Raw genomic sequence first — 57,671 nt, 5'->3', positions numbered from 1 at the left:
GGCCGCGGTCATGCAAGCATAGGCCGTGTCCTCGTCGAACTGATCGCCGAAGGTGACCCAGCTGCCGTAGCTCAGCGCCGAGACACGCAGGCCGCTGCGGCCCAGATGACGGTACTCCATCGTGATTCCTCCTGCCTCGAATGATGACGGCCCCGCAGCGACGGGGCCGTCTGGATTGCTTGGTCGCGGCCCCTACTGCTGCAGGATGCCCTCGATCTCCAGCTCGATCTCGATCTTGTCGCCCACCACCAGGCCACCGTTGTCCATGGCCTTGGACCATTCCATGCCGAAATCCTTGCGGTTGATCTCGCCGCGCGCCTCCCAGCCAACCCGGGTGTTGCCCCAGGGGTCGGTCACCTGGCCGTTGAACTCGAGTTCGAGCTCCACGGTTTTGGTCACTCCGAGCATGGTCAGGTCGCCGACCAGGATGTAATCGTCGCCATCGGCGCGGACCGCCGTGGAGGTGAAGGTCATGGTGGGATGCTGGGCGACCGCGAAGAAGTCGTCGCTGCGCAGATGCTCGTCGCGCTTCTCGTCCGCGGTGAACACCGAGGCTGTCTGGATCTCGGCCTGCACCGACCACGCCGCGGGCTTGCCCTCTGCGTACTCGAAGGTCCCGCCGAACTCGCCGAAGCTCCCGCGAACGTTGCTGACCATCATGTGCTTGACCTTGAAACCGACGGAACTGTGACTCTGATCGATACTGAAGGTGGCTGCCTGGGCGCTGGCCACGAGGGCCAGGCTCAGGACCAGCGACAACGTCTTGCGCATGGTTTCAACACTCCTGGATTCTAGAGATCGCGATGGGATCCATCGCAACTCGGTTGGGAGCCGCTCCGCTTGCACTGGCAGAACGCCAGCTTGCAATCCTCGGCCACCTCTACCTTTTCCGGTCGGAACTCTGTGCCCTTGTGCGAACCGTCGCAGAAGGGCTGGCCGGCCGAGGCCCCACAGGTGCAATACCAGTAGGTACCGGCCGCGACTTCGAGCACGATCGGCTTCTTGGCGGCGATCCTCGGTTCGGACATCACGACTCTCCCATCGTCCAAAGGGCTGCTCGCCGGCCGTTCTCGGAACACCCGGCATTACTTGACTCAATTTGTCAATATAGCGGGAAAGGCGTGATCCGCATCAGTCGTGGGCTGCTGGTGGTCAGAAGCCGCTAGGCGAGAGCCACCGGCCGCGCCGCCGAGGCCACCACCCTGGCCAGCTCGGCCTTGCGGATGGGCTTGGTCAGGAACCCGTCCATGCCGGCCGCCAGGCACTCCTGCTGGTGCCGATCCATGGCGTTGGCGGTGAGCGCCACCACCGGCAGGTCGGCCAGCCAGCCGCCCATCCGGCGCAAGCGTCGCGTGGTCTCGGGGCCATCCATGCCCGGCATCATGTAGTCCATGAGCACCAGATCGACCTCGATCTCCCCGAGCATGTCCAGCGCCTGCTGGCCGTGGTCGGCCATGAAGATCTCGCAGTCCAGCGACGCGAGCAGCCGTCGGGCCACGGCCTGGTTCATGAGGTTGTCCTCCACCACCAGCACGCGGCAGCCCGCCGGCACCTCGGGCAGCGGCGTCTCGGCCAGCTGCGGCCTGGCCACCACCTCGCGGGCGACCTGGCAATCGGTGACGGTCATGGGGACCTCGAGGGTGAACACCGATCCGGCGCCCGGTTCGCTGGCCGCCGTGAGCGTTCCGCCCATGAGGTCTGCCAGACTCCGACAGATGGCCAGTCCCAGGCCCGTGCCGCCGTAGTTGCGCGTGGTCGAGGCATCGGCCTGGGTGAAGCTCTCGAAGACGGTCTCGAGCTTGTCCCGGGCGATGCCGATCCCCGTGTCCTGGACCGCGAAACGGATCCAGAGCCTGGGATCGCCACCCGAGGGCCCCACGGGCTGGACGCGGAGGGTCACCGTCCCTTCCGCCGTGAACTTGAGGGCGTTGCCCAGCAGGTTGGTGAGGATCTGGCTCAACCGGATCTCGTCGCCCAGGACCTCCTGCGGCAGGTCGGGATCCAGATCCAGGACCAGGTCCAGCCCCTTCTCCTGCGCCCTGGTGCGGAACATCCCGAGGGTGTTGGTGAGCAGGGACGGCAGGTCCAGGTCCAGCTCCTGGATCTGGACCTTGCCCGACTCGATGCGCGCGAGGTCGAGGACATCGTTGATCACGTTGAGCAGGACGTCGCCCGAGTGGCGGATCATGTTGAGGCACTCGCGCTGCTCGGCGGAGGGGTCGAGATCGAAGAGGTGCTCCGAGAGGCCCATGACGCAGTTGAGCGGGGTGCGGATCTCGTGGCTCATGTTGGCCAGGAACTGGCTCTTGGCCTCGCTGCTCGCCCGGGCTTCGGCCATGGCCTCCTGGAGCGACGTCTCGGCCCGATAGCGTCCATAGGCGGCGGACATGACCTCGGCCACCACCCGCAGGAGGTGGATCTCCAGGTTGTCCCAGACCTTGTGCGGCCGACGGCTGTGGACGCCGATACAGCCCCAGAGCTCACCCTGGTCGAACACGGGCACCAGGATCAGCGAACTGAGCTCCACCGAGTTCCAGACGAAGGTCTGTCCCTGGGTGCCCTGCAGGTCCTGGCGCAGGTTGTTGATGAACACCGGCTGATCCTGCTCGAGGCGGGGGATGGCATCGCCGAACACCGATTCGGTCACCATCTCCGGCACCCGCGGCCCGCCCGGTCGGGCCGCGAAAGCGATGATCCGGACCACGCCCTGGCCCTCGCGACGACAGAGCAGGCCGGCGTCGGCCCGGCAGAAGTCCGCCACCTGTCCCAGGGCCTTCTCGAGATCGGAACCGAACTTTTCGTGCCGGCCGCGGGCGAGCATGCGCAGGATGCTGGTCTGGGTGCGCTCTGCCACCAGGCCCCGGGCCAGGTTGAGCTCCGCCTGGTGCTGCTCGGTCATGTCCTGGCCCATGGTCAAGCGCTGGACCGGACCACCGGACATGGAGCGGAACAGTCGATGATTCACCAGGAGCGCGCGCTTCTCACCGTGACGGTCGGTGACCTCGACGCAATGTTCACCCGCCGGGACCGCCTGGCCAACCTCGGGTCGTGTGTCCAGGTCCTGCTGGTAGCCCTCGTTGAGCCAGGCCGGTAGCGCGGATCCGCAGGTCGCGGTGCCCTGCTCCAGTTCGCCGACGGTCGTGTTGCAGAAGCGCGCCAGCGTGGCATTGACCAGGTCCACCCGATCGTTCTCGTCGCGGACGGCCACCAGGAAGGGGATGTTGTCGATGATGGCGTGCAGGAACCGCTTCTCGCGTTCCTGCCCCACGGCGAAGGCGCCCAGGACCAGATCGAGACACAGGCCGAGCAAGGGCATGGTCGATGCCAGCCAGCGGAGCAGGTCGCCGATCTCCTCGCCGCCGGCGAGAGATCCCTGACGGCCGGATTCCACGTAGAGCACGCTGGCGAGATACAGTCCCAGCGCCGTGACCACGGAGAGGCCCAGGAATCGGGGCTGCCCGTCCTCGTTCCGGCCCGACCAGCCCACCACCGCGAGCAGGCAAACCCACGCCCCGACCAGCGGCGCCAGCGAATGGATCCCCTGGGGAGGGGTCAGATCGCTGCGCGAAGTCAGGTACTGCGACATCATCAGCAGTAGTCCGATAACGTTGAGCGCACAGAGCGCACGGCGTGCACCAAGGCGACGACGCCCATGCGCGACCATGACCCCCACGACCACCATCAGCGCCAGATGGACCCGCGACCAGGAATCGGTCTGAGCCCGGAACGTCATCGGGTTGCCGGGCAGATCCAGGCCGGTCGCCGGGACCCAGGAGATGGCGACCAGCATGGTGGCCCAGGCGATGGTCAAGCTGAGCAGGAGCGTGAAGCGCGAGCCGATGGCGCGGTAACCGGCTGTCGCCAGCAACGCCAGCGAGAGCCCGACACCGACCAGGGGCAGGTCGAGGCGCAGCAACCCCGGCCCGGTGTGCAAGGCGGCCAGATGAGCACCTGCGCCCCCTTCGGCCACGGACGCGAAGACGAACCCGAGGCGCGTCAATCCCAGGGGGACGAGCGCCGCCACCAGGGGCATCAGGAGGAGGAACCATTCCGGGCGCCAACGACGTTCGTTCATGGAGTACGCGATCCCGATCAGTGCTTCGCGGACCGATCCCGATCCGCTCCGATCCTCTCGCTGATTCTATCGTCACCTCGGGAGCGTACCTGAGCCTCTAAAACCAATTAAGTAAAACCCTTGCAGCTTTCTGCGGTCACGTCCGGTCATCCCGGATGCCACCCCCAGCCGGGATACCACCGGTTGGCGATCCAGTAGAACAGGATGGTGTCGATCAGGAGGTGCAGGATCACCACGTAGAGCAGCGAGCGCGTGCTGTGGTAGGTGAAACCCTGGATGATGGCGAAGACGAAGATGACCACGGGACCCCAGCCCACGAAGGCCATCTCGTGCAGGAAGCTCGTGAAGAAGACCGCCTGCGCCACCACCGCCTCGCGAAAACCGACGCGCCGGGCCAGCAGCACGAAGACGAAGTTCACGAAGCAGAGCTCGTCCCAGAACCCGACGAAGTTGCAACCCCAGAACAATCGCCACATCTCGGCAGGGCGCGCGGGGTCGTCCACGGGCGGCAGCGGCCAGCTCTGGTGCAGCGTGGGCGTCCAGGAGTTGAAGTACCAGCCCAGGATCACGTAGGCCAGCGTGAACCCCCCCAGCAGCCACGCCCACATCCGCAGCGACCAGCGTCCGCTCACCCACTGGTAATCGAGCGGTTCGCCCAGCCAGTGCCGGGCGGCCAGCGCCGGCACGACCAGCGCTCCGATCCCGAGCTTGACCACCAGTTCGACGACATGCGCGTCGCCCGTGTCGCCGTCGATGCGCGTGAAGAACAGCAGGATGATCAGGTAGGCCAGCAGCACGCTGGTCTTCCACCAGCGCCGATCCGGATCGCCGTGGGCCAGGATCAGACCTGGCAGCATGGTGGCCAGGGCGAGCCAGGGCCAGGGGATACCCAGGTAATAGGGATGCGATTTCAGGCCGATGGCCAGGACCATGCTGGCCGCCAGCAACCAGAGCGACCACCGGCGCGGCGCGGGCACCGGTGCCTCGGGACTCGTGGGCGCCCGCCAGCGGGACGCTCGCTCAGTCATGCGCCGCCGCCTCCAGCACGTAGCGTTCGAACCAGATCAGCAACTGCTCGAGGTAGAACACCTGGTTCGCCCGGCCGCGCAGGCCGTGGCCCTCGTCGTGGAACCGCAGCAAGCGTGCTGGGACCCCCTGGGCCCGCAGGGCCGAGTACCAGGCTACCGAGCCGTCCTGAGGGCAGCGGAAATCCTGCAGCCCATGACTGATCAAGGTCGGCGTCCGCACCTTGGCCACGTCGCGGAAGGGATTGTTGCGGCGGTAGACCGCGGCGGCGTCGGGATCGAAGGGGCGGCCACCGAACTCCCATTCGGGAAACCATTTCTCGTCGGTGGCGCCCCAGAACATCTCGGTCTGCGGGTACATGCGATCCACCGCTGCGGCACGGAAACGGTCGCCCTGCGTGGTGAGCGCCGCAGCCAGGTGTCCACCATAGCTGCCCCCCATCACCGCGAGCATCCGGTCGTCGCTCCAGCCCTCGGCCACGGCGTGGTCGATCACGGCGAGCAGTTCCCGACCAGGCCGCCCCGTCCAGTCGCCCCGGACGGCGTCCATGAATGCCTGGCCATAGCCCGTGGACCCCGTGGGGTTGGCGGCCAGCACGGCATAGCCGAAGGCGGGCAGGACATGGAATTCCGGTAGGAAGTAGCCGCCGTACATCCACTTGGGCCCGCCGTGGATCGAGAGCACCGTGGGCAGGCGCTGGCCCGGCACATGGTCCTCGGGCAGGAAGGCCCAGCCCTCGATCAGGAGCCCCTCTACCTCGACCTCGAAGTGCTCGGGCTCCACCAGCCCCACTCGCGCCGACCAGCGCGCATTGGGATCGAACAGCGTGGTGATCTCGCCGGACGCCAGATCGAGCTCGAAGAGCGCCCCGGGCGAGGTCTGGCTGTTGGCCCAGAACACAGCTCGCTCGCCGCCGAAGCGGATATCCCAGCAATTCCAGCCCGGCGGGGTCAGCTGACGGCCCCCGTTCTGCTCGGTCAGGAAGATGGCCGCCGTTCCACGCCGGGCGCCGCGGAAGTACTGGTGACCGGCATGGAACCAGGCGCCCCAGACGCAGTTGTCGAAATCCTGCAGCAGCCGCCCACGTTCCTCGCCGGACTCGGCGTCACGGACCACGAGGTGGGCCGGCTCGCTCTCGTGCAGGCTGTCGGCATGGCTCTGGCAGACGATGGTATCCGGGTCGAACCAGAGCGGGTTGGTGTCCGGGCCGGGATTCCGCGTCAGGCGCCGCGCCCTGCCTCCCGTGCGATCCAGCACGTACAGCTCGGTGTTCAGCGTACGACCCAGATGGCGCTGTGGCTTGGCGCTGACCACGAGCCGGGTCCCGGCCGGCGACCAGGCCACCTCGCGGACATCGAGCTCGGGCGTGGGCAGCGCTCGATCCTCGCCGGTCCGCAGATCGACGATGTGGAGCTGTCGTAGCATCCCCTCGCGCTCGCCCAGCCCGAGGTGCCGCCACCCGAGATCGTCGGCCACGGTCACCACTCCAGGGATGCCGGCGTACTCGGGGGCCCGGTCGCTGATGATGTGGGCCAGTTCGCCGCCGGCGGGCGACCAGACCAGCTCACCGAACCGTCCGGGCCCGGCCACGCGCCGCCGCCGGGTACCGTCGGCGGCCATGAGCCAGACCTCGGTCCCCGCGTCGGTGCGCCGTGTGAAGGCCAGTTCGCGACCATCGGGGGCGAACACGAACCCGGCGGCCTGATCGTCCGGCGTGAAGAGCACCTGTTGCGTTCCCGTCTCCAGGTCGCGCAGATGGACGGTTGTCCGCTCCCCACCGCTTTCACGATCGTGGATGCTCACGGTGTAGACGAGGAGGCGACCGTCCGGCGAGAGGGCACCGAGGCCGCAGGTGCGCATGTCGAGCAGGTCGGCGGGGACCAGCGCCGGCGCCGGAGCCACCATCGTCAGGATGAGCAGGGCCAGACTGGAGGTGACGAACAGACGCATGGTGTGGTTGTCCTCCGACGGCATGGCGGCGGTTCCGCCCACGGGATGAAGCAGGTCGTCGGTCATGTTAGAGCCGACCGCCGTCCGCTGGCAAGTCAGGCTTCGGTTGCCGCGACCGTGGCCGCCACGGCAGACTGGATCGCTGCCACTCCATCGGTCAGAGCTGCAGGTCCTGGTTGCAGGATGATCTCCGAGGGGATCTCCACGAGCCGATCCTCGCGGACGCAGGTCACCGAGTCCCAGCCGGAACGCCGGCGCACCGTGCCGGCGTTGAACCTGGCTCCGCACCAGGAAGCCAGCATGAGTTCGGGGTCGCGGCTGCGGACCGTGTCCCAGTCGGTGGTGCGGTCCTGGGCACGCACTCCGCCGCGGTGCTCGGGGAACAGCTCCTGGCCGCCCGCCAGCTCCACCAGCTCGGCCACCCAGCCGATGGCCGTGATGCACGGCTTGGGCCACTCCTCGAAGTAGACCCGCGGCCGGCGCACCAGGGTGCGGGCACGCTGACGCACGGCTTCGAGATTGGCCGCCAGTTCATCGGCATAGGCCCTGCCGTCGACATCGCGGCCCACCAGACGGGCGGTGCTCTCGACCACCGCGAGGATGTCGGCCACCGAACGCTGGTTGAAGACCGCCACGTTCAGGCCGCGACGCAGAAGATCCGCGGCCAGGTCTGCCTGCAGGTCGCTGAACCCGAGGACCAGGTCGGGCCGGAGCTCCTCGATCCGGGAGGTGTCGGCGCGCAGGAACTGGGAGACCTGTTCCTTCTCGTCGCGGGCCCGGGGCGGTCGGCAGGTGTACTCGGTGATGCCGACGATGCGGTCCTCCTCGCCGAGGTGGTAGAGGATCTCGGTGTATTCCTCGCTGAGGCAGACGATGCGTTCAGGAAGCCGGCCCATTCCATTCTCCTGGTTGTGCCATCGAGATTGTGTCCGGTCCGCGGTTTGCAGATCACCATCAACAGCGGTCGCGAAACACGATAACAGGGGACGCACGGAGCCCCGCAAGGTCAGGATGTCAACCCTGGTTCACATGACAACAAACCCTCATGATGAGATACGGCCACCAGCAGGATCGAGGAATGCGACGCGTTCCTCTCGCGTCAGGGAAAGGAGCCCGAAAACCACGTAAACCGTCCCGGATCGACCGCATTCGCCGGCCAGGCCGGAGACACAATCTCCCGGGCACAAGCTTCGGCTTTACGATGGGGGGGCTGGGCGGTAGCCTCCTGCCATGAGACAGACACGCGCATTCCCCCGCCTCGCCACCCTCCTGCTAGCAGGATTGCTGGCAGGGTGCAGCGGAGAGAAGCCCCCGGCCAGCAGCGACCCCGACCTCGCCAGCGGCCCCTCCCGGCCTGGCGTCACGCCGCAAGCCGGCTGGCCCACGCTGGCCGCCTGCAGCCCCCTGGCCGGATCGGCGCTGCCCGGGGGCGACCTGGTGCTCGTCCTGGGCGGGGCCGTGTCGCCGGAGCACGCCCCGTTGCCGGTGAACGAGAGCGAACGGACCGTCTTCGCCAACCTCTACGAGACCCTCACCACCGTGGCCTGCACCGGTGAGTTGCTGCCCGCCCTGGCGCTGGACTGGGAGCGCCTCGACCACGGTCGCCGCTGGCGTCTGCGTCTGCGTGACGATGCCGTGTTCTGGGATGGCTCGCCGGTGACCGCGTTCGCCGTGGTCCAAGCCTGGCGACGCAACGAACGTCTGGCCAGCGCCCTGGGCCAGCCTTGCCCCGGGCTCTGGCTCGCCACGGGCAGTCGCGGTCTGCTGGCGGTGGACGCCAGAACCCTGGAGATCCGCCTCGCCGAGCCCCAGGATGATCTCCCGCGGCTGCTGGCGCATCCAGCCCTGGCGGTGGCGGCGCTGCGGGAAGGCTGGCTCTGGCCCGTGGGCAGCGGCCCCTGCCGGCTGGCGGCCGACACCGATCGACCGCTGCCGGACCTGGTGTGTCAGCCCAACCTGCACCATCCCGACCGACCGGCCTGGCGCTCGTTCACCTTCCGCGTCAAGGCGAACCACGATCCGCGCGATCTGCTCGATCCCCACAGCGATGTGGCACTGATCAGGGACCAGCGCGCCGGGCTCTACTATGCCCGGTTGCCCGGCGTCTTCACGGCTCCCCTGCCCTGGAACCGGCTCTATGCCCTGCTCCTGCCGCCAGAGACCGACATCGCCATCGATCCTGGCGGCTTGCTGACTCCCGAAGGGGTCACCCCCGCCGAGAGCAGGGCCACCGACAGCCTCCTGATGCACGGGTGCTCGTCCGCACCCTGTCCCCAGCTCCAGGGCCCCACCGTGGGTCTGATGGCGCCCCCCCAGGACGTCGACCCCGCCCTCGAGGCCATGCGACGACGCCGTCTCTTCTTCCCGGTCGGCGACCCCGATGCCGCCGCCCTCGCGCAGCGGATCGCGGTCTTCCTGCAGCCCGACATCGAGGCGTACGGCGCCGGCCAGCTCGAACTCGCCCAGGCCCTGCAACAAGGCTCGGCCAGCGGCTTCGTGGTCGGTCTGGATGCCGGGCATCCCACGGCGTGCCACGCCCTGGCCACCCTGCTGGCGCGGGCGGACTGGCTCCAGCACGAGGTCGCCGAAGAGCGCGATCCCTGTCGAGCCGCGACCTGGCTGGTGCAGGAGGAGCTGGCGATGCCGCTGGTGGAAACGCGTGCGCGGCTGGTCTGGCGCGGCGAACTGGCGGGCCTGCGTCTGGCTCATGACGGAGCCCTGCTGGTGTCGCAGCTGGGTGTCGCTGCGCCGGCGGTCGCGCCGTGAGCACGCGCTGGCGCATCTTCCTGGCCGCGGTGGTCTTGATCGTCTTGCCGCTGGGCGGGACCAGCTGGGTGTTGCGGCAGCGCGTGACCCGGCAGTACGAGCACGAGTACACGCGTCGGGCCAGTGGCCAGCTCACCGCCGCGATCAGCAGCCTGCAGTCGCGCGGGCAAAGGATCGCGGGCACCCTGCAGGGCGTCGTCGAAGCCATGGTCGACGACAACCGGCTGCGCTGGGCCATCGTCGACGAACGCGAGGACCAGAAGCCCTATCTCAGAGACGTCGCCGGTCATGCCAGGCGCCTCGGCGGCCTCGACATCCTCCAGCTCCAGGACGGTGACGGGGTCATCCTCAGCTCGGGACATTACCGCAACGAGTTCGGCCGGCGGGAACCCGAACTGCCCGGGCTGCTCGCCCAGGCCACCTGGTCCCGGGCCTTCACCATGAGCGGCGACCTGGCTCTGGTGCGCGACCAGTTGCCCGCAGCCGGAGTGCTGGCCCTCGAAGTGGTGGTCCCCTTCTCCCTGGGCAACCGGCCGTTCACGCTCGTCGGCGGCGAGCTGCTGGCGTTCCCGGATCTGGCGGACCTGGGCACCGGACAGGCCGACCTGGACATCATCACCGCCACCGGACCACTGGGCAACACCGCCTGGTATCGGCAGCACCTGCCCGCCTTCGACGCCTGGAGCGACACGCCTGGTCTGACCGCGGCGCTCACCGCTGGCGGCTTCCTGGTGCGCACCGAGACCGTGCCCCTGATCGACGGCGGCGAGCTGCTGGCGGCCACCCTGGTCGCCAGGGTGAGCACCGCCCCGCTGGAACGCACGCTCCAGGAACTGGAGCTCACCCTGACCGTCGCCTTCGTGGTGGCGCTGGCCGGCGCCTTCCTGCTGGCGGCCTGGCTGAGCGCCCGCCTCTCCCGACCCCTGAGCGACCTCGCCGCCGGGGCCGCCCGCGTCGACCTCGACGACCCCGCCGCCGACTTCCCCACCGACCGTCGCGACGAGGTCGGCCAGCTTTCGCGCATCCTCGCCGCCATGGTGGCCCGCTTGCGCCAGGATGCCCGCCGCCTCGCCGACGCCGAACACCGGGCCACCCTGGGCGAGGTGGCCCGGCAGGTGAACCACGACCTGCGCAACGGCATCACCCCGGTCCGCAACGTCCTGCGCCACCTGGGCGAGACCGCGCGACGGGAGCCTGATCGCCTGGTCGAGATCTTCCAGGGGCGCGAGGCCACCCTCACCGATAGCCTCGCTTTCCTCGAGGAACTGGCCGGCCGCTACGCTCGCCTGGCGCCGCCACCGAGACACAGCCGCTGCGATGTGGCCGCCATCGCACGCGAACTCGCTCAGACCCTGGCCGAAGCCACCGTCACCGCCGACCCCGACGCCCCCGCGGTGCTCATCGACCCCCTCAGCCTGCGCCGCATCCTCGGCAACCTCCTGCGCAATGCCCGGGAAGCCTTGCCTCCCACCGGCAGTCGCATCATCGTGAGGGTCAGCGGTGAAGACGATCCCGACCTCGGCCGCCAGTGCGTCCTGGCCATCGAAGACGACGGCTGCGGCATGCCTGCCGAGGTCCAGGCCAGGATCTTCGAGGACTTCTTCACCACCAAGGAAGGCGGGACCGGGCTGGGCCTCAGCAATGTGCGCCGCCTGGCCGGCGACGCCGGCGGCCGGCTGCACGTGGATAGCGCCCCGGGCCGCGGCACCACCATCACTCTGACCTTCCCCGCAGCGGAGGCCGACGCATGAGCCTGGTCCTGATCGTCGACGACATCGCCGCCATGCGCGAGCAGTACGCCTACGACCTGCAACGGCTGGGGGGCCACGAGACCCTCACCGCCGAGGGCGGCACCACCGCCCTCGACCTGCTCGCCGCCGAGCCGGTGGACTGCGTGATCCTGGACCTGGAGATGCCCGACCTCGACGGCTTCCAGGTCCTGGCCGAGATGAAGCGCCGTGCCGACCGGACGCCGGTGATCGTCTACACCGGCACCGGCTCCTACGACCGCTGCGTGCGCGCGGTGAAGCTGGGCGCCTACACCTTCCTCGCCAAGGACGAACCGCTCGAGCGTGTGGTCCAGGAGGTGGACAACGCCATCCAGTGGGCGCGGCTGCGCGACGAGGTCCGCAAGCTCCGCCGCGACGCGGGCCAGGACTCGCCGCTGATCGGCGACAGCCGCGCCATGTGCGACCTGCGCGAGGGGATCGATCAGCTCGCCGCCATCCCCAGCGCCGTCCTCGTCCTGGGCGAGAGCGGCACGGGCAAGGAACTGGTGGCGCGCCAGCTCCACGACCGCGGCCCCCGCGCCCGCCAGCCGTTCGTGACGGTCAACGGCGCCGCGCTGCCCGAGAACCTGGCAGAGAGCGAGCTCTTCGGCCACGAGAAGGGCGCCTTCACCGGTGCCGACCGCACGCGCCGCGGCGCCTTCGAGGCCGCGCACCGGGGCACGCTCTTCCTGGACGAGGTGGGCGAGCTGCCCCTGCCGGCGCAGGCCAAGCTGCTGCGCGTGCTGGAGACGGGCACGGTCACCCGCGTGGGCAGTACCCGTGAGCTGCCCGTGGACGTGCGCATGGTTGCCGCCACCAATCGCGACCTCGACGCCGAGGTCGCCGCTGGACGCTTCCGCGAGGATCTGCTCTATCGCCTCAACGTCCACGTCCTGCGCGTGCCGCCGTTGCGTGAGCGGCTGAGCGACATCCCGCTCCTGGTCCAGCATTTCCTGGTGCTCGTGGCCGAGCGCTTCGGCCAGCGGCCGCGCTCGGCGTCGCCGGACGTCCTCGAGTGCCTCGGCGGCTACGATTGGCGACGCAACAACGTGCGCGAGCTGCGCAACGTGGTCGAGCGCATGGTCATCGCGTCCCGCTGCGAGGTCATCGGCCCGGACGCCGTGCCCGCGGACATCGGTCCGGTCGCGGCGCTCCCCGCCGCCGACCGCTGGCAACCCAGCGCCGGCACCCTCAAGGACCAGAAGGCAGCGGCCGAACGCGCCATCGTGCTGGCCGCGCTGGAGCGCCAGGACTGGCACATCACCCGCACCGCTCAGGATCTGGGCCTCGCCGACCACAGCTCGCTGCTCAAGGTCATGCGGCGCCACGGACTGAAGAGGTGAGCGCATGAACGGCCGCGGACCGGGAATCCTGGCGGTGGTGGTGATCGTGGCCACGGGGCTGGTCTGCGCCTGGCCGCTCGTCGGCTCGGGTGGCTGGCAGACCTACCAGGACAACCCCTGCCATCTCGCCGAGCTGCACGACCTCGTCCGCGGCGAGGGCGGCTGGAGCGATGCCGCCTTCCTGGGCTTCCCGGTCACCCGGACGCACTCGCCGCTGTGGTACGGCCTGCTGGGCCGGCTCGCGGGGATGGGCCTGCCGGCGGGCCTATTGCTGACCATCTTCGGTCTGGCCGGTTTCCTGGCGCCGGCGCTGGCGGTGCTGGCTGTCACCCGGCGGCACGCCCCGCTCTGGGCTGCCGCCCTGACCGGCTGGCTGGTCCTGGTGCAGCGCCCCTGGCTCGAGGGCTTCGAATCACCGATGGGCGGCATGGCGCCGTTCGGTGTGGCCGCCGCCTGCCTGGTCCTGATCGTGGGGGAACTCGCCCGACCGCGGCTGGACCAGCGCGGCCTGGCGCGCCTCGGCGCCCTGTACGGTCTGCTCGGCCTGACGCACCTGTTCCTGATCTGGCCGGCCGTCATCGCCTTCCTGCTGGCGGCCATCCTCCATCGACAACGGACCGAACTCGCGGCCCGCCTGGGCGCCGCCGCCCTGGGTGCCCTCGCCGCGGCGCCCTACTGGCTGCCCGCGTTCCTGGATCGCGCGCACCTGGTGATCCACGACCAGCCGCTGGCGCCGCACCTTGGTCTGCTCTACCTGCTGCTGCCGCTACATCCGCTCGACCTGGCGCAGGGAGCCCTCTCCTGGCAGACCGAACTGGTCTTCACCGACACCATCCCCATGATCGGCCTGGTGGCCCTCGGACTGCTCGGCCTGCGCCGGGCCTGGCACGATCCTGCGGCCCGGCTGGGTCTGCTGCTGGCCGGCGTGCTCCTCGTGCTGGTACTGCTGGTGGTTCCCTGGACCGGCACGCCCCTGCTGGGCCCGCACTCGTGGCGCCGGCTCTTCCTCGTCCGCCTCGGCCTGGCGCTGGCGGCCGCGCCGGTCCTGGCCTCGCTCGCCCCGCTGGCGGCGGCCGGCCGTGGGCGCCGTCCGGTGGCCACCGCGGCCGTGTTGCTGGTCCTCTCGGGTCTCTGGTGGCAGCGTCCGCTGGCGCTCGCCGTGCCGCCCGGCGACTCGCCGGAAATCGTCCAGCTCGGTGACGTCTGGCGCTGGCTCCGCGATCACCGGCCCCCGCAGCGAGGTCGGCTCTTCGTGCAGGACACGTTCTACCTTCGCGGCGATTCCACCGACCTCTACCACTCCCACTTGCCGGCGCTCACGGCACGGGAGACGGGCTGGGAACAGGTCGGCGCGTTCTACGGCGGCATGCCCTACCCCACCGAGGGATGGACCAGCGGCCAGTTCGGACTGGTCCTCGGCAGCCCGCTGCTGGACACCGCGGACCTGCTCCGCGTCGGCGAACATCTGCCCCGCGCCGGCGTCACCCGCCTCCTGCTGGCCAACCCCGTCCTGGCGCGCAAGCTCGCCGATACCGGGTTCTACCGTCAGGTGTTCCGGCGCGGACGGTTCACGGTCCTCGATCCCCGCGACACCACCCCCAATTGGGCCGAGTCCCCCGACTCCCGCTCGCTGGTGGTCCGCCGCCCGCATCCCGGTCGCATCGAACTCGAGGCCGACCTGGCGCGGGGGGGACCCGCCACCATCACGGTGAGCGAAGCCCACGCCACGTCCTGGACCGTGAGCGGGCCCGATGGGGTCGCGGTACGCCCCCATCAGGATGGGCGGCTGGAGCTGACGGGAGTCCCTCGCGGGACGTCCGCCCTGACGCTCCGGCATCGCCCCGAGCGCTGGCCCTGGCTCCTGTCGAGCCTGGGCTGGCTCGGCTTGCTGTCGCTCGCCGTGCTGCCCGGACGCTCCCCTCGCAACGTGTGACGACGGACACGCCCGCCCGTGTCGGATTGGACACAGCGCGTGACAGCGCTCCCTCCAGGTGAACTACAATACTTTGAATCACAACGACTTGAGCCCATTCACGGGCCTGGCCTCCCCCTTGCGGTATCCGGGTGACCGAGCCACACCCCCGCGCCCTCGGGCGCTCTGCCAAGGAGGATCACCATGTCCCGCCAGGAATACACCGACAACGCCGCCAGCGAGATCCGCGACCGCAAGGTCAAGCTCATGGAAGGCGCCATCGTCTTCGTGCTGGTCCTGAGCCTCTGCGTCTACCTGGGCATCCGCTTCGCCCAGGATCCCGTCGCGCCCGAGGAGCCCGTGGCCACGACCATGATCGAGGCCGACCAGACCACCACCCCGATCACCACCGAGCCCGCCGGCGCCGAGCCGGCCGCGGCGGTCACCGACGGGGGGACGGAGCCCGCCGTGGTGGCCGAGACCGAACCGTCCATCGCCACTCCCGACGAGAGGGGCCTGCAGCCCGAGGTCCCCTTGCTCGCCACCTACTCCAACGCGGAAGAGACCTACCTGGCCGGCCGCTACGACGAGGCCGCCGAGCTCTTCACCAGCTACTGCGACCAGCATCCCGAGAACGCCTGGGGCCACTACATGCACGGGCTCTCGCTGTGGAAGGCCGACCGTGACGAGGAGGCCGGCGCGGCCTTCGCCGCGGCGCTGCAACGCAAGCCCGACCACCTCAAGAGCCTGGTCAACCTGGCCCGCGTCCAGCTCGAACTGGACCAGGCCGAGGCCGCCCTCGCCTCCATCGAACAGGCCGTGGCCATCGCCCCCGACGATGTGGCGGTGCGCCGCGTCCAGGGACGGGTCTACCACAATCTGTCGCGGAATGAAGAGGCCATTGCGGCCTATCAGCAAGCTCTCGAGCGGAAGGCCGACGATGCCTGGACCCTCAACAACCTGGCGCTGATCTTCATCGAGAACGAACAGTTCGACCGGGCGCTGGCGCCGCTGGCCCGCGCCGCGGAACTCGCTCCCGAGGTGGCGGTGATCCGCAACAACCTGGGCACTGCCCTCGAGCGTTCTGGCCATCTGACCCAGGCGCGCGAGCAGTACCTGCTGGCCAGCGATCTCGGGCACGGTCGGGGCGAGGAGAACCACGCCCGCCTCGCGCTGGTGACCATCGCCGACGACGATCCCCAGGCCGACCTCACCGCGCTCGCCGCAGCGTGGTCCCGGTCCGATGACGCGGAGGGCCGTGACCCTGCCGGTCCCGGCCTGGACGCCGTGGCCGCGATCTCGTTGGAGGAGGCCGAGGCGAAGCCCGAGCAGGAGTGACCGATCCACCCTTCATGAGAAGCCGCCGGGTCCAGTCGGACCCGGCGGCATTCCTCTGCGGTCGAGAATCTAGCTCAGGGAGTTCCAGTCCAGCTGGGGCAGCGCGGCCTGCAGTTCGGCGAACTCGGCGACGAGGCTGGTGCACAGCGCCTCGGCACCCTCGAGGCCACCGCCCTTGGCCAGCATCTCGAGCTCCTTCGCCACCGCCGCCATGCGCACCGCGCCCACGTTGGCGGCGCCGCCCTTCATGGCGTGAGCCTGGAGATCGACCGCCGCCACGTCGCCGGCCGCGACCACCGCCTGGAGGTCGGCCAGTTGCTGGGGAACCATCTCCATGAAGAATTCCAGAAGCTCCTGGAGCAGCTCGGGGTCACCGCCGAGGTTGTCCAGGGTTCCGTCCAGGTCGAGGACTCGAGCGATCTCGGGTGCGACATCCACGGGGGCCATGGTCCCATCCTCCGATTTCTTGCATGAGGGCACTCGCCAGCCGCCCGGCGGCACCACACGTCGTCTCCCCATCTGGTTCGGCCGGGATGTCGCCGAACTTTAGGCCCCTTACCCTCCCGCAGCATTCCCGCCGCCCGACCCCGTCTTCTTGGCGGTCTTCTTGGTCGTCTTCTTGGCGGTCTTCTTGGTCGTCTTCTTGGCGGCCTTCTTGGCGGTCTTCTTGGCGGTCTTCTTGGCCGCCTTCTCGGCTGGCTTCTCCGCCTGAGCCTCGGCGCTGCCTGCCTCCGCCGCCTTCTTCTCGTCCTGGACCGCCTTCTTCTTCTTGGCCGAACGTCGCGAGGACTTCTTGGTGGTCCGGCGGGACGTCGTTGCACCCGTCTGCTCGGTGGAGGCGGCGTCACCGGGCGCGTCGCCGGCCGGAACGGAATCGGGACTGGTCGACTTCGCCGTCTCCTGGCCCGCGGTGGACTCGGCGGCGGTCTGCTCCTCGTGGTCCTCCCGCGGACGGCTCCGATCGCGTCGGCGGCGGCGTGATTTACCGGTGCGCCCCTCGGCGGCGGGTTCGCCCTTGCCCAGGCCCAGGACCACCAGGGTTCCGCCGGCCCGGCTGTCGCGCTCCACCTCGAGCAGGCCGCGGTCGCGGGCGTCTTCCAGGAGGTCGCCGAAGGTGGAGTAGCCGTAGTTGGCCTCGTTGAACTCGGGCTGCTTGCGCTTCATGGTGTCCTTGACCAGCGACGAGTAGAGCACGCCCCGGCTCTCCTGCAGCAGGCTCTGCGAGGTCTGGAGCAGGAAGTCGAAGAGTTCGCGCTTGTCGTGCGGCACCGACGACACCTTCTCGGAGACCTTGTTCACTGCCGAGTGGTAAATGTCGTCGTAGAACATGAACTCGTCGCAGTTGCCGATGAGCAGGTGGCTCGAGCTGCTGCGCACCCCGATGCCGATGACGCCCTTGTCGTTCTCCCGCAGCTTGGAGACCAGGGGCGAGAAATCAGAATCACCGGACACGATGACGAAGGTGTCGATGTGGCTCTTGGAGTAGCAGAGGTCGATGGCGTCGACCACCAGGCGGATGTCCGCGCTGTTCTTGCCGCCGATCTTGGGCGAGGGCACCTCGATGAGCTCGATGGCCGCCTCGTGCAGCGGCTTCATGTGCTCCTTGTAGTAGTGCCAGTCGGCATAGGCCCGCTTGACCACCACCTTGCCCTTCTCCAGCACCCGCTGCATCAGCAGCCGCACGTCGAAGCGCATGCGCGAGTCCCGCGCCCCCAGAGCCACGTTGTCGAAATCGATGAAGAGCGCGAGATTCCGTTCGCTCGATTGACTCATGAGACACTCCTTGTCAGAGTCGCTGGCAGGACCGACCTTGCCGTCTCCTGCCGTCTGGTGCCACAATACGGGAACACGCCCCGTGCGCCTACAACCATTGTGGCGGCTCCGCCGCCCCGCCCCGGAGTTCAACATGAGCGAGATCCTCACCGGCGAGGACCTACGACTACTGATCCAGCGCGTCTTCCAACCCACGGCCGAGGACCGCGGCCTGCTGATCATGTCGGACCTGCCCGACGACAAGCGGCCCGATCATCCCGACTGGCAGCGCCGCCGCGCCCTGGCCGCTGACTGGGCCGGCAAGCTCCACCAGGAGAAGACGGCTCTGAACCTGGACCGGGTCACCCTTGCCTGGTATCCCAACGCCGGCAGCAACAACGCCGACCTGCCCGCAAGCGCGGTCTGCAGCGATCCCGCCTGGGTTCCGGCCGACGCCGGGGAACTGGCCGGCCACGCCACCACCAGCTTCGCCGACCTCTTCGCCGACCACTCCCTGGTCCTGGCTCCCACCGAGCTCTCGGCCACGGCGCCGCTGAAGGTCGCCACCCGCGGCGGCGGTTTCCGTGCCGCCACCATGCCCGGCTTCCTGTCCACCATGATCCCGGCGCTGAAGCTGGATTACGGCGAGATCAACCGCCGGGTGAACCTGCTGAAGGATCTCTGCGACGCCTCCGAGCGCTGTGTCGTGGTCACCGCCACCTCGGCCGGCCGCCACGAGCTGGTCCTGGACCTCCGCTACCGCCAGGGACACGCCTCGGGCGGACTGTTCCCCGTCAACGGCATTGCGGGCAACCTCCCCAGCGGCGAGGCCTACATCGTGCCTTACGAGGGGGAGAATCCCGGCGAGCCCAGCCTGACCGCCGGCATCCTGCCGGTGCAGCTGGGCGACGAGGTGGCGCTGCTCGAGATCGCCGGCAACCGGGTCCAGGCGGTCCATGGCGACGGTCCGCTCACCACGGACGAGCGCGATCATTTCCAGCGTGAACCGGCGTACGCCAACCTGGCCGAACTGGGTCTGGGCGTGCTGGGCGATTTCGGCCTGCACCCCACGGGCAGCATCCTGCTCGACGAGAAGCTGGGCCTGCACATCGCGTTCGGCCGGAGCGACCACTTCGGCGGCATGGTGGGTCCGAACGACTTCTCCAGCCCCGAGGCCGTGATCCATCTCGACCGGGTCTACATTCCCGAGACCCAGCCGCTCGTGAAGGTCCGGGAAGTCCGCCTGGAAGGCTCGGAGGACTCGCGGACCATCATCGTCGACGGCCATTTCGCCGGAGTCTTCTGAGAGGGTCAGCAAAAAGCGAGGCGGTCCTGTTCAGGACCGCCTCACGCCCCCTGCCGATATCTCCGGATCGCATTCGACCCCGAAAAGGGGCCGGGGTCCCACCCCGACAGCTCTCGCCCAAAGCTATCGAGAACCCGCGGACCCCGGCCTTGAGAGGGTGGCCGGGCCCCATCCGTGTCGGCTCTCGCCCAAAGCCTTCACGAATGATAATTGGTCCCGGCCCGGTGTTCTTTCCATATACAGATAACCCAATTCTCGGTTCCGGTAAAGATATATTTAGCTAGTTTTTTTATTTTGTCCAGGGTGAGCCGTGGGCCTCGTTTTTCGCCACCAAGATCCTAGGCCCGACATTGTCGATTCTCTTCATCTCTCAACTGTTAACTTCGAAATTGGAGCTTGGCTCACCTCATTCCACACCCCCCCTTCTCGCCCTGCACGAGCCGCATTGCCACTAGCTCACTCCTTTAACAACCTTCCCGCAGAGCCCCGTACTGTCGGCACCATTTCCCATCGTGGTCGCGCATCAAAGACTCAAAAACACAGATCCAATCCAGGAGCCGCTCTCGACATCCGAGATCGAGGACCTATTCGTCTCCGTCCAGCACCAGATGAATCGTCTCATCGAGATCGTTATCGATACCAACCCGCAGCAAGACGCACTCCCCTTCCCGGCTCCATAGGGCCACCACGGGCCCCTGCCGGGCGGGACCGTCCAGGAACTCCGCCAGGGCCGGGTTGCCCTCCGCCAGGAACACCAACGGAATCCCCGCTGCCGACATGGCCTCCTGCAGCGGCGCCAACGCCGTCGCCCCGACCGGGCACACGGCCACCGTACGTCCCTCGGCCTGCAGCCGCGGCCAGACCCGCCCGAGGGCCGTGACCATGCGCTGCAGGTCCTCACCGGCATGGCCGAGCAGCAGGACGTCCGGCTGCGCCGGCCGCACCGCGTCGCGGTCGCCGCCACCCAGCGCCTGTGCCAGTGCCGCGACCAGTGACTCGTCCACGAGCACGGAGGCATCCCATCGTCCAGCATCGATGTCCAGAGCCAGCGCCACACGGGTCGTCTCGGCTGCCGCCACGTCGAACGAGCGCAGACGCCCGCAGGCGCTGCCGCCAGGGACCCTGGTCACGGCCCCCAGCACGTACTCGCCGGCATCCCACGGCTGCAATCCGGTCTGGACGTCCCACCAGCGGTGTTCCAGAACGCCCACACCCCGTCCGGCCACCATGAACCGGCGGTAAGGTTCGGCATCGAACGAGGGCAGTCCCCCCCGCGTCAGTTGCACCGCGAGCCAGCCCTGTCCCGTTGGCTCCTGAGACGAGGGGGATGAGTCCTCCGCCTCGGGGACGGGCCGGACCTCTCGCCAGTCCCCAGTCCAGACCTCGACCCTGCCGTGTCGCCAGCGCGCCGGTAGTCCGGCCCGCCGGCAGAGGCCGACGAAACATACCTGCCAGTCGCTGCGACGCGCCCGGCCGAGTCGCCAGGTCTGGTGGGGCGCCAGGGGTTGCCCGAGCATCCCGTCGGGGACCAGTTCGACACCGGCAGCGAAGCGCTGGCACCAGTCGGCGATGGTGGTCTGGGCGGCCTGGCCCAGGGGCCACTCCGGCAGCGGCGTGCGCCAATCGCAACCGGGTTCGCGGGCGATCCGTCCCTGCAGGACTCCCTCCCGCCAGACGGAGTCGGGCACGCTCAGCCCCCACACCTCCGCCAGCCGGTGACGCACCGCCAGCGCACCGGCGACATGGACGCGAACGTCCTGTTCGGTCCACTCCAGCAGATCCTTGTCGTCGGCGGCGGACAGGAAATCGGTCAGGGCAGTGCGCCGTAGGGGATCCTCGGCCCAGGACAGCAGCCCGATCCAGACCGACGAGGAACTCATGGGCTTGGCCAGGATCTCGTCCCAGCGCTGGCGGAGGTCGTCCGGCAGCGAATCCAGCACGGCCTGCTCGGAGGAGTCGAGGGCCCGGAGCTTGCGGCGCTCCTGGTCGCGGCTGAGGACAAGCTGGCGATGGCGTGCCTGCACCCCGGCCGGCACCAGCTCGAGCTGGCGCAAGGGAGGAGCGTCGTGTTCGGGATAGTGCAGCCAGAACGGCGGTGAAGCGACGAGATCGTACCGGTCGGCCGATCCCAGTTCGACGGCCACCCTTCCCCCCGGCTGGCCCTGCACCACGCGGAGCAGCAGCGCACCCGACCGGGGATCGTCCGCCGTGAGCGCGTACCCGCCGGGCCCGAGCGCGAGCGATCGCCCGGGCTCCAGTCTGGCGATGGCGCGCAGCGTGCCGTAGTTGAGCACGTTGACGTGGACGGCGGCGTCGGGAGCGTCGGCCACCGTGGCCGTCAGGGTGAAGGGACGGGTATAGACGCCCGTGCTGTTGATCACCGTGACGCCCTCGACGGCGCGATAGAGCGGCTCGGGCGAGGGGTCGAACTCTCCGTAGGCCAGGCTGCGCACGAAGCCCGCGCGGCTGGCGGGGCCGCTGAACCAGGCGTTGTCGAGGCAGCGACGGTCGTCGCAGCTCTCGGCGTAGTGCCAGCGTCCGTCGGCCCAGACCTCGACCCAGGCGTGGTTGTCGTCGGTGAAGGTCCAGTAGGGCGTGGAACACGACCTTGCCGGCAGGCCGGCGGCGCGCAGCGCGCAGATGGTGAGGATCATCTCCTCCTCACAACGTCCGAGGCCCCGGGCCATGGTGGTGAAGGGGCCCATGTCACGGCCGCTGGTGGGCGTGTAGGTGGCCTGCTGGCGGCACCAGCGATTCACGGCCAGTGCCGCCTCCTCCATGGTGGCGCAGTCGGCCACCAGGGGGCGGAGTTGACGGGCCAGCGTCGCGCGCCAGGGCTGGACCGGCTCCTGGGACACGCGATGGGGCACGACGTAGTGCAGCCAGAGGTCGTGGGGCAGGTCGGCGGCCCAGGGCGCCTCGCGACGGACCGCGCAGGCGTACTGGACGTGCTCCTGCAAGGTGGACAGATCGAGCGCCACCAGATCCGAGGGCGGCAGCCAGGCCAGCAGCCAGCGAGCCGCCTCGTGTGCGGGCGAACCGGCGCGCAGCGTCGCGTACCAGCGGGCCATGGCCTCGCCATCGACGTGGTCCGCGATGGTCCGGGCCGCCAGCGTGTCGAGGTCGGTGGACGCGGCTGTGGGCGCTGGTCCCGGGGTCGGCACCGTGGCGCAGGACATGACCAGGACCAGGCCGAGAATGATGGGCATGATACGGCGCACTGCGGACATCCTTCCACCGGAGGCAATCCCCGTGGCAAGGATGGCGCCGATGACCGGCCTGGACAATGACAATCCCGCGCGCGGCGATCCCGGCGGTTCAGGATCCCGCCAGCTCCTCTGGATAGGCGCACACGTGGATCAGCGACGACGCGCCGTCCAGCAGCACGAGCCGACCCTCGGGATCCTGGTAGATGCGGAATCCCACCACCTCGTCGGGAAGCTGGAACTCGGCCACCGGCTCGAGGTCCCGGCCGCGCACCACCAGGGTGATCGGATCCTCCTCGCCGGCGCCGGGAGGCAGGGGCACGGTCCAAAATCTCCCTGCACGGTCGACCCCTCCGGTGCCCATGACCAGATTGAAGCTCATGCTCACCGAATCGTCGTCGTGCTCCTCGAACGACGACTGTCCCGCCGTGCCCATGAGATCCAGTTCGCGCACGATCTCGCCGTGGTCGTCCAGAGCGTAGAGATGACCGTCGAACGGGTTGAGCAGGAGACAGAGGTAGTCCGGGTGCGGCAGGGCGCGCACGAAACCGCAGGTCTTGTACTGGACCATGAAGTCGCCATCCGAGGGGCAATGGGGGCCCAGCTTTGTCACCAGTTCGAGCTGGTCGTCGAGCAAGGCAGCCAGGCGCTCGTTGCTGCCGAGACGCACCACCAGCCCCCGCGGCGTCACCACCGGCTCGTGCATCTGGAGCTGGCTGGTGCGGGTCTCCAGATACTCGCCGTCCAGGCCGAACAGCGTGGCGCGCATCATCTCGAAGACCCAGAGCTTGCCCTGGTAGAGCACCAGCCCCGTGGCGCTGGTGAACTCGCCCGGCCCCTCGCCTTGCCGGCCGAAGGCCCGTACCAGGTTCCATTCGCGGTCGAACTGCAGGACCTGGCTGTCGCCGTCATTGAGCACGTAACGAGAGCCGTCGGGGCCGAAGACCAGGAAGGACGGACGGAAGAGCATGGTATCGCCGTCGCCATCGATGGTCTCGAGGACCTCCAGCACGGCGGGACTCGCCGTGGTGGCCAGGGTCAGGACACCGAGTATGAGCAGCAGCCAGGATGGACGCATCTTCGCATCTCCCGATGATGGATTGTTCAGCCCACGATCCGACAGCAGATGACCTCGATGGACCAGGCCCCGTCGTCCTCCTCGGTGACCTGGCCGCCGTTGCCGCTGGCGGTCAAGCGCGCCAGTTGCAGTCCGCGCACCAGCAACACCCGGCCGTCATCGAGGAAGATCAGTCCGTCGTGGTCGGCGTTGGCGTCGCAGCGGACGTGGAGTTCCTGGCGCCAGCGGCCCTCCTGGTCGAACACGTCGTAGCGCGAGAAGACCCCTGCGGGCAGATCCCGGCCGCTGGCGGCGTGCGCCACCAGGAGCTGATTGTCGGCGGTCACGACCAGCTCGGCGACCGCCTGGTCGCAGGGTTCCACGTCCCAGGTGATACGGAAAGGCAGCGCCCGATCCTGCTCCTCGAACAGGGCGTTCATGCGATCGAGAGCCTGCTGGTCGCGCGGTGGATTGTCGAAATCGCGTTCGATGGTGCGGAGCAACTCACCGCCGGGCGTGTAGACCTCGATGCGATAGTCGTTGCGCTCGGGCGCCAGATAGACCCGGCCATCGGGGCCCACGGTGTGCGCCAGCAGGAACGGCGCCCCCATCTCGCGCTCGGAGAAATGGGCCTTCTGGAAATCGAGGTAGGTGCTGTGCGCGGCGTAGCGCACGGTCTCTTCGCCGGTGTCGGCCAGCCGCGAGAGATAGGTATGGCGACTGGTGCCGCCCTCGCTGGGTACCTGATGCAGGGTCCCGACCAGCAGCGTCCCGCCCCGGTTGCGGCCCGTGACCAGCAAGGTGAAGCCGTCCCGCGACGCGTCGGCGCCACCGATGTCCAGAGACCCGGCCGGCTCCCCCGTGGGAGTCACCTTGATGAAGCGGCCCGGAAACCGCTGGCCGAGTCCCACGGTCCCGTCGGACAGCATGGCCATGGTCTGCGGCATCCGGCATTCGCCCGGGCCGTCGCCCTCGCCGCCGAGTTCGGCCAGATACTCGCCGGACGGCGAGACCACGGTGACCCGGCTCAGCTGCTGGTCGAGGAGATAGACGTTGCCCTCGGTGTCACAGCGCGCGTCGATCAAGAGGCCGAAGATGTGCTCGTCGTCCTCGCCGCCCACGCGCCAGAGCTCCTCCAGGCTCACCGTCCGCGGCGGTTGCGCCGGTTCGTTGCTGCGGACCACCGCGGGCTGGCCGGCGCTGGCGAGCCCGGCGATCAGGGCGACCAGCAGGACGGCCAGTCCCCGCCGGTAGCGGTATGCAAGTTCACGGATGATCATGACCTCTCCTGTTCTGCTCGGCTCCGGACCGTCCGTCGCGTACCCTACGCGGCGACCGCCGGCCAGGTTGCTCCTCGGCAGCCATCGGCGAGGCGATCGAGGGTCGTCGAAAACAGGCGGCAATGCTATGCTGAGCGCCTACCCGCTCCAGGAGGATGCCATGAGCAGCATCGTCGACCAGCTCACCCGGGTCCTGCCCTTCCTGCCTGCCGTGTTGGTGCTGTTGCTGGCCATGGTGGCCAGCCGCCTGGCGCGCCGACTGCTGACCGGTCGCCCCGGAACCAGCGGCCGCGGCGAGTTCCGCCTGCAGATCGCCCACCTGATCATCGGCCTCTCGACCACCCTGATCGTGCTGGTGGTGCTGCCCGCGGGCCCCGAACTGCGCGGCCAGCTGCTGAGCCTGTTCGGCATCATGCTGTCGGCGGCCATCGCCTTCGCCTCGACTACCTTCGTGGGCAACGTCATGGCCGGCATGATGCTCAAGGCGGTCCGCAACTTCCGCACCGGCGACTTCGTCAGCGTGGGCGACGAGTTCGGCCGGGTCACCGAGCGGGGCCTCCTCAGCACCGAGATCCAGACCGAGGATCGCGACCTGGTCACCCTGCCCAACCTCTTCCTGGTGACCAACCCGGTGAAGGTGGTCCGGGCCTCGGGCACGGTCATCACCGGTGAGGTCTCCCTTGGTTACGACATCCCCCACACCCGCATCGAGCCGCTGCTCGAAGCCGCCGCCACCGAGGCCGGCCTGGCCGACGCCTTCGTCCTGATCACCAGGCTGGGCGACTTCTCGGTCACCTACCGAGTGGCCGGACTGCTCGAGGAGGTCAAGCAGCTGCTGACCGTGCGTTCACGGCTGCACGCCTGCATGCTCGATCATCTGCATCGGGGCGGCGTGGAGATCGTCTCGCCGAATTTCATGAACCAGCGCGTCCTCGCCCTCGAGGCGCGCATCATTCCCCAGACCGTGGTGGAGCAGGCGACCACGTCCCCCCAGGTGGAAGGCAAGGCCGAGAAGGTCGCGTTCGACAAGGCGGAAGAGGCCGAGAGCCTCGAGCAGCTGGAACGCGCCCACACCAAGACCCGCGAGGCCATCGCCGCCCTGGCCGATCCTCCCGAGGGTTCCGATCCCGAGATGGTGAAACAGCAGCAGGAGCAGCTCACTCGCAAACTCGCCCGACTCGAGACGGCCATCGCGGCCAAGGTCGAGAAGGTCGATGATGAGAGCAAGGCCGATCATTGAGGGCCTGGCCGTCGCCGGCGTCCTTCACTCGTCCAGCAACGCCAGGATCGCCGCGGTCTTCTCGCGCATCAATTCCACGTCGGCGCGGCTCTCGACATTGAGGCGCAGGAGCGGCTCGGTATTGCTCTGGCGCAGGTTGAAGCGCCAGCGCGCGAATTCGCAGGAGAGGCCGTCGGTACAGTCGACGTTCAACGCGCGGCTCACGTAGCGCTCCTCGACTCTGGCCAGGGCGCCGTCGGGATCGGCCAGGCGCCGGTTGATCTCGCCGCTGGCGGGATACGCCGCCTGCATGTCCCCGACCAGCGAGGACAGGGTGCGCCCGCTGGCCGACATCTCCTGCCACACGTAGAGCCAGGGCAGCATGCCGCTGTCGCAGTAGGCGAAGCTGCGGAAGTAGTGGTGGGCGGACATCTCGCCGCCGTACACGGCGTCCTCGCGGCGCATCCGCTCCTTCATGAAGGCATGGCCGGTCTTGTTCATCAACGGACGGCCACCCGCGGCCTCCACCACCTCGACGGTGTTCCAGGTCAGGCGAGGATCGTGGACGATGCGGCCACCGGACTCCTGGCGCAACGCCGCCCGCGCCAGCAGCCCCACCAGGTAGTAGCCCTCGACGAACTCGCCGTTCTCGTCGAAGAAGAAGCACCGGTCGAAGTCGCCGTCCCAGGCCAGGCCGAGATCGGCCCCGTGTCGCCGCACCGCGTCCTGGGTGGCCGCGCGATTCTCGGGCAAGAGCGGGTTGGGAATTCCGTTGGGGAAGGTACCGTCGGGTTGCTCGTGGACCATGAGCCAGCGTCCGGGGAGTCGCTCGGCGAAGGCCTGCGCCACCGGCCCGGCACAACCGTTGCCGCCGTTGGCCACGATGGTCAGGGGCTGCAAGCTGGACGGGTCGACGATATGCAGGAGGTCGTCCACGAACGCAGCCAGGACATCCTCGCTGGCCAGGCCGCCCACACGACCCGCCGGCGCCGGCGGCGTCCCCACGGCCAGGGCACCGATCTCGTGCAGACCGGTGTCGCCGCTGATGGGCCGCGCGCCCTGCCGGACCAGCTTCATGCCGTTGTAGTCCATGGGGTTGTGGCTCGCCGTGACCATGATGCCGCCGTCGAGTCCGCGGCGGTCGGTGGTCCAGTACACCATCTCGGTCCCGCAGACGCCGAGGTCCAGGACGTCGCCACCGGCGTCGCGCACACCCTGGATCACCGCCGCGGCGAGTTCGCCGCTGCTGAGCCGGCAATCGCGGCCCACACAGAAGGTGCGCGCCCCGAGGTAGGCGGCCGTGGCCTGGCCCACCCGGTAGGCCAGATCGGCGTTCAGCTCGTCGGGTACGCGACCCCGGATGTCGTAGGCTTTGAAGCAGCTGGGGATCGGATCAGACATGAAGGCTCCTTGCGGCGCTGTCGACGCCTGGGTATGGGATTTTCCGAGACACAGTCTGCCACAAACGCTAGATTCGGGCCACCAGACATCCACGGGGCCGACCCGTCGTCCCCGATCCCCCGACGGAAGGACGCGCCATGCGCAAGATCATCCTGGCCACTCTCGCTGTCGCTGTGTTCCTGCTCGGCGGCTGCATCAAGATGCACATGGAAACCGACATCGCGAGCGATGGTTCCGGCACCTGCACCATCAGCTACGGCATGCCGCGCGACGTGGCCGATGCGGTGCAGAAGCTCTCGGCCATGGACAACAGCGGCATGGGCAACGAGGACATGCCGTCGCTGGAGGACATGCGGCGCGATGAGGTCGAGAAGGCCTGCAAGGACGCCGGCGTCAAGCTGGTCAAGCACGAGTTCGTCGATGACGAGACCGGCGTCCACCTGACCATGACCATGGGATTCGAGAGCGTCGACAATCTCTCCGCGGTCCTCGAATCCGTGGTCGGCGGATCTTCCAGCGAGCGGCTGGGGATCTTCCGCAACGCCGAGGGGCAGTACGTGCTGAAGTCCGTGGCTGTGCCGGGGGACGACGAGGAGGAGGCCGAGGAGACCGAGATGCCAGAGTCGCAGGACCCGGCCCAGATGGGTGAAGCCATGCAGGTCATGGGCGTCCTGATGCAACACATGGCCGAGCTGGACATCCGCATGGCCATCACCGTGCCGGGCGAGGTGATCAGCTCCAACGCCATGGAGGTCGAGGGGCGCACCTCGATCTGGGCGATCAACGCCTCCAACATGATGCAGGCCGAGGACACCGACATGGATCCGGTGATCATCTTCGCCAGTGACGGGGTGAAGATCGACGCGGAGAAGCTGCCAGAATAGCTGCCGAGACCCAGCCCCGGCCCGAATCGCGCGCCCTGCTCGTCCGTGGGGCGCGCTTCTCATGCCTGCCTGATTTCACATAATGATTTCACGCAAGGATTAACGGTAAAGATCGAGGAATCCCTCCCGATAACGGCTCGGTACAAGGGAGCTGTTCGGCCACCACCGACGCGCCCGGAGGGCTCTGGCCAGCCAGCGACCCGCCACCATAGTTCCGGCCCAAGGGGCCAAGATCGCACGCAGGAGGCGAACTTTGATGAGGAACCCGACCCAGAACATGATGCTGGCCCTGATGGCGCTGGCACTGACCACCGGCCTGGCGACGGCGGCCAGCGTGAACGTCCACGGCACCGTCAGCCAGGGCTACCTCAAGTCCAGCGAGTACAACTACCTCACGCCGAACACCAAGGATGGGACCTTCTCGTTCAACGAGATGATCCTGAACACCTCGGCCAACGTGAGCGACAACCTGCGCATCGGCATGCAGTTGCTCGGCAGGGACCTCGGCCCCGAGGGCAACAACGAGGTCTTGCTGGACTGGGCCTTCGGCGACTACCGCTGGCGCGATTACCTGGGCTTCCGGGTCGGCAAGGTCAAGACCCCGCTGGGGTTCTACAACAAGACCCGTGACGTGGACATGGTCCGCAACGCCATCCTGATGCCCCAGAGCGTCTACACCGAGCAGTTCCGCACCGTGGCCACCGCTTTCCAGGGCGCCAGCGTCTACGGCAACCTGCCCGTGGCCGAGACCAGCAGCTTCGAATACGAGGTCTTCTACGGCAACATCGAGCTGAACTCCTCGGATTTCCTGGCCTACCTGCTGCAGGGGTCCATGGGCGGTACCCCCATGCTGTCCTACGACGCCGAATGCGAGTACGCCGGCGGCGGGGCGCTGATCTGGAACACGCCGCTGGAAGGCCTGCGCGTGGGCGGGTCCATCCTGACCACCAAGATGAACACTCGCGCCAACTTCTCGGGGCCCGTGCCCGACGGCGGGATGCTCCCCTCGGTGATGAGCCTCGAACTGATGCTCGACATGAAGAGCACCTACGTCCTGTCGGCGGAGTACGTCCGCGACGCGCTGACCCTGGCCGTGGAGTACGAGCGCTTCGATGTCGATATGGACATCAAGACCCCGTTCGGTGAGCAGAAGGACGACGACCAGCGCGGCGGCTACTACGCCCAGGGCGCCTACCGCTTCAGCCCGCTCTTCGAGTTCGGCGCCTATTACTCGGTCTTCCATCCCGACTGGCGCAACCGCGACGGCGAGGGTCTCGACCCCGACTACGCCGCCTGGCAGAAGGATATCGCGCTGACCGGCCGCTTCGACGTGACCGACAACTGGATCCTCAAGCTCGAGGGCCACTTCCTCAACGGCGTCGGCGATGTGGACGGCAGCTGGAATCCCGAGGGCTTCGCCGAGAAGTCCTGGACCATGTTCGCCGCCAAGTCGACCTTCTACTTCTAGAGGACCGGAGGAGCGCCATGATGATCAAGAACCTGACCAAGCTCGCCCTCTGCACCGTCCTCGTCGCCGCCGGCCTGGCCCTGGCCGCCCCGGCCACCGCCGGCGTGGTCGTGGTGGCCAACCCGGCGGTCAGCGGCGACAGCGTCACCGCCGCGGACCTGCAGAAATTCTTCCTCGGCAAGAGCACCAGCTGGAGTGACGGCGCCGCCGTCAAGCCCGCGGTGCTCGCGGGCGGCCCGGCCGCCGACGAGTTCCTCAAGACCTACGTCAAGAAATCGGAAAGCCAGTTCAAGACCTTCTGGAAGAAGGCCGTGTTCTCGGGCACCGGCACGCCGCCCGAGGAATTCGCCAGCGAGGCCGACCTGATCAAATACATCGCCGCCACTCCCGGCGCCATCGGCTTCGTGGCCGAGGGCACCGACACCAGTGGCACCAAGGTCCTGACTGTGCAGTAAGAGCTAGCGCCGGGGCGGCTCCCGCCGTCCCGGCGCCCAGCAAAGGAAAGCACCGATGCACGGAATCTCCTCCGACAGCAAGGCTCCCACCAGCGGCGGACCCTCCCTGGGCCTCGCCGCCAAGATCTGGCTGGGCGTCTCCATCCTGATCCTGGGCTACGTCTTCACCGTGGGCCTGGACCTGGCCGGAGCCTCGAGCCAGGGCAAGCAGATCACGGCCACGGCCGACCATATCTTCCCCGCCACCCAGGCCTCCGCCGCCGCGGTGGTGGCGTTCGACAAGCAGACCACCAAGTACCTGGACGCCGTGATGATGGGCGAGGAGGATGGCGTGGGCGAGGCGGGCGCCTTCGCCGCCGAGGTCCAGTCCTCGCTCCTGAAGACCGTCGACCTCTGCGCCGACGATCCCCAGCTGGCCCAGCAAGCCCAGCAGCTGGTCGAGGAATGCCGCCGCTACGCCGGCGATGCGGACCAGGTCTATCGGGCACTCTGCGGCTTCGACGCCAGCGATGCCGATCAGGCCCGGGCCCGTGACCTGGCCGGTCGCCAGCAGCAGCTCCGCGCCGGGCTCGCCGCGCTCGCCGATGCCGCCGCCGACGAACTGCGCGGTCGCCTCGCCCAGATGCAGTCCGCGGCCGAATCCCGTCAGCGCACCAACATGATCGTCTGCGTAGTGGTCCTGCTGATGGCCGGCGCGGTGATCTCGCTGATCATCCAGCGCCTGGTCATGGGTCCGGTCCGCGCGGCCATCGCCGCGCTGATGGCGCACTCGGGCCAGGTCCAGGGCTCGGCCGACCAACTCGCCAGCAGCAGCCAGCAGATCGCCGACAGCACCAGCGAGCAGGCCGCCGGCCTGCAGGAGACCTCGGCGTCGCTCGAACAGCTCGCCAGCCGCACCACCCAGAACGCCTCCAATGCGCGGCAGGCCAACCAGGTCTCCACCGAGGTGTTCCGGGCGTCGCAATCGAGCCAGGAGGCCATGGTCCGCATGTCCGAGGCCATCCAGCGCATCAAGGACTCGGCCGACAGCACCGCCAAGATCATCCAGACCATCGACGAGATCGCCTTCCAGACCAACCTGCTCGCGCTGAACGCGGCGGTGGAGGCCGCCCGGGCCGGCGAAGCCGGCAAGGGCTTCGCCGTGGTGGCCGAAGAGGTACGCAACCTGGCGCAGCGGTCCGCCGAGGCGGCCCGCAACACCGCGGGGCTGCTCGAGGAGTCGCGCCGCAATTCCGACCATGGAGTCGAGGTCGTGGTCGAGGTGGGCAAGACTCTCGAGGAGATCGTCTCGGGCATCGGGGACGTGAGCAGCCTGATCGACAGCGTGGCCACGGCCAGCGACGAGCAGGCCGAGGGCGTGGCCGAGATCAACCGGGCGGTCACCCAGATGGACCAGCTCACGCAGAACAACGCGGCCATCGCCGAGGAATCGGCCTCGGCCAGCCAGGTCCTCAATGATCAGGCCCAGCGGCTCAGCGAGGTGGCCACCGATCTGGAACGGGTGATGGAGGGTCGCTCGCACGGTCGTCCGGCGCCGGTCGGTCCGGTCGGTCGCGGGCCCGCCCGCACGGCCAAAGCGTCGCCCATGCCGCGTCCCGCAGCCCCCCGGACCAGGCCGCAGGCCGCCAGGGCCACGACTCCATGCGAGGTGCTCCCGCTGGACGAGGAAGAACTGATCGACCTCTAGGCGGACGCCAGACCGACACGAAGAGAGCCCCGGCCGCACTGGCCGGGGCTCTGCTCTGTTGGGCCACGGGATCCAGGTCAGGCCTGGGTCTCGTCCACGAAGGTGCGGCCCTTCATCTCGCGGTCGATCATGAACAGGCCGTTGCCCTGGCCGCCAACCAGCTTGAGCTGGTTGACGATGCCGTCGACATTCGCCTCCTCCTCCACCTGTTCGGAGATGAACCACTGCAGCATGTTATGGGTCGCGTGGTCCTTCTCCTCCATGGCGAGGTTCGCCAGATCGTTGATCCGGCCCGAGATCATGCGCTCGTGGGCGAGCGCCGCCTCGAAGGCCGCCACGGGATCGGCCCACTCCTTGGTCGGCTTCTCCAGCGCCTCCAGCTCCACGCGGCCGCCGCGCTCGGTGATGTACTTGTAGAACTTGAGCGCGTGCGACTGTTCCTCCTGGAACTGGATGGTCATCCAGTTCGACATGCCCTCGAGGCCCTTGTCCTCGAAGTAGGCCGCCATGGCGAGGTAGAGGTAGGCGGAGAAGAACTCGGCCTGGAGCTGGTCGTTGAGCGCCTTGTGCATGCGATCGGTGAGCACGTCGTGCCTCCTTGGGGTGTTGTGGGCGGCCGTGGTGCCGCCGCTACGGGGTCGGCTGGCTAGTGGTCCTGGTCCTGGCCAGAGCCCAGGTAGGTGTCAAGGGCCGACAGCAGATCGCGGTGCTTCTCCTCGTCCCGCCGCAGGAAGTCCATGAGGAACTCCTGGATCACGAACTGCTTCCCGGCCAGGGCCTCCAGGCTCTCCTGGGCCAGCCGCACGGTCTCCTTCTCCATCTCCAGATGCGAATGGAGCTTCTCCCGCACCAGATCGACGTCGGCGGGGTCGAGCCCCACGACCGCGGACTCCAGGCTGTCGATGATGAGCTGCTGCACCCGGTGGTGCATCTCGCTGTCGCGCTGGATGATCTCCATCACCATGGCCACGATGCGATTATGGGTGGTCTCGCGCACGCTCCCCGTCAGGGTGATCTGTGCGTTCTCCAGCTTCTGCCACTCCCGCAGGTTCTCGATCAACTGCTGCTGTAGTTCCCTGGTCGACATGGCCTTCCTTTCGCCGCGCCGATTCCGAGCGGTTCTCTCGTGCTAAACAGTAGGAACATCCCGGCGGTCTGCAAGCCCCGATCCCCAGGTCCATCTTGACATGACTGCTCTAGATTTGCGACGTCTTTTCATCTCCTTATCATGTACGGACCGGTCGGGCCCGCACCGCCTCGGGGCGGGCTCCCCGTTTGTCCGCCCGCGGCTCCAGAAAAGGAAGATTCATCCATGCCCAGGACAACCCTCGCCGAGTTCAGCGTCGAGCACCTGCAGATCCTCGATGCCGAAGGCACCGTCGACACCAAACTGGCGCCGGATCTGGCGCCCGCGGATCTGCTTCGCCTCTATCGCGGCATGGTCCGGGCCCGCGAACTCGACCAGCGCATGCTCAAGCTGCAGCGGCAGGGTCGTATCGGCACCTTCGGCCCCTGCACCGGCCAGGAAGCCCCCAGCACCGCGGCCGCCCTCGCCATGGCCGAGGACGACTGGTTCGTCGGTTCGTTCCGCGAGCTCGGCGGACGCCTGCTGCGCGGCGAACCGCTGACCAACACCCTCTTCTTCCACAACGGCTGGGAAGAGGGCAACCTCCTGCCCGCCGAGGTCGGACGCCGCATGCTGCCCTTGGCCGTGGTGGTGGCCAGCCAGGTGCTCCACGCCACGGGTCTGGGCTTCGCGGCCAAGCGCGCCGGCAAGGGCGAGGCCGTGGTCTGCTTCATGGGCGACGGCGCCACCAGCGAGGGTGACTTCCACGAGGGCCTGAACTTCGCCGCCGTCTGGAAGGCGCCGGTGGTGTTCGTGAGCCAGAACAACCAGTGGGCCATCTCCATCCCCCGCGAGAAGCAGACCGCGTCGCAAACCATCGCGCAGAAGGGCCTGGCCTACGGCATGCCCTGCCTGCAGGTCGACGGCAACGACGCGCTGGCCTGCTACGTCGCGGTGAAGGAGGCGCTCGACCGCGCCCGCCGCGGCGAGGGCCCCACGCTCATCGAGGCCGTCACTTACCGCCTGATGATGCACACCACCGCCGACGACCCGCGCAAGTATCGCGACGAGGAGCAGGAGCAGGAATGGTGGGCCAAGGAGCCCCTGATCCGCTTCCAGAAGTACCTGCAGGGCGCGGGACTCTGGGACGACGCCAAGGAGGAGGCGCTGCGCGCCGAGCTGCGCGCCGAGGTGGACGAGGCGGTCAAGACCCTCGAGGAGACCGATCCCTATCCGGCGGACCGCCCCTTCGAGCACGTCTTCGGCGACCCGCACCCCAGCATCGAGAAGCAGCACCAGGACTTCCTGGCCAGCCTGAAGGAGGAGTCCGATGCCTAAGCTCACCATGGTGCAGGCCATCAACCTCGCGTTGCGCCAGGAGATGGCCAAGGACGAGCGGGTGCTGGTCATGGGCGAGGACGTCGGGGTCGACGGCGGCGTGTTCCGCGTCACCGACGGCCTCCACGAGAAATTCGGCGAGGACCGCGCCCTCGACACGCCCCTGGCCGAGAGCGGGATCCTGGGCACCGCCATCGGCATGGCCGTGGCCGGACTGCGGCCCGTGGCCGAGATGCAGTTCTCGGGTTTCAGCTACCTCATGTTCGGCCAGTGGGAAGGCAACGCCACGCGCCTGCGCAGCCGCACGCAGGGCCAGCACACCTGTCCGCTGGTGGTGCGCATGCCCTACGGCGGCGGCGTCCGCGCCCTCGAGCACCACAGCGAGAGCCGCGAGGCCACCTACGCCCACATCCCCGGCGGCAAGGTCGTCATCCCCAGCGGCCCGCGGAACGCCCGCGCGCTCATGCTGGCGGCGATCCGCGATCCCGACCCCGTGGTCTTCATGGAGCCCAAGCATAGCTACCGCAGCTTCCGCGAGGAGGTGCCCGACACCGAGGAGGTGCTGCCGCTGGGCCAGGCGCAGATCGAACGCGAGGGTGACCAGTTGACCGTGATCGCCTGGGGCGCCATGATGCGGCCGACCCTCAAGGCGGTGGACCAGGTGCAGCAGGAGACGGGCGCGTCCATCGAGGTGGTCGATCTCTTGACCATCAGTCCGCTGGACAGCGACACCATCTGCGCCTCGGTACGCAAGACCGGCCGCTGCGTCATCGTCCAGGAGGCGCCGCGCAGCTTCGGGGTCGCCAGCGAGATCATCGCGCGGATCAACGACGAGGCGCTGCTCTATCTCGAGGCGCCGGTCAAGCGTCTCACCGGTTACGACGTGGTCACGCCCTACTTCGGGCGTGAGAAGAACTACATCCCGCCGGTCGGCCGCATCGTGCGGGGACTGCGCGAGACCCTCGATTTCTAGGAGGCCGCCGTGTTCGAGTTCAAGCTGCCCGACCTGGGCGAGGGCATCGCCGAGGGCGAGATCCTGAAGTGGCACGTGGAGGTGGGCCAGGAGGTGGCCGAGGACGCCCCGCTGGTCGATGTGGAGACCGACAAGGCCGCCGTCACCATCCCGTCGCCGCGCGGCGGCCGGGTGAGCACGCTCAGCGGCAAGGCTGGCGACGTGGTCAACGTCGGGGACGTGGTGGCGGTGATCGATGACGGCACGGGCGCCGCGGTCGCTCCGGCCGCCGTCGCCGAGCCTGCCGCGGCCTCCGCCACCACCGCGGACGCCTCTTTCGCCGAGCCGGGACGCCGCCGTCCCGTGCCCGCCGCCCCGGCCACCCGACGCCTGGCGCGGGAACTGGGCGTGGACATCAACGTGGTGCCCGCCAGCGGTCCCGCCGGCCGGGTCACTCCCGACGACGTGCGCGCCTTCGCCGCGACCGAACCCTTCGCGCCCTCGGCCGAGGTCGGTGGCCCGGCGCACACGCCGGCGCGCGAGGTGCCCGGCGACGACCAGGCGTTCGCCGAGTTCGCCGCCCACGCCGCGTCCACCATCCCGTTCCTCGAACTCGAGCCGCTGCCCGACTTCTCCAGCGACGGCCCCGTCGACATCGAGCCGCTGCGGTCGATCCGCCGCAAGGTCGCGCGCAAGATGGTCACCAGCATGACGCTGGTCCCCCACGTCGCGCACATGGACGAGGCCGACGTCACCGCGCTGGAGGAGTTCCGCCGCACGCAGAAGGCCGCGCGCGGCGAGGACCCCGGCATCGGCCAGCTCACCCTCCTCTCGTTCGTGATCAAGGCCATCACCGCGGGCCTGCGCGCGGCGCCGGCGTTCAACGCCAGCCTCGATCCGTTCAAGGAAGAGATCGTCTACAAGAAGTTCTACAACATCGGTTTCGCCGCCGACACCGGCCGCGGCCTGGTGGTGCCCGTGATCAAGGGCACTGACCGCAAGAGCATCCGCGAGATCTCGGCCGAGATCGCCGCCAAGGCCGGCCAGGCACGTGAGGGCAAGCTGCCCGCCGAGGACATGCGCGGCGGCACCTTCACCATCACCAACGTCGGCCCGCTGGGCGGCACCGCCATGCTGCCCACCATCAACTACCCCGAGGTGGCGATCCTGGGCATGGGCAAGGTCCAGGAGAAGCCGGTGGTCCGCGACGGCGAGATCGTGATCCGCAAGATCCTGCCGCTGACCCTGGCCTTCGACCACCGCATCGCCGACGGCGCCGACGCCGCCCGATTCGTGGGCGAGCTCATCCGGCAGCTGTCCGACCCCAATCTCCTGCTCTTGGAGACCTAGGAGGAGCCGACATGGTCATGGGAAGCCTGCGCCAGGAGACCCAGGTCGCGGTGATCGGCAGCGGCCCGGGCGGTTACGTCGCCGCGCTGCGCCTGGCCGACCTGGGCAAGGAGGTCGTGCTGATCGAGGAGCGCGAGCGCCACGGCGGCACCTGCCTGCTCGAGGGCTGCATCCCCTCCAAGACGCTGATCCACGCGGTCGAGGTGAAGGAGAACGCGCTGGCGGCGGCCCGCTACGGGCTGGGCTGCACCGGCACGAGCATCGACCTCGACAAGCTCCGCGCCCACACCGACCAGGTGGTGGGCACGCTCTCGGGCGGGATCGACGGCCTGCTCAAGCGCCGCGGCGTGACCACCCTGCGCGGTCGCGCGCGATTCAGCTCGAACAAGAGCCTCGAGATCGAGGACGGCGAGATCAGCGGCGTCGACTTCGAGCAGTGCATCATCGCCACGGGGTCGAGCCTGAACCGGCTGCCGGCCGGCATGAGCAGCAAGGTCTGGTCGAGCGCCGACGCCCTGAAGCTGGACCACGTTCCCGATTCGTTGCTCGTGGTGGGCGGCGGCTACATCGGCCTCGAGCTGGGACTGGTCTACCAGGGCCTGGGTTCGCAGGTCTCGGTCGTGGAGTTCTTCCCGCGCCTGTTGCCCGGCGCCGACCACGACCTCGTGGACGTCATGGTCAAATCGGTGACCAACCGCCTCGACAAGGTGATGCTCGAGGCCAAGGTCCGCAGCATCGAGGAGAAGCCCGACGGCGGCTTCGCGGTGACCATCGAACACGAGGGCCAGGAGACCACCCAGGAGTACGGCATGGTGCTGGTGGCCATCGGCCGGCGGCCCAACACCGACGACCTCGGCCTGGAGAAGACCAAGGTCTACGTCGGGGAGCGCGGGACGATCCGCACCGACAAGGAGTGCCGCACCGACGAGCCCAACATCTTCGCCATCGGCGACATCACCGCCGGCCCCATGCTCGCGCACAAGGCCAGCCGCGAGGCCAAGATCGCCGCCGAGGTGATCTGCGGCCACAAGGCCGAGTTCGACAACCGCGCCATCCCCGCGGTGGTCTACACCGACCCCGAGATCGCCTGGACCGGCCTCACCGAGCGCGAGGCCGAGGCCGAGAAGATCCCCATCAAGGTGGGCCGTTTCCCGCTGAGCGCCCTGGGCCGCGCCCGCACCATGGACCGCATCGACGGCCTGGTGAAGATCATCTGCGACCCCGAGGACGAGCTGATCCTGGGCATGGGCATCGTGGGCCCCCACGCCAGCGAGCTCATCGCCGAGGGCACGCTGGCCATCGAGATGGGCGCCACCATCGAGGACCTGGTGGCCACCATCCACCCCCATCCCACGCTGTCGGAAGCCGTGATGGAAGCCGCCGAGGCCGCCCAGGGCGCCGCGGTGCACATCCATCCGCCGCGCAAGCCGTGACCGGCGAACGACCCGATCCGGTCCAGGGACTCTGGGACCTGGACCAGGACCTCATCGCCACCGCGCTGGCCACCCAGCGGCCCCTCTGCGCGGTCTATCCTCACCCCGACCTCTGCGCGGTCATCGGCCATGGCGGCGATCCCTGGATCGAGACCCGTCCCGATCTGCTCGCGGCCGACGGCGTTCCCCTGCGCCGTCGGCGCGGCGGCGGCTGTGCGGTGGTGGTCGACCCCGGCAACGTGATCTGCTCGGTGGTCTGGCCGCTCGACGGCATCGCCGGCATCACGGGCGCCTTCACCACCCTGAGCCGGATCGTCGCAGCCGCCCTGGCCGAGCTGGGAATCCCCGACGTCACCCAGGAAGGCACCAGCGACCTGGCGCACCAGGGCCGCAAGCTCGGCGGTTCGTGCATCTGGCGCACGCGCGGCGTGCTCTACTATTCCACCACCCTGCTGGTCGACCCGGACTGGGAGCTCATCGAGAGATACTTACCGCATCCACCCCGGGAGCCCGATTACCGTCAGGGACGCCCTCACAGGGATTTCCTTACCTCTTTGCGACAACTCGGCCATGCCGCCTCCCTAAAATCACTTACCGGCGACCTCTCTGTGATTCTCGCCCCTCATATCGCGTCACTACCATTGAATCACGCCTGAGAAACCTTCATCTCTGGCTATTGATTCGCTGTCCATTGTCTGTATACTGGATCCGGGAATCGCGGTTTCACCTGCGGAACCGCCGCGTGGGGACCCATCAAGAGGCGTGTATCATGGACTCCTATCGCATTCTGATCATCGATGACCACCCACTGGTCCGCTCGGGCATCACCGCCATGCTCTCCCTCGACGACGACCTCATGGTCTGCGCCGAGGCCGAGGACATGAAGTCGGCCATGTTCGCCATCCAGGAGCATCGCCCCGACCTCGCCCTGGTCGACATCTCGCTCAAAGGCGGTGCCAGCGGTATCGAACTCTTGAAGAACATTCGTCAGAAGCACCCCTCCCTCAAGACCCTGGCCGTGAGCATGCACGACGAGGAGACGTATGCCTTGCGCGCCCTCAAGGCCGGCGCCCAGGGCTACGTCATGAAGCAGGAAGGCACGGAGAAGATCCGCGAGGCCATCCGCTGCGTGCTCGAGGGCCGGACCTACCTCTCCGAGGCCATGACCCAGACCGCCGTCGACCATCTCGGCGCCGGCGGCATCCCCCGGGACAACTCGCCCTCCTCGGTGCTCAGCGACCGCGAACTCGAGCTCTTCGAGCTCACCGGCAGCGGCAAGGAGATCGCCGAGATCGCGCGCATCATGAACATCAGCCCGCGCACCGTCGAGGTGCACCGCTCGCATATCAAGAAGAAGCTGGGCCTGAAGACCGCCACCGAGATCTTCCAGTGCGCCTACGAGTGGCTGCGGGAGCGCGGGATGAAGCCCTGAGGGGGCTGGGAGCCGGCATCGGCTGACGGGACGGCGGGCGGTCCATCCTTGGACCGCCCGCCTTGCGCTCCACCCCTTCCGCCATCCGTGGCTCCAGGGGCTCCGCGACACCCCTCAACCGATGCCGGCTCCCAGCCCCCTCAGGGCTTCATCCCTCCTGGCTTGGTCTCCCCACGTAGATCAGGCTCCCAGCGGAAGGCCCTCTGAACTCCAGGCGCTGAGCGGGTCGGCCGGCGACTGTCATGAAGGGGGCCCCAGGCCCCCGGAGTGCAGTCGCCGGCCGACCCGCTCAGCGCCCCATTTGGTCGAGCAGGATGGCCGCCACCAGCTCCATCCCCACCCGGACACTCCGCTCGTCGGGGTCGAAGCTCGGCGAATGGAGCGACATGGGCCGGTCGGGACGGCCGACGCCGAGGCGGAACTGGACACCTGGCACCTGCGAACTGAAGCGGCCGAAATCCTCACCGCCCATGCCAGGAGGATAGTCCACGGCGTTGGTCTCGCCGAGAACGTCGCGGATCACGGCCATGACCTCGCGGGAGAGGTCGGGATCGTTGAAGCCGGCGGGTGTGCCTAGATAATATTCGAGTTCGGGATCCGGGGCGCCGGCAGCCAGGGCCAGACCCGTGACGGTGCGCTGGATCTTTTCCTGGATGAGCTGGCGGGTCTCGGGATCGCGGGTGCGGACCGTGGCCTCGAGCACCACTTCGGCCGGCATGACGTTGCTCTTCTGGCCGCCCTGGATCTTGCCGAACGAGACGACGGCCGGGTGGTTGGGATCGATCTCGCGGGCCACCACGTCGTTGATCGCCAGCACCATGCGGCACGCCAGCGAGACGGCGTCGATTGTGCGATGGGGGTAGGCGCCGTGACCGCCCTCGCCGTGCACCGTCAGCCGGAAACCGTCGACATTGGCCGTGGCCGGACCGGGACAGACGCCGGCTTGCCCCGCCAGAATCGTGGGGTGGTCGTGCAGGGCGAAGACTCGGTCCGGCGCGAGGTCGCCGGCGAGCACCCCGGCCTCGATCATGGCCAGGGCACCGGCGCCGGTTTCCTCGGCCGACTGGAACACCAAGATCACCCGACCGGAAATCCGGTCTCGGATCGCGGCGAGGATGCGCATGGCTCCCAGGGTCACCGACATGTGGATATCGTGCCCGCAGGCGTGCATCACCCCGGTCTGGCCTCCCCCGGCGAGCGTGTCGCGACGCGTGGAGGCGTAAGGCAGGTCGGTGCATTCCTCGAGGGGCAGCGCATCCATGTCCGCGCGCCAGAGCACGGTGGGACCGGGCTGTCCGCCCTGCAAGCTGTAGACCAGGCCCAGGCCCCAGTCCCCCGCCACGGGCTCGAAGCCGGCGATCTCCGCCACCCGTGCGCTCAGGTAGGCGCTGGTCTCCACCTCGCGTCCGCTGAGTTCGGGATGCTCGTGGAGCCAGCGCCGGTCGGTCAGCGTGGCGGCGAGATGGTCGTCCGCGAGGGCGGCCAGTTCGGTGGCGGTGGCGGTGGCGGCCAGGGTACCGGAGGCCAGGGCGAACAGGAGCAGGGCGGTCACAGGGGAGAGGCGGCGAGCTGAGCGCAAGGGATGACCTCCGGAAGAAAGATCCCCCAGGATAGCGCTCCGCCGACCCACACTCAACCAGGCATGTTCCCGGAAAGACGCCGCGCCCGGAACCCCCCAATCCCCCAGGAGGTATCCGGGCGCAAGGCGCGCGAGTGAAAAGATTGTTCGACTTGTTCTCGGCACCCCTCTCGAGGTGCACTCCCTGTCCGATTGTCCCTGCTCATCATTTTGCAAGCGATATGCCGTCGACCCAGGGACTGCCTGCAAATTTTAAAAAAATCATAAGCAATTGCCGCGAAACACCTTAGCAGGAAATCAATGCGGTTGTCACCCGAATCAATTATTGCCAATCCCGACCTGAGTCTCCTGGAGGTGACCCCCGAGCCGCAGAATCCATGTCCGGGAATCAACAAACCTCATGATCCTGAGGTAACCTCAAGATCATGGGGGTCACCTGTGGGTGACCGCAGGTGACGGCCCGTGTCTGCAGAATGAGGACGCGCTCAGCGCCGGCCGAGCCCGAGCTTGCGCACCATGTTGCGGAAACTGCTCGGCGAGAGCTGGGCGAGGCGCGCGGCCTGGTTCACCACGCCGTCGGCCTGGCGCAGGGCGTCCTGGAGATAATCGCGCTGCCAGCCGGTGAGGAAGCGCTGGCGCGCGTCATGATAAGGCAGGAAGACCTCCTCGGTCCCGGTGGTGGACGGCGTCGGTCCCGCGCTGCCCGGCCCGAGGATCTGGTCGAGCAGGTCGGTCTCGAGAGCGCGGCCCCGGCTGCGGATGAGCGCCTCCTGCAGGGTGTGCTCGAGGTCGCGGATGTTGCCGGGCCAGTGGTGCTCCTGCAACCGCGTCATGGCGGCCGGGGAGACCGTCTCCACCGAGGTCCCGGTGGTGATCTTGTGCTTGGCGAGGAAGTGCAGGACCAGATGGGGAATGTCCTCGCGGCGCTCGCGCAGCGGGGGCACCCGTACGGTGAGCACGCGCAGCCGGTAGTAGAGGTCCTGTCGGAAATCGCCGTCGGCCACCATGCGTTCGAGGTCGCGGTGGGTGGCGGCGATGACGCGCACGTCGCAGCGGATGCTGCTCTGCGGGTGAGCGCCGAGCCGCTGGATCTCGCGGTTCTGCAGCACGCGCAGCAGGGAGGCCTGGGTCCCGAGGGGGATCTCGCCGATCTCGTCGAGCATGAGCGTGCCGTCGCGCGCGGCCTCGAAGGCGCCGATCCGGCGACTCACCGCGCCGGTGAACGACCCCTTCTCGTGACCGAACAGCGCGCTGCCCAGCAGGGTCTCCGGGGTGGAGCAGAGGTCCTCGGCTACGAAGGCGCCGCCCTGGCGGCGGCTATTCTGATGGATCCAGCGGGCGGCGAGTTCCTTGCCCGTCCCGGTCTCCCCCAGCAGCAGCACATCCACGTCGGCCTGGGCCGCGGTCTCCAGCTCCTCATGGAACCGGCGGCTGGCCTCGCTCTCGCCCAGCACCTGGGTGTGTCCGGTGCCGGTGATGTCGTCGAGGCGGTCCTCCAGGTAGGTGAGGCGGCGGCTCGTGCCCGAGTGGCGCATGGCCTGGCGGACGGTCTCCATGACGATCTCTGGCGGGTTCTGGCTCTTGGCGATGAAGTTCTCGGCCCCGGCCCGCATGGCAGCCACTACCAGGGGAATGCCGCTGTGCGAGGTGAGCATGATCACCGGGATGGAGATGTCCATGTCCTGGAGTTCGTGCAGCACCTCGATGCCGTCGTGCTCCGGAAACTCGATGTCCAGGAGGACGGCGTCGGGCCAGCCGTCGCGGTAGAGCTGCTTGGCCGCCTCGGGATTGGTCAGGGTCCGGACCTCGAACTCGCGGCCGACGACCATGGCGATGTCGGCGGCGAAATCCTCGTCATCGTCGACGATGAGGATCCGGGGGCGGGAGCGGGTCTCTTCGGGCACGGTCATGTGGATTCACCTCCGGCCGCGCCGCGGGCGTGCAGCGGGCGCATGAGACTGATCGACACCTCCAGGCCGCCTGCGGCACGGTCCTGCAGGTGCAAGGTCCCGCGATAGATCCCGAGGGTCTTGCGGGCATGAAACAATCCGTATCCGGAGCCGCGTTCCTTGGTGGTGTGGCCCGCCTGGCAGAGCTGCTCCGGATCGCGCCCCTGCAGTCCAGGACCGTTGTCCTGGATCGCCAGGTGGACCCGCCGCAGGTCGGCTCGGCCGGTGAGCCGCACCTCGGGGGACGGCGTGGTCTCGGCCGCCTCGGCGGCATTGCGCAGCAGGTCCTGCAGCACCATGACCAGTTCGTGGTCGCGAATGCGCGCCCGGACCCCCGCGAGTCCCTCGAGCTCGAGGATGGGGTCGACTCCGTGGTCCCTGAACTCCTGCAGCATGGCGCGCCAGGCCATGGTCACGGCCGGTTCCACGCGGCAACTGAGCCGATCCTCCACCACCGCGGCCAGCCGATCCGCGGTCTGGCGCAAGGCGCGGGCACCGGCGGCGATCTCCCCCGGTTCGCCTTTGCGGACGCGCTTCATGCGCCGCAAGCCGCTGGCGAGGTCCCGACCCGCGGTCCGCGTGGCCTCGAGCAGGCTACCGAGCTCGGCGATGTTGCCCAGCTTGGGCAGCACGGCGGTGTAGAACTGGTCGAGAGCCACCAGCCAGCGTTCCTCCAGGACGCGGCGCTCGTCGGGACCCAGGTTGCCGGCCAGCAGCCCCCCCTGGCGGATCAGGGTCTCCAGGTTCTTGCACCAGCCCGAATGGGTATAGGAGATGAACTCCTCGTTGAGGCGGTCCCAGATGGTCAAGGGCGCACGCTGGCGGCGGACGTAGCGCACCGCCATGGGCAGCACCAGGCCCATCGCCATGCCCATGGGCAACGAGAGGGTCAGGCCCCAGGCCTCCACACGATGCCAGCCCACGTGATGGCGGATCCCTAGGACCAGGAGCGCCAGCAGCACGATGCCCAGCGGCGGTGGCAGGGGGCGCCGCACATCCGGTCGCCAGCGATGCAGGGCAGGCCGCCAGGCCAGCAGGGTGAGCGCGGCGATCCCCGCCAGCAGGACATGCTGGGCCAGCAGTGGCCAGCCGGCGATCCGGGCCGCATAACGCGGCAGGACCACGCGACCCAAACGGTGTAGGGAGCTGGTCCAGACGCTCTCGCTCTCCACCACCACCGGACGGTCGCCCGGCATCAGGTTCTCCTGCACCACCGTGATGCCCGAGGGGAAGGTCACCGTGAGGCGGAAAGGACCGGGACCGGGCAGACCGAAGTGCAACTCGCGCGGGCCCGAGAGCTGGTAGCCCTCGCCGGCCCGCAGCTCGCGCAGGGCGAAGAAGCTGTCGTCCGACGCATCCTGGTAGGTGAGCGCGGCGCGGGCGCCGATGGCGTCCCAGTTCCCGACCACGCCGAGCAGGCGGACCTTGAGGAAGGTCGGCTGGTCGGTGTGGTTGATCAGGAAGAGAGGGTCGTTGTGCTTGCGGATGACGAAGAGGTCCTGATCGCCATCGTCGTCCTTGTCCACGGCGCAGAGGCCGTAGAGGTCGGTGATTTCGAGGTTGCCGAAGACAACGCCCTGGTCGGGGCGGAAATAGCCGCCGCCGGTGCCCAGCAGGCAGAGCGAAGGTCCCGAGCGGTTGCCGATGAACAGGTCGAGCAGACCATCGTTGTCGAAATCGGCGGCGGCGGCGCCCTCGCAATGGCCGGCATCGGCCACCGCCGTGTCGCTGCGTCGATCGCGGCGCAGGCCATCGCGGGCGTCGCCCCAGAACAGGAGATTGCGGCCCGAATAGGGTCGGCGACAGGAGTCCTGGTCGATCCCGAGGTACAGGTCCCAGAGCCCGTCGCCATCGAGGTCGGCCACGGTGACGCCCTCGATCATGGGACGGCGGCCGCGCGTCATGGCCGGGCCCATGACCTGGAAACCGTCGGGGCCGTCGTTGCGCAGGATCCCCGCGCCGGCGACCACCAGGTCCTGGTCGCCGTCCAGGTCCGTGTCGCACCAGACGACACCGGTGGAGACCCGGCGCTCGCCCAGCGGTTCGGCGAGTCCCGGGCGGGCCTCGCGGAATCCGCCCTGGCCGTCGCCCAGCATGAGGACATCGGCCTCGCCGTGGATCGTGAGGTAGACGTCCAGCCAGCCGTCACCGTCGCCGTCGCCGGCGGCCATGGCGGTGACGCTCTGCAGCACGGACCGGGTGGGGTAGACCCGAGGCACCGCGGCGAAACGGTTGTATCCCTCGTTCTCGAGCACGTACAGGCCCGACTGCTCGATCTTGGCCAGGACCAGATCCTGGTCGCCGTCGTTGTCCACGTCCAGGAACAGGCAGACATCGCCGAGATAGCCGGTCAGCCCCTCGGGTGGGCTGACCTCGGTGAGGGCCTCCTGGCAGCCCGGCCAGAACTGGGAGCGGCGGCCCAGGAACCCCGGCAGGAGCACTTCCCAGCAGCCATCGTGGTCGAGGTCGGCCATGCTGGCGCTGTAGCTCTGCAGCTTCTGGACCACGAACCCCGGCGCACGCGCCTCGCTGCAATCCTCCACGCCGACCCGGGACCCGAGGTAGATGTTGTCCAGACGCAGCTCCTGGCTCACCGGGCCGCGCAGTTCGAATTCCAGCGCCTCGAGCTCGATGCATTCCTGGTGGGGGTCCTCGCAGGGCGTGTGCAGATCGTTCAGTTCGAGGCGGTGGCAGTCCCAGACCAGAACGGGGTCGAAGCCGTTGCTCGGGGTATAGAACGGCGTGTTCCAGTGCTCGCGCGTCTCGAGCTCGTTGCCGTGCCGATAGATCAGGCGCAGACCCACGGCCTCGGACTGGCGGTTGTCGCGGAACCACCAGTCCCACTGGAGCACGGCGTCTTCGGGCACCAGGTAGCGCTCGTCCGGGCCTGGCCCCGACAATTCGAGGCGCAGACGCACCGCGGCGTCGGTCATGCCGGGGTCGACCGTGCTCGCGCGCAGGATCAGGCAGACCGAGCTGTCGGGGCCCTGGGCCGAGAAGCTCACATCGTACCAGACGTGGCCGTCCACCTGCACCGACCACTCGGGATAGGGATGGACCTGATCGGTGACCCGCGGCAGGCGCACCGAGTTCCAGTCCTGCGAGAAGGTGACGGCTGCGGCGTCGGCCGTCAGCACCAGCGCCACCAGCAGCGCCGGCAGGGCGGCGGCGGTTTCACGTTTGCACGGCATCGTGGGCAAGTCCATCCCCGGGGGCCTCGAGCCAGCGGCCGTCAGCTTGCTAACATCAAGCAAGACAATCAGGTCCTCTCATGTGAGAATACCAGAACGGGACCGCCGAGCCAATGCCCCAATCCAGCCAGGACAAGCGTTGACGCCCCGGGGAACGGCCTTATCCATGGGGTTATGTGATTTTGAGAAAGATTTCGCCCGAGAGCCTTGAAGGGAGGCCGACCATGGCCGAGAACCCGGCCCAGGATCGGGACCAGCTGCGCCGCATCGAGGACCGCGAGTGGCGGGACTCCATCGACTACGTCCTCAAGGAGCAGGGCGGCGACCGCGTCCGTGAACTGCTGCGCCAGTTGCAGACCCGCGCGCAGGAGCAAGGCGTCAGCATCCCCTTCACCGCCAACACGCCCTACCTGAACACCATCCCGCGTCATCAGCAGCCGGTGTTCCCGGGCAACCGCGAGATCGAGCGCCGCATCAAGAGCCTGATCCGCTGGAACGCCATGGCCATGGTGGTGCGCGCCAACAAGGCCAGCGCCGGCATCGGCGGCCACATCTCCACCTTCGCCTCGGCGGCCACGCTCTGGGAAATCGGCTTCAACCACTTCTGGCGCGGACCCGACCACGAGTGCCTGGGCGACATGGTCTTCTTCCAGGGCCACGCCTCGCCGGGACTCTACGCGCGCGCCTTCCTCGAGGGCCGCCTCGACGAGAAGGACCTGCAGAACTTCCGTCGCGAGCTCGACCCCCAGGGCGGCCTCTCCAGCTACCCCCACCCGTTCCTCATGCCCGAGTTCTGGGAGTTCCCCACCGTCAGCATGGGACTGACCGCGATCCAGGCCATCTACCTCGCTCGCTTCAACCACTACCTGGTGGACCGCGGGCTGCGCAAGCGGTCGGGCCGCAAGGTCTGGGCGCTGCTGGGCGACGGCGAGATGGACGAGCCCGAGAGCCTGGGCGCCATCACCCTGGCCTCGCGGGAGCAGCTGGGCAACCTCATCTTCGTCATCAACTGCAACCTCCAGCGCCTCGACGGACCGGTCCGCGGCAACGGCAAGATCATCCAGGAGCTGGAAGCGGCGTTCCGGGGCGCGGGCTGGCACGTGATCAAGGTGATCTGGGGCAGCGAGTGGGACGACCTGCTCGAACGCGACGAATCGGGCCTCCTGCAGAAACGCATGGAGGAGATCCTCGACGGCGAGATGCAGCGCTACACCATCAGCGACGGCGCCTACATCCGGCAGCACTTCTTCGGCAAGTACCCGGCGCTGCTCGAACTGGTGGCCGACTACAGCGACGAGCAGATCCGCAAGCTCACCCGCGGCGGCCACGACCCCGAGAAGGTCTATGCCGCCTACCGCGAAGCCACCACCCACGGCCGGCCGCAGCCCACGGTGATCCTGGCCCAGACCATCAAGGGCTACGGCCTGGGCGAGGGCGGCGAGGGACGCAACGTCACGCATAGCCAGAAGAAGATGAACCACGAGGAGCTGCGCGAATTCCGCACCCGCTTCAACATCCCGGTGGCGGACGAGGATCTGGACGAGACGCCGTTCTACCGGCCTGCTAGCGACAGTCCCGAGATGCAGTACCTGCAGAAGCGGCGCAGCGAACTGGGCGGCAACCTGCCCCAGCGGCGGGTCGAGGTGCGGCCGCAGGCCTGCGAGACCGAGGCCATGTTCGACGAGCTCTACGCCGGCAGCGGCGACCGCGAGGTGGCCACCACGATGAGCTTCGTCCACCTGCTCTCGAAGCTGCTCAAGGACGAGGAGATCGGCCAGCACATCGTGCCCATCGTGCCCGACGAGGCGCGCACCTTCGGCATGGAGTCGCTCTTCCGGCAGGCCGGCATCTACAGCCACGTGGGGCAGCTCTACGAACCGGTCGACAAGGGCAACCTGCTGTTCTACAACGAGAAGAAGACCGGCGCCATCCTCGAGGAGGGGCTCTCCGAGGCGGGCAGCATGGCCAGCTTCATCGCCGCCGGCACCGCCTACGCCAACAACCACGTGCCCACCATCCCCTTCTACACCTTCTACTCCATGTTCGGCTTCCAGCGCGTGGGCGATCTGATCTGGGCCGCCTGCGACATGCAGGCCAAGGGCTTCCTCATCGGCGCCACCGCCGGCCGCACCACGCTGGCCGGCGAGGGCCTGCAGCACCAGGACGGGCACAGCCACGTGCTGGCGCTGCCGCCCACCACGGTCAAGGCCTACGACCCGGCCTTCGCCTACGAGCTGGGCGTGATCATCCACGACGGCATCACCCGCATGTACTGCAACGACGAGACGTGGATCTACTACCTGACCGTGATGAACGAGACCTACAAGCAGCCGCCCATGCCCAGCGACCCGCTGGTGCGCGAGGGCATCCTGCGCGGCCTGTACCGCTACCGCAAGTCGCCGCTGAAGGGCGCCAAGGCGAAGAAGCGCGCGCACCTGCTGGGGTCGGGCGCCATCCTCAACGAGGCCATCGCGGCGCAGGAGATCCTGCAGGAGAAGTACGGCGTGGCTGCCGACGTGTGGTCGGTGACCAGCTACAAGGAACTGTACCGCGACGCGGTGGCGGCCGAGCGCCGGCACCTGCTCGAGCCGGGCGCCAAGGAGCGGCCGTGGGTCGAGGAGACCCTCGGCAAGGAACAGGGCGTGTTCGTGGCGGCCAGCGACTACATGAAGATCATGCCGGCGACCATCGCGCGCTGGATCCCCGGCCGGCTGCACATGCTGGGCACCGACGGCTTCGGCCGCAGCGACGACCGCGCCCGCCTGCGTGATTTCTTCGAGGTCGATCGGCGCTACATCGTCCTGGCCGCGCTGCACGAGCTGGCGCTCGACGGCGACCTGGACCTGAAGGTGGCGCGCCAGGCCATCAAGGATCTGGACATCGACCCGGGCAAGCTGAACCCCCACGTCGACTAGTACCGGCGTGAAGGAGTGGACATGAAGCACGAGATCCGCGTACCCGAGGTGAGCGACGGCGTGACCAAGGGCAAGATCATCGGCCTCTCGGTGGCCGTGGGCGACCGGGTCGAGGAGGACCAGACGCTCCTGGAGATGGAGACCGACAAGGCCGTGGTGGCGGTCCCTTCGCCGATCACCGGCAAGATCACCGCGATCCTGGTGGACGAGGGCGACGAGGTCGAGGTGGGCCAGGTGGTGATGGCGGGCGAGCCCGAGGGAGCCGTGGCGGCTGAAGAAGCAGCGAGTGCGCCGGAGCCGGCGGCCGAGGAGACCGCTCCGGAGCCCGCCGCGGCGCCGGCCGAGGCCGCGCCGCCGGAGGCGCCTCCCGCACCCGAGCCGGAGCCCGTCAGCGCCGAGATGCCGCCGCCTCGTACGGAGACCACTCCTCCCGGCGAGGTGGCCCCCGCCTCGCCCATCGTGCGCCGCTTCGCCCGCGAGCTGGGCGTCGACATCCACGCCGTCGCCGGCAGCGGCCCCGGCGGCCGCATCTCCGAGGAGGACGTGCGCGCGTTCGTCAAGCGGGCCATGGCCGGACAGCGGTCCGCCACGGCCGGCGGCGGCGGGGCCGCGGCTCGCCCCCTGCCCGACTTCGCCAGGTGGGGCGAGATCGAGCGCCAGCCGCTGTCGCAGGTGCGCAGGATCACCGCCGACGCCATGGCCTACGCCTGGGCCACCGCCCCGCGCGTGACCCAGGACGACAAGGCCGACATCACCGCGGTGGAGAGCTTCCGCCAGGAATACAACCGCAAGGCGCCATCCGAGGGCAAGCTCACCATGACCGCCATCCTGGTCAAGGTGGTGGCCCGGGCGCTGCGCGCCTTCCCCCAGCTCAACAGCAGCCTCGACCTGGCCGCGGACGAGCTCGTGCTCAAGAAGTACGTGCACATCGGTGTGGCCGTCGACACCCCGGGCGGCCTGCTGGTCCCGGTGATCCGCGACGCCGACCGCAAGGGCATCGCCACGCTGGCCGGCGAGCTCAACGAGACCGCCGCCAAGACCCGCGAGCGCAAGATCTCGCCCGCCGACATGGAGGGCGGCTCGTTCACCATCTCCAACCTCGGCGGCATCGGCGGCACCGCGTTCACCCCCATCGTCTACGCGCCGCAGGTGGCGATTCTGGGCGTTTCGCGCGCCGAGATGGAACCCGTCTGGGACGGCCGGGAATTCCAGCCGCGCCTGCGCATGCCGCTGTCGTTGAGCTACGACCACCGCGTGGTCGACGGCGCCGACGGCGCCCGTTTCCTGCGCTGGATCTGCGCCGCCCTCGAACAACCGCTGCTGCTGGCCATGGAGGACGGATCATGAGCAAGACCCTGGACAAGGCCCAGCTGGTGGTGATCGGCGCCGGTCCCGGCGGCTACGCCGCGGCGTTCAAGGCCGCCGATCTGGGCCTCTCGGTGACCATCGTCGAACCCGAGGCGAACCCGGGCGGCGTCTGCCTGCACCGTGGCTGTATCCCCAGCAAGGCGTTCCTGCACGCGGCCAAGCTGCTGCGCGAGGCCGAGGAAGCCGGCGCCATGGGCGTCGTCTTCGGCAAGCCCGCTGTGGATATCGACAAGCTCCGCGACTGGAAAGACGGGATCGTCGAGACCCTCACCGGCGGACTCGGCGGCAAGGCCAAGCACAAGAAGGTCCGCCACGTGCGCGGACGCGCCCGCTTCACCGGACCGCACGAACTGATGGTCGAGCTGGTCGAGGGCGGCGAGGCCAGCCTCGCGTTCGACCAGGCCATCCTGGCCACGGGTTCGCGGCCGGCGCTGCCACCGTTCGTGGACGAGCTCGGCGCGCGGGTGATCGACAGCACCGGCGCGCTCGATCCCGTGGCGATCCCGAAGTCGTTGCTGGTGATCGGCGGCGGGTACATCGGCCTGGAGCTTGGCACGGTCTACGCCGCGCTGGGCACCCGGGTCACCGTGGTGGAGATGCTGCCGCAGCTCATGACCGGCGTCGACAAGGATCTGGTCAGCCAGGTCAAGCGACGGCTCGACAAGCAGTTCGAGGCGATCCTGCTGAGCACCAAGGTGCTAGCGCTGAAGGAGCAGAAGAACGGCGTCAAGGTCACCCTGGAGGACAAGAAGGGCGAACAGTCGAGCAAACTCTTCGATCAGGTGCTGGTCTCGGTGGGACGCCGGCCCAACCTGGAGGACCTGGGCCTGGACAGCGCCGGCATCGACCTGGCCGAGGGCTTCGTGAAGGTGGACGCCCTGCGCCGCACCACCGCCGGGCACATCTTCGCCATCGGCGACATCACCGGCCAGCCCATGCTCGCCCACAAGGCCACGCACGAGGGCTACGTGGCGGCGGAAGTGGCCGCCGGCCAGACCGCCGCCTTCGAGCCTCGCGCCATCCCCGCGGTCTGCTTCACCGATCCCGAGGTGGCCTGGGTCGGCCTCACCGAAACCGAGGCCCGCGAACAGAAACGGTCGGTCAAGACCGCCAAGATCCCCTGGCGCAGTATCGGCCGCACCCTCACCCTGGGTCGCGACGACGGCCTCACCAAGGTGATCATCGACCCGGAGACCGACCTCGTGCTGGGCGTGGGCCTGGCGGGCCCGGGCGCGGGCGAGCTGATCGCCGAGGCGGCGCTGGCTGTGGAGATGGCCGCACGGTGGCAGGACCTGGCGCTGACGATCCACCCGCATCCGACCCTGTCGGAATCGATCATGGAGGCGGCGGAGACCTTCTTCGCCTAGCGGCGACGCTGGACGGCCCCGAACGGTTTCGAGGGTGCATTATAATTGTTGCAACGATTAGTGAAGCAACATATATTGTCGCCTGTCAGTGCGGACGTATTCACACCCGACCCGGAGAGGCACCATGCCCGGACCCGACCTCCGCCAGGCCGAAAAGGTCGCCCTGAAGCTGATGCAGGTGCACGAGCACCTCGAAGGCGATCACGCCGCGCTCTTCAAGTTGCACGGGCTCTCCGGTCCCCAGTACAACGTGCTGCGGATCCTCCGGGGTGCCCGCGACGAGGACCTCTGCTGTCAGGAGGTGGGTCAGCGCATGCTGAAGCGCGTCCCCGACGTGACGCGTCTGCTCGACAGGCTCGAGCAGCGCGCCCTGATCACACGCTGGCGCAGCGAGGAGGACCGGCGTGTGGTGCGCACCCGCATCACCAAGGAGGGCCTCGCCCTGCTGGCGGAGATCGACGGCCCGCTCGACCAACAGATCCGTCGCGAGTTCCAGGCCTTCGACGACCGCAAGCTCAAGCAACTGGACCGCCTGCTCGACACCCTGTTGAGAGGTTGATTTTTTCGGCAAATAATCGTTTCAACAAAAAATGAGACAACACGAAAGGAACCCGTCATGAACAGCTCCACCACCAACATCGGCCTCCTCCTGATCCGGGTGATGCTGGCCGTGGTCTTCATCTATCACGGCCAGGGCAAGCTCTTCGGCGGCCTCGACGGCTTCGCCGGCTACCTCGGTTCGCTCGGCATCCCCGCGCCCAAGCTGGCCGCCGTCCTGGCTGCGGTGAGCGAGTTCGCCGGCGGCCTCCTGCTTCTCGGCGGGATCGGTTTCCGCTACGCGCTCTGGCCCCTGGTCTTCACCATGCTCGTGGCGGCCTTCACGGCGCACGCCGGCGCCTTCAACATCCAGAACGGCGGCATGGAATACGCGCTGACCCTGGGCGTGATGGTGGCCGGTCTGGCGCTGGTCGGCCCGGGCGAGTTCACGGTGCGCAAGCTGATGGTCCGCGGCGACGATGCCGTTGCGCAGGAGGCTTGAGCGCATGAGCAACGTCAAGCACGCCGTGCCCGATCATCCGATCCACGAGGCCCTGGCCACGCGCTGGAGCCCGTATGGCTTCGATCCGCGCCCGCTGCCCGCTTCGGATCTGCGCAGCCTCTTCGAGGCCGCGCGCTGGGCGCCGTCGGCGTTCAACGAGCAGCCCTGGCGCTACCTGGTGGCCCGGCGCGAGGATGAACAGGCCTTCGCCACCCTGCTGTCGTGCCTGGTGGAGGCGAACCAGCAGTGGGCCCGACAGGCCTCGGTGCTGGTGATCACCGTGGCCAGGCTGACCTACACCGCCAACGGCAAGCCCAACGGCACGGCCCTACACGACGTGGGCCTGGCCTCGGCCAACATCACGATGGAGGCCACCAGCCGTGGGCTGGTCGTGCACCAGATGGGCGGTATCTTGCCCGACCGTGCCCGCGAGCTCTACGGCATCCCCGAGGGCTATGCGGCCATCACCGCGCTGGCCATCGGCTACGCCGCCGACCCGGCCGGCCTGCCGGAGCCGTTGCAGGAACGGGACACGAAGCCCCGTCCCCGGCGGACCCAGGACGAATTCGTGTTCGGCGGGGCCTGGGGCGAGGCCGCGCGGCTGGATTGACCATCCGCGCGGCCGGCCTGCGCACGACGACCTACGTCGTGAGCACCTTCACCAGCTCCACCTCCGACCCGGACGCGTCGTATTTCAGGCTGAAGCCTCGCTTTTCGAAGATGGCGAGCATGCGGCCGTTGTCGCGCGTGGTCTGGGCCACCACGCGCGACAGGCCCCAGCGCCGCGAGACCTCGAGGCAGAAATCGGTGAGCCGGCCGCCGAGGCCGTGCTCCTGCCAGGGGTCGCCCACGAGCAAGGCGAACTCCACGGTCTCCACGTCGGGATCGGCGATCAGCCGGCCGATGCCCAGGAGCTTCCTCGCACCGTCGATGTCGGCCTCGGCCACGATGGCGATCTCACGGTCGTAGTCGTTGAAGCAGTAGCGCGTGGCGGTCTCGTGGGTCTCCCAGTGGAAGAGGTAGCGGAACCGTTGGTACAGCGACTCCTTCGAACACGACCGCAGGAGGTCGAACCACAACGGCTCATCCTCGGGCTTGATGGGACGGAAGGTCACCCGCAGGCCGTCTTCCAGGGCGACCTCGCGGATGTATTCCTCGGGATAGGGACGCAGGGCGAGGTGGGCGTAGCGATCGCCCGCGGTCCCGGCCTCAGGCGGCGCGGTCATGACCCGGGCATCGAGGGCCGTCACCCCGCTCTCCGTCACCAGCAATGGGTTCACATCCAGTTCGGAGATCTCCGGGAAATCCGCCACCAGATAGGACAACCGGAAGAGGACCTCGAGCAGCGCGTCCACCGCCAACCGTGCCCGGCCACGGTAGCCGTTGAGCAGCGGCCAGATCTTGAGCGACTCGAGCATGCGTCGGGCCAGTCGCTCGTTGAGCGGCGGGAATCCGATGGCCCGGTCCTCGAAGAGCTCGGCGGTGGTCCCGCCCAACCCCACCATGAGCACCGAACCGAACACCGGATCGCGCCGCGCACCGAGGATCAGCTCGACCCCCTCGCGGGACCGGACCATGGGCTGGACCGTGACTCCGGCGAGATTGGCGTCGGGTGCGTGCCGGCACGCCGAGGCCATGATGCGTTCGAAGGCGGAACGGACGGCCCCGGCATCCTCCAGGTCCAAGGCCACGCCGCCCACGTCGGATTTGTGCGTGATGTCCGGCGAATGGATCTTCAGCACCACGGGATAGCCCATGGTCTCGGCCAGCGTCACGGCGTCGTCCGCGGTGGCCGCGGGCCTGGCCGTGGCCACGGGGATGCCGTAGCCGGCCAGCAGGTCCTTGGCGGCGTCCTCCGCGAGGCAGTGCTCGCCAGCGCCGAGCAGCGGCGCGAACCGCGACCGCAGCTCCGCCCGGTCCATGGGGAACCGCACCGGGATCTCGCGCGGCGTCTCGTAGAGGATCTCGAGGTTGCGGTTGTAGTCCATGAGCGTCATGAACGCCTGGACCGCCTGCTCCGGCGTGGGGAAGGTGGCCACGCCGGCCTCGTTGAGGATCGCCACCCCTTCGCTCATGCTGCGCCCGCCGAGCCAGTTGGCCAGGATGGGCTTCTGGACCGTGGCGGCGAGCCGGCTGACAGCCTTGGCGATGTTGGTGGGATTGGTCATGGCCTGGGGCGTGACGATGACCAGGATGGCGTCCACGCCCCGATCGGCGGCCGTGATCTCGATGGCCCTGGCGAAACGCTTGGAGCGCGCGTCGCCGAGCACGTCCACCGGATTGCGGTGCGACCACTGCGGCGGCAGGTTCTCGTCGAGCGCCGCCATGGTCTCGTCGCCCAGCTTGGCGAGCATGCCGCCTGCGGCGATCAGCGCGTCGATGGCCATCACCCCCGGTCCGCCAGCATTGGTGACCACCGCGAGGCGCGGCCCGCGCGGCTTGCGCTGACGGCCGATGAGGTCGACCACGTCGAAGATGTCGCCGATGCGCTCGACACGCGCGATACCGGCTCGCTGGAAGGCGGCGGCGTAGACGTCGTCGGACGAGGCCATGGCGCCGGTGTGCGAGGCCGCGGCCGCCGCCGACTCGGGGAAGCGCCCCGCCTTGTAGGCCACGATGGGCTTGGTGCGGGCGAACGCGCGCGCGGCGGTCATGAACTTGCGCGCATCGCTCACCGACTCGAGGTAGAGCACGATGGACCGGGTGCGCTCGTCCTCGCCGAAGAAGTCGATGAGATCGCCGAAGTCGACGTCCAGCGCGTTGCCCACCGACACGAAGTGCGAGAAACCCACGTTCTCGGCGAGCGCCCAGTCGAGGATCGACGAGCAGAGCGCGCCCGACTGGGAGATGAAGGCGATATCGCCGTCGCGGGGCCGGCCCCCGGCGAAGCTCACGTTGAGGTTCAGACGCGGCACGATGAAGCCCATGCAGTTGGGACCGAGGATCCGCATGCCGGGGAAGCGCCGCCGTTCGGCCGCGATCCGCTCCTCGAGCCGGCGCCCCTCGGGACCGACCTCGCGGAAGCCGGCCGAGACGATGACCAGGCCGAGGATGCCCGCCTCGCCGCACTGGCGCACCAGGTCGGGCACCTGCTCGGCCGCGGTACAGATCACGCCGAGATCGGGCGTGTGGGGCAGCGCGGCGAGGTCGGGAAAACAGGGGATGCCCAGGACCGCCTCGCAGGTCGGGTTGACGGGGTAGACCACGCCGCGGAAGCCGCCGATGAGGTTGGTCAGCAGCTTGCCGCCCACGCTCTCTGGATTGGGGGTGACGCCGATGAGCGCGATGCGCCGGGGATCGAAGAGCTGGGCAAGGTGGTGGATGGCCATGGCGGGACCTCGGGTTGCAGGCCGGCCCCCCGGGCTGGAACGGCGTGGGCGCACCCGAGCGACAGGGTCCGTCGTTCCCCTCTGGCCCGCGGCGGGGCCACTCGATGGTAATATCCGGAACGGACCGGCACCAGGAACTGCTATCGTGTTTTCAACGCGAAGCGGAAAGGCACCGCCACCCAGCAGGGAACCGGCATGTCGCGCTGCGTCCCCGGCGTGAAGACGAGCTGACGCGCTGCCGCCAGGGCCGGACGATCGAGCAGCGGATGGACGCCTTTGAGGAGCACCACCTGCGAGACCCGTCCGTCGCGATCCACCAGCACCTTGACCAGGACCAGGCCCTGCATGCCGGCCAGGCGGGCCATCTCGGGATAGTCGGCCACCGCGCCCCGGAGGAGTCTGGGCTTGGTCGAGGAGGCCAGGAAGGGTGGATCCGTCAGGGGCTCCGGATCGGTTGTCGGCGACACATCCAGAAGGAATTCGGGCCAGGGGATGTCGTCCCGGATACCGGGATCGTCGGGTGCCGCCGGGACGATATCAGGCACCGCCAGCTGCCGCCGCTCCGGCGGCGGCGGCAGGACCGTGGCCTCGAGGACATCGAGATCCTCCACGACCAGCGCCTCGCTGGTCAGCGTGTAGGGCACGGGCCGGTATTCGGGTAGCAGCCAGACCGCCAGGGTCAACGCCGTGAGCGCACCCAGGAGCGACCAGCGCAGGGTGCGCGCGTACTGCTGCTTGAAGTGATCGTTGGCCGTGGACGGGTGGATCAAGAGAGCGGCGGCGTTCACGGCAGCCTCCCCGGGCTGCGTGGGGTACGGGGGCCCGCGACACCGGCAGGGAAACGCGACCAGCTCGGGAGGCGACGGTGCGCGGGCCTTGGGTGATGATCGGGAATCTGTGTCGGCCGGTCAAGACGAGTGTTATTCCGCGAAGAATGTTCCCACCTACCAAGTGAATTCGCGGCAACCACTTCACACCGCGTACGTCAAGTCATGCCGTCGGTTGATCTTCAGCGCCCGCGTCACCACCTCCTGCCAGTAGTACTGCCGCCATCGCCCCGGCAACCCCGCCTGATCCACAAATAACCGCCGACCCAACACCTCCCCCACCGTCAACCGACGACGACACACACCTAGCAGCTGCGCCGGCGTCTGCCCACAACCCCGCACACGCTTCGTCTTCACGTAGTTCTTCACCACCAGGAAGATCGACAGCTTGTAAGCCGCACTGTTCCGACGCTTCGTGTAAGCGATCGTCTCCCGCTTGTGCTCCGCCTCACCATGGCGGATCAGCAGATCCAGCAGGTTGATCTCGAACAGCTTGTTGATCCGGTTGCGGACCTCCTTCGAACTGGTCACGATATGGCGGATCCGGCAGCTAAGAGCCCGCAACGCCCTGGGATATGCCTTGTGCTCGTCGCTGTGGATGGTCATCGCACTCGCGCCCTCGGTCAGGTATTCCAGCAGCTC

Annotated in this window: 44 protein-coding genes (2 of these 44 only partly in view); 23 read left to right on the top strand and 21 right to left on the bottom strand. The window is 68.5% G+C overall.

The features are described from left to right. The 7 genes from IFSED24_RS00680 to IFSED24_RS00650 all read right to left on the bottom strand — a co-directional run. Positions 1 to 120: the start of a potassium channel beta subunit family protein gene (locus IFSED24_RS00680; protein WP_491333302.1), read on the bottom strand. The gene continues 879 nt to the left of window position 1, outside the view; 120 of the gene's 999 nt are visible here — the first part of the coding sequence; it begins with the start codon at positions 118 to 120; its stop codon lies beyond the left edge, outside the window. A 72-nt stretch (positions 121 to 192) separates the two neighbouring features. Next, entirely contained in the window at positions 193 to 771 is a 579-nt protein-coding gene (locus IFSED24_RS00675; protein ID WP_491333301.1) for a YceI family protein, read from the bottom strand. A gap of 20 nt (positions 772 to 791) precedes the next feature. After that, complete coding sequence (locus IFSED24_RS00670; protein WP_491333300.1) at positions 792 to 1,028, bottom strand: CDGSH iron-sulfur domain-containing protein; 237 nt, start codon at positions 1,026 to 1,028, stop codon at positions 792 to 794. A 134-nt stretch (positions 1,029 to 1,162) separates the two neighbouring features. Next, entirely contained in the window at positions 1,163 to 4,075 is a 2,913-nt protein-coding gene (locus IFSED24_RS00665; RefSeq protein ID WP_491333299.1) for an ATP-binding protein, read from the bottom strand. 146 nt (positions 4,076 to 4,221) lie between these two features. Continuing rightward, the gene (locus tag IFSED24_RS00660; protein WP_491333298.1) at positions 4,222 to 5,103 is read right to left on the bottom strand and encodes a CPBP family intramembrane glutamic endopeptidase; all 882 of its coding nucleotides are present in this window, start codon (positions 5,101 to 5,103) and stop codon (positions 4,222 to 4,224) included. Continuing rightward, on the bottom strand, positions 5,096 to 7,117 hold the full coding sequence (locus IFSED24_RS00655) for a S9 family peptidase (RefSeq protein ID WP_491333297.1): 2,022 nt from the start codon (positions 7,115 to 7,117) through the stop codon (positions 5,096 to 5,098). Before IFSED24_RS00655 ends, IFSED24_RS00660 begins: the two co-directional genes overlap by 8 nt. 29 nt (positions 7,118 to 7,146) lie before the next feature. Next, complete coding sequence (locus IFSED24_RS00650) at positions 7,147 to 7,947, bottom strand: cobalamin-binding protein (protein WP_491333296.1); 801 nt, start codon at positions 7,945 to 7,947, stop codon at positions 7,147 to 7,149. 334 nt (positions 7,948 to 8,281) lie between these two features. Here IFSED24_RS00650 and IFSED24_RS00645 point away from each other — a divergent pair, with 334 nt between their 5' ends. The 5 genes from IFSED24_RS00645 (at position 8,282) to IFSED24_RS00625 (ending at position 16,179) form a co-directional block, all read left to right on the top strand. Beyond that, positions 8,282 to 9,817: an ABC transporter substrate-binding protein gene (locus IFSED24_RS00645; protein WP_491333295.1), complete on the top strand. Its 1,536-nt coding sequence runs from the start codon at positions 8,282 to 8,284 to the stop codon at positions 9,815 to 9,817. Beyond that, complete coding sequence (locus IFSED24_RS00640; protein ID WP_491333294.1) at positions 9,814 to 11,568, top strand: ATP-binding protein; 1,755 nt, start codon at positions 9,814 to 9,816, stop codon at positions 11,566 to 11,568. Before IFSED24_RS00645 ends, IFSED24_RS00640 begins: the two co-directional genes overlap by 4 nt. After that, a complete protein-coding gene (locus IFSED24_RS00635) occupies positions 11,565 to 12,929 on the top strand; it encodes a sigma-54-dependent transcriptional regulator (protein WP_491333293.1) in 1,365 nt (454 codons plus the stop codon). Before IFSED24_RS00640 ends, IFSED24_RS00635 begins: the two co-directional genes overlap by 4 nt. 4 nt (positions 12,930 to 12,933) lie before the next feature. Continuing rightward, complete coding sequence (locus IFSED24_RS00630) at positions 12,934 to 14,862, top strand: hypothetical protein (protein WP_491333292.1); 1,929 nt, start codon at positions 12,934 to 12,936, stop codon at positions 14,860 to 14,862. Between the two features lie 183 nt (positions 14,863 to 15,045). Next, on the top strand, positions 15,046 to 16,179 hold the full coding sequence (locus IFSED24_RS00625) for a tetratricopeptide repeat protein (protein WP_491333291.1): 1,134 nt from the start codon (positions 15,046 to 15,048) through the stop codon (positions 16,177 to 16,179). Positions 16,180 to 16,248: 69 nt separating this feature from the next. Here IFSED24_RS00625 and IFSED24_RS00620 read toward each other — a convergent pair whose 3' ends face one another. Together IFSED24_RS00620 and IFSED24_RS00615 are read right to left on the bottom strand one after the other, a co-directional pair. Then, on the bottom strand, positions 16,249 to 16,626 hold the full coding sequence (locus IFSED24_RS00620; RefSeq protein ID WP_491333290.1) for an Hpt domain-containing protein: 378 nt from the start codon (positions 16,624 to 16,626) through the stop codon (positions 16,249 to 16,251). Between the two features lie 108 nt (positions 16,627 to 16,734). Further along, on the bottom strand, positions 16,735 to 17,952 hold the full coding sequence (locus tag IFSED24_RS00615; protein WP_491333289.1) for an NYN domain-containing protein: 1,218 nt from the start codon (positions 17,950 to 17,952) through the stop codon (positions 16,735 to 16,737). A gap of 133 nt (positions 17,953 to 18,085) precedes the next feature. Between IFSED24_RS00615 and IFSED24_RS00610 the strand changes: the two genes are divergently transcribed. Next, a complete protein-coding gene (locus tag IFSED24_RS00610; RefSeq protein WP_491333288.1) occupies positions 18,086 to 19,237 on the top strand; it encodes a M29 family metallopeptidase in 1,152 nt (383 codons plus the stop codon). A 584-nt stretch (positions 19,238 to 19,821) separates the two neighbouring features. On the opposite strand, the gene IFSED24_RS00605 is transcribed toward IFSED24_RS00610, so the two are convergent. The 3 genes from IFSED24_RS00605 to IFSED24_RS00595 form a co-directional block, all read right to left on the bottom strand. Then, positions 19,822 to 22,458: a transglutaminase domain-containing protein gene (locus tag IFSED24_RS00605; RefSeq protein ID WP_491333287.1), complete on the bottom strand. Its 2,637-nt coding sequence runs from the start codon at positions 22,456 to 22,458 to the stop codon at positions 19,822 to 19,824. A gap of 97 nt (positions 22,459 to 22,555) precedes the next feature. Next, positions 22,556 to 23,521: a hypothetical protein gene (locus IFSED24_RS00600; RefSeq protein WP_491333286.1), complete on the bottom strand. Its 966-nt coding sequence runs from the start codon at positions 23,519 to 23,521 to the stop codon at positions 22,556 to 22,558. A gap of 26 nt (positions 23,522 to 23,547) precedes the next feature. Continuing rightward, the gene (locus tag IFSED24_RS00595; RefSeq protein WP_491333285.1) at positions 23,548 to 24,780 is read right to left on the bottom strand and encodes an NHL repeat-containing protein; all 1,233 of its coding nucleotides are present in this window, start codon (positions 24,778 to 24,780) and stop codon (positions 23,548 to 23,550) included. Positions 24,781 to 24,940: 160 nt separating this feature from the next. Between IFSED24_RS00595 and IFSED24_RS00590 the strand changes: the two genes are divergently transcribed. Then, positions 24,941 to 26,020: a mechanosensitive ion channel family protein gene (locus IFSED24_RS00590; RefSeq protein ID WP_491333284.1), complete on the top strand. Its 1,080-nt coding sequence runs from the start codon at positions 24,941 to 24,943 to the stop codon at positions 26,018 to 26,020. Between the two features lie 24 nt (positions 26,021 to 26,044). Here IFSED24_RS00590 and IFSED24_RS00585 read toward each other — a convergent pair whose 3' ends face one another. Then, positions 26,045 to 27,400, bottom strand: a complete 1,356-nt coding sequence (locus IFSED24_RS00585; RefSeq protein ID WP_491333283.1) for a phosphohexomutase domain-containing protein — start codon at positions 27,398 to 27,400, stop codon at positions 26,045 to 26,047. Between the two features lie 137 nt (positions 27,401 to 27,537). Between IFSED24_RS00585 and IFSED24_RS00580 the strand changes: the two genes are divergently transcribed. The 4 genes from IFSED24_RS00580 to IFSED24_RS00565 all read left to right on the top strand — a co-directional run bounded on the left by IFSED24_RS00580 (position 27,538) and on the right by IFSED24_RS00565 (position 31,894). Continuing rightward, positions 27,538 to 28,284 carry a hypothetical protein gene (locus IFSED24_RS00580; protein WP_491333282.1) on the top strand — a complete coding sequence of 249 codons (747 nt, stop codon included), beginning with the start codon at positions 27,538 to 27,540 and terminating at the stop codon, positions 28,282 to 28,284. A 256-nt stretch (positions 28,285 to 28,540) separates the two neighbouring features. After that, a complete protein-coding gene (locus IFSED24_RS00575) occupies positions 28,541 to 29,752 on the top strand; it encodes a hypothetical protein (RefSeq protein WP_491333281.1) in 1,212 nt (403 codons plus the stop codon). Between the two features lie 17 nt (positions 29,753 to 29,769). Next, positions 29,770 to 30,207 (top strand): hypothetical protein, encoded by a 438-nt coding sequence (locus tag IFSED24_RS00570; RefSeq protein ID WP_491333280.1) that lies wholly within the window; start codon positions 29,770 to 29,772, stop codon positions 30,205 to 30,207. 55 nt (positions 30,208 to 30,262) lie between these two features. Then, a complete protein-coding gene (locus IFSED24_RS00565; RefSeq protein WP_491333279.1) occupies positions 30,263 to 31,894 on the top strand; it encodes a methyl-accepting chemotaxis protein in 1,632 nt (543 codons plus the stop codon). Between the two features lie 77 nt (positions 31,895 to 31,971). Here IFSED24_RS00565 and IFSED24_RS00560 read toward each other — a convergent pair whose 3' ends face one another. Both IFSED24_RS00560 and IFSED24_RS00555 read right to left on the bottom strand, forming a co-directional pair. Beyond that, entirely contained in the window at positions 31,972 to 32,481 is a 510-nt protein-coding gene (locus tag IFSED24_RS00560) for a ferritin (RefSeq protein WP_491333278.1), read from the bottom strand. Positions 32,482 to 32,540: 59 nt separating this feature from the next. Continuing rightward, entirely contained in the window at positions 32,541 to 32,981 is a 441-nt protein-coding gene (locus IFSED24_RS00555; protein WP_491333277.1) for a hypothetical protein, read from the bottom strand. Positions 32,982 to 33,206: 225 nt separating this feature from the next. Between IFSED24_RS00555 and pdhA the strand changes: the two genes are divergently transcribed. The 6 genes from pdhA to IFSED24_RS00525 all read left to right on the top strand — a co-directional run bounded on the left by pdhA (position 33,207) and on the right by IFSED24_RS00525 (position 39,465). After that, complete coding sequence (gene pdhA, locus IFSED24_RS00550; protein WP_491333276.1) at positions 33,207 to 34,298, top strand: pyruvate dehydrogenase (acetyl-transferring) E1 component subunit alpha; 1,092 nt, start codon at positions 33,207 to 33,209, stop codon at positions 34,296 to 34,298. Beyond that, complete coding sequence (locus IFSED24_RS00545; RefSeq protein ID WP_491333275.1) at positions 34,291 to 35,271, top strand: alpha-ketoacid dehydrogenase subunit beta; 981 nt, start codon at positions 34,291 to 34,293, stop codon at positions 35,269 to 35,271. Before pdhA ends, IFSED24_RS00545 begins: the two co-directional genes overlap by 8 nt. A gap of 9 nt (positions 35,272 to 35,280) precedes the next feature. After that, the gene (locus IFSED24_RS00540; RefSeq protein ID WP_491333274.1) at positions 35,281 to 36,600 is read left to right on the top strand and encodes a dihydrolipoamide acetyltransferase family protein; all 1,320 of its coding nucleotides are present in this window, start codon (positions 35,281 to 35,283) and stop codon (positions 36,598 to 36,600) included. An 11-nt stretch (positions 36,601 to 36,611) separates the two neighbouring features. Further along, positions 36,612 to 38,033: a dihydrolipoyl dehydrogenase gene (lpdA, locus tag IFSED24_RS00535; RefSeq protein ID WP_491333273.1), complete on the top strand. Its 1,422-nt coding sequence runs from the start codon at positions 36,612 to 36,614 to the stop codon at positions 38,031 to 38,033. After that, entirely contained in the window at positions 38,030 to 38,689 is a 660-nt protein-coding gene (locus tag IFSED24_RS00530) for a lipoyl protein ligase domain-containing protein (protein WP_491333272.1), read from the top strand. Before lpdA (IFSED24_RS00535) ends, IFSED24_RS00530 begins: the two co-directional genes overlap by 4 nt. A 113-nt stretch (positions 38,690 to 38,802) precedes the next feature. Beyond that, a complete protein-coding gene (locus IFSED24_RS00525) occupies positions 38,803 to 39,465 on the top strand; it encodes a response regulator transcription factor (RefSeq protein WP_491333271.1) in 663 nt (220 codons plus the stop codon). Positions 39,466 to 39,754: 289 nt separating this feature from the next. Here the strand turns inward: IFSED24_RS00525 and IFSED24_RS00520 are convergent, their stop codons facing one another. From IFSED24_RS00520 to IFSED24_RS00510, 3 genes are all read right to left on the bottom strand, one after another. Further along, complete coding sequence (locus IFSED24_RS00520) at positions 39,755 to 41,044, bottom strand: M20 metallopeptidase family protein (protein ID WP_491333270.1); 1,290 nt, start codon at positions 41,042 to 41,044, stop codon at positions 39,755 to 39,757. Positions 41,045 to 41,529: 485 nt separating this feature from the next. After that, a complete protein-coding gene (locus tag IFSED24_RS00515; RefSeq protein ID WP_491333269.1) occupies positions 41,530 to 42,954 on the bottom strand; it encodes a sigma-54-dependent transcriptional regulator in 1,425 nt (474 codons plus the stop codon). Next, positions 42,951 to 46,199 carry an FG-GAP-like repeat-containing protein gene (locus IFSED24_RS00510; protein WP_491333268.1) on the bottom strand — a complete coding sequence of 1,083 codons (3,249 nt, stop codon included), beginning with the start codon at positions 46,197 to 46,199 and terminating at the stop codon, positions 42,951 to 42,953. The genes IFSED24_RS00515 and IFSED24_RS00510 overlap by 4 nt, the downstream gene beginning before the upstream one ends. Before the next feature lie 209 nt (positions 46,200 to 46,408). On the opposite strand from IFSED24_RS00510, the gene aceE reads away from it, so the two are divergent. The 6 genes from aceE (at position 46,409) to IFSED24_RS00480 (ending at position 53,483) form a co-directional block, all read left to right on the top strand. Then, positions 46,409 to 49,099: a pyruvate dehydrogenase (acetyl-transferring), homodimeric type gene (gene aceE, locus IFSED24_RS00505; RefSeq protein WP_491333267.1), complete on the top strand. Its 2,691-nt coding sequence runs from the start codon at positions 46,409 to 46,411 to the stop codon at positions 49,097 to 49,099. A gap of 21 nt (positions 49,100 to 49,120) precedes the next feature. After that, the gene (locus IFSED24_RS00500) at positions 49,121 to 50,446 is read left to right on the top strand and encodes a 2-oxo acid dehydrogenase subunit E2 (protein WP_491333266.1); all 1,326 of its coding nucleotides are present in this window, start codon (positions 49,121 to 49,123) and stop codon (positions 50,444 to 50,446) included. Further along, positions 50,443 to 51,834, top strand: a complete 1,392-nt coding sequence (lpdA, locus tag IFSED24_RS00495) for a dihydrolipoyl dehydrogenase (RefSeq protein ID WP_491333265.1) — start codon at positions 50,443 to 50,445, stop codon at positions 51,832 to 51,834. Before IFSED24_RS00500 ends, lpdA (IFSED24_RS00495) begins: the two co-directional genes overlap by 4 nt. A 124-nt stretch (positions 51,835 to 51,958) precedes the next feature. Further along, positions 51,959 to 52,393, top strand: coding sequence for a MarR family winged helix-turn-helix transcriptional regulator (locus IFSED24_RS00490; protein ID WP_491333264.1), 435 nt, complete (start codon positions 51,959 to 51,961; stop codon positions 52,391 to 52,393). Positions 52,394 to 52,450: 57 nt separating this feature from the next. Beyond that, on the top strand, positions 52,451 to 52,873 hold the full coding sequence (locus IFSED24_RS00485) for a DoxX family protein (protein WP_491333263.1): 423 nt from the start codon (positions 52,451 to 52,453) through the stop codon (positions 52,871 to 52,873). 4 nt (positions 52,874 to 52,877) lie between these two features. Next, entirely contained in the window at positions 52,878 to 53,483 is a 606-nt protein-coding gene (locus tag IFSED24_RS00480; RefSeq protein WP_491333262.1) for a nitroreductase family protein, read from the top strand. A 31-nt stretch (positions 53,484 to 53,514) separates the two neighbouring features. Here IFSED24_RS00480 and IFSED24_RS00475 read toward each other — a convergent pair whose 3' ends face one another. The 3 genes from IFSED24_RS00475 to IFSED24_RS00465 form a co-directional block, all read right to left on the bottom strand. Then, the gene (locus IFSED24_RS00475) at positions 53,515 to 56,202 is read right to left on the bottom strand and encodes a bifunctional acetate--CoA ligase family protein/GNAT family N-acetyltransferase (RefSeq protein WP_491333261.1); all 2,688 of its coding nucleotides are present in this window, start codon (positions 56,200 to 56,202) and stop codon (positions 53,515 to 53,517) included. Positions 56,203 to 56,342: 140 nt separating this feature from the next. Beyond that, complete coding sequence (locus IFSED24_RS00470; protein WP_491333260.1) at positions 56,343 to 56,990, bottom strand: energy transducer TonB; 648 nt, start codon at positions 56,988 to 56,990, stop codon at positions 56,343 to 56,345. A gap of 183 nt (positions 56,991 to 57,173) precedes the next feature. Continuing rightward, positions 57,174 to 57,671: the 3' portion of a hypothetical protein gene (locus IFSED24_RS00465; RefSeq protein WP_491333259.1), read on the bottom strand. It continues 609 nt past the right edge of the window; only the last 498 of its 1,107 coding nucleotides appear in the window; its start codon lies beyond the right edge, outside the window — the gene reads right to left on this strand; the stop codon is at positions 57,174 to 57,176.

Source organism: Candidatus Latescibacter sp. IFSED24, assembly GCF_058273205.1.
This window is presented reverse-complemented; position numbering and strand designations above follow the sequence as displayed.

Coding starts and splice junctions, on each gene's coding strand:
- IFSED24_RS00675 (WP_491333301.1), bottom strand. CDS start 771: ATGCGCAAGACGTTGTCGCTGGTCCTGAGCCTGGCCCTCGTGGCCAGC.
- IFSED24_RS00670 (WP_491333300.1), bottom strand. CDS start 1,028: ATGTCCGAACCGAGGATCGCCGCCAAGAAGCCGATCGTGCTCGAAGTC.
- IFSED24_RS00665 (WP_491333299.1), bottom strand. CDS start 4,075: ATGAACGAACGTCGTTGGCGCCCGGAATGGTTCCTCCTCCTGATGCCC.
- IFSED24_RS00660 (WP_491333298.1), bottom strand. CDS start 5,103: ATGACTGAGCGAGCGTCCCGCTGGCGGGCGCCCACGAGTCCCGAGGCA.
- IFSED24_RS00655 (WP_491333297.1), bottom strand. CDS start 7,117: ATGACCGACGACCTGCTTCATCCCGTGGGCGGAACCGCCGCCATGCCG.
- IFSED24_RS00650 (WP_491333296.1), bottom strand. CDS start 7,947: ATGGGCCGGCTTCCTGAACGCATCGTCTGCCTCAGCGAGGAATACACC.
- IFSED24_RS00645 (WP_491333295.1), top strand. CDS start 8,282: ATGAGACAGACACGCGCATTCCCCCGCCTCGCCACCCTCCTGCTAGCA.
- IFSED24_RS00635 (WP_491333293.1), top strand. CDS start 11,565: ATGAGCCTGGTCCTGATCGTCGACGACATCGCCGCCATGCGCGAGCAG.
- IFSED24_RS00630 (WP_491333292.1), top strand. CDS start 12,934: ATGAACGGCCGCGGACCGGGAATCCTGGCGGTGGTGGTGATCGTGGCC.
- IFSED24_RS00625 (WP_491333291.1), top strand. CDS start 15,046: ATGTCCCGCCAGGAATACACCGACAACGCCGCCAGCGAGATCCGCGAC.
- IFSED24_RS00620 (WP_491333290.1), bottom strand. CDS start 16,626: ATGGCCCCCGTGGATGTCGCACCCGAGATCGCTCGAGTCCTCGACCTG.
- IFSED24_RS00615 (WP_491333289.1), bottom strand. CDS start 17,952: ATGAGTCAATCGAGCGAACGGAATCTCGCGCTCTTCATCGATTTCGAC.
- IFSED24_RS00610 (WP_491333288.1), top strand. CDS start 18,086: ATGAGCGAGATCCTCACCGGCGAGGACCTACGACTACTGATCCAGCGC.
- IFSED24_RS00600 (WP_491333286.1), bottom strand. CDS start 23,521: ATGCGTCCATCCTGGCTGCTGCTCATACTCGGTGTCCTGACCCTGGCC.
- IFSED24_RS00595 (WP_491333285.1), bottom strand. CDS start 24,780: ATGATCATCCGTGAACTTGCATACCGCTACCGGCGGGGACTGGCCGTC.
- IFSED24_RS00590 (WP_491333284.1), top strand. CDS start 24,941: ATGAGCAGCATCGTCGACCAGCTCACCCGGGTCCTGCCCTTCCTGCCT.
- IFSED24_RS00585 (WP_491333283.1), bottom strand. CDS start 27,400: ATGTCTGATCCGATCCCCAGCTGCTTCAAAGCCTACGACATCCGGGGT.
- IFSED24_RS00580 (WP_491333282.1), top strand. CDS start 27,538: ATGCGCAAGATCATCCTGGCCACTCTCGCTGTCGCTGTGTTCCTGCTC.
- IFSED24_RS00575 (WP_491333281.1), top strand. CDS start 28,541: ATGAGGAACCCGACCCAGAACATGATGCTGGCCCTGATGGCGCTGGCA.
- IFSED24_RS00570 (WP_491333280.1), top strand. CDS start 29,770: ATGATGATCAAGAACCTGACCAAGCTCGCCCTCTGCACCGTCCTCGTC.
- IFSED24_RS00565 (WP_491333279.1), top strand. CDS start 30,263: ATGCACGGAATCTCCTCCGACAGCAAGGCTCCCACCAGCGGCGGACCC.
- IFSED24_RS00555 (WP_491333277.1), bottom strand. CDS start 32,981: ATGTCGACCAGGGAACTACAGCAGCAGTTGATCGAGAACCTGCGGGAG.
- pdhA (WP_491333276.1), top strand. CDS start 33,207: ATGCCCAGGACAACCCTCGCCGAGTTCAGCGTCGAGCACCTGCAGATC.
- IFSED24_RS00545 (WP_491333275.1), top strand. CDS start 34,291: ATGCCTAAGCTCACCATGGTGCAGGCCATCAACCTCGCGTTGCGCCAG.
- lpdA (WP_491333273.1), top strand. CDS start 36,612: ATGGTCATGGGAAGCCTGCGCCAGGAGACCCAGGTCGCGGTGATCGGC.
- IFSED24_RS00525 (WP_491333271.1), top strand. CDS start 38,803: ATGGACTCCTATCGCATTCTGATCATCGATGACCACCCACTGGTCCGC.
- IFSED24_RS00515 (WP_491333269.1), bottom strand. CDS start 42,954: ATGACCGTGCCCGAAGAGACCCGCTCCCGCCCCCGGATCCTCATCGTC.
- IFSED24_RS00510 (WP_491333268.1), bottom strand. CDS start 46,199: ATGGACTTGCCCACGATGCCGTGCAAACGTGAAACCGCCGCCGCCCTG.
- aceE (WP_491333267.1), top strand. CDS start 46,409: ATGGCCGAGAACCCGGCCCAGGATCGGGACCAGCTGCGCCGCATCGAG.
- IFSED24_RS00500 (WP_491333266.1), top strand. CDS start 49,121: ATGAAGCACGAGATCCGCGTACCCGAGGTGAGCGACGGCGTGACCAAG.
- lpdA (WP_491333265.1), top strand. CDS start 50,443: ATGAGCAAGACCCTGGACAAGGCCCAGCTGGTGGTGATCGGCGCCGGT.
- IFSED24_RS00490 (WP_491333264.1), top strand. CDS start 51,959: ATGCCCGGACCCGACCTCCGCCAGGCCGAAAAGGTCGCCCTGAAGCTG.
- IFSED24_RS00485 (WP_491333263.1), top strand. CDS start 52,451: ATGAACAGCTCCACCACCAACATCGGCCTCCTCCTGATCCGGGTGATG.
- IFSED24_RS00480 (WP_491333262.1), top strand. CDS start 52,878: ATGAGCAACGTCAAGCACGCCGTGCCCGATCATCCGATCCACGAGGCC.
- IFSED24_RS00475 (WP_491333261.1), bottom strand. CDS start 56,202: ATGGCCATCCACCACCTTGCCCAGCTCTTCGATCCCCGGCGCATCGCG.